49 protein-coding genes (1 of these 49 only partly in view) are annotated in these 57,671 nt (G+C 46.2%); 26 read left to right on the top strand and 23 right to left on the bottom strand.

What is annotated here, in order from left to right:
• The 8 genes from thiL to greA form a co-directional block, all read left to right on the top strand.
• Nucleotides 1–103 carry the end of a thiamine-phosphate kinase gene (gene thiL, locus AC0VYG_RS21090; RefSeq protein WP_475429844.1) on the top strand. 848 nt of this gene lie to the left of the window's left edge, so the window shows 103 of its 951 coding nt (coding positions 849–951); its start codon lies off the left edge, out of view; its stop codon occupies nucleotides 101–103.
• 62 nt (nucleotides 104–165) lie between these two features.
• Nucleotides 166–648 (top strand): phosphatidylglycerophosphatase A family protein, encoded by a 483-nt coding sequence (locus tag AC0VYG_RS21085; RefSeq protein WP_067020270.1) that lies wholly within the window; start codon nucleotides 166–168, stop codon nucleotides 646–648.
• A 126-nt stretch (nucleotides 649–774) separates the two neighbouring features.
• Entirely contained in the window at nucleotides 775–1,590 is an 816-nt protein-coding gene (locus AC0VYG_RS21080) for a hypothetical protein (RefSeq protein WP_475429843.1), read from the top strand.
• Nucleotides 1,591–1,626: 36 nt separating this feature from the next.
• The gene (locus tag AC0VYG_RS21075; protein WP_475429842.1) at nucleotides 1,627–2,142 is read left to right on the top strand and encodes a GNAT family N-acetyltransferase; all 516 of its coding nucleotides are present in this window, start codon (nucleotides 1,627–1,629) and stop codon (nucleotides 2,140–2,142) included.
• A complete protein-coding gene (locus AC0VYG_RS21070) occupies nucleotides 2,139–2,690 on the top strand; it encodes a DJ-1 family glyoxalase III (protein ID WP_067020279.1) in 552 nt (183 codons plus the stop codon). Before AC0VYG_RS21075 ends, AC0VYG_RS21070 begins: the two co-directional genes overlap by 4 nt.
• 261 nt (nucleotides 2,691–2,951) lie before the next feature.
• Nucleotides 2,952–4,082, top strand: coding sequence for a glutamine-hydrolyzing carbamoyl-phosphate synthase small subunit (gene carA, locus AC0VYG_RS21065; protein ID WP_475429841.1), 1,131 nt, complete (start codon nucleotides 2,952–2,954; stop codon nucleotides 4,080–4,082).
• Between the two features lie 15 nt (nucleotides 4,083–4,097).
• The gene (carB, locus tag AC0VYG_RS21060) at nucleotides 4,098–7,313 is read left to right on the top strand and encodes a carbamoyl-phosphate synthase large subunit (RefSeq protein ID WP_475429840.1); all 3,216 of its coding nucleotides are present in this window, start codon (nucleotides 4,098–4,100) and stop codon (nucleotides 7,311–7,313) included.
• Nucleotides 7,313–7,789, top strand: a complete 477-nt coding sequence (gene greA, locus AC0VYG_RS21055) for a transcription elongation factor GreA (protein WP_175365329.1) — start codon at nucleotides 7,313–7,315, stop codon at nucleotides 7,787–7,789. The genes carB and greA overlap by 1 nt, the downstream gene beginning before the upstream one ends.
• An 82-nt stretch (nucleotides 7,790–7,871) precedes the next feature.
• On the opposite strand, the gene AC0VYG_RS21050 is transcribed toward greA, so the two are convergent.
• The 6 genes from AC0VYG_RS21050 to AC0VYG_RS21025 form a co-directional block, all read right to left on the bottom strand.
• On the bottom strand, nucleotides 7,872–9,479 hold the full coding sequence (locus AC0VYG_RS21050) for a GMC family oxidoreductase (RefSeq protein ID WP_475429839.1): 1,608 nt from the start codon (nucleotides 9,477–9,479) through the stop codon (nucleotides 7,872–7,874).
• Between the two features lie 63 nt (nucleotides 9,480–9,542).
• Nucleotides 9,543–10,250 carry an ABC transporter ATP-binding protein gene (locus AC0VYG_RS21045; protein ID WP_475429838.1) on the bottom strand — a complete coding sequence of 236 codons (708 nt, stop codon included), beginning with the start codon at nucleotides 10,248–10,250 and terminating at the stop codon, nucleotides 9,543–9,545.
• A complete protein-coding gene (locus AC0VYG_RS21040) occupies nucleotides 10,250–11,950 on the bottom strand; it encodes a branched-chain amino acid ABC transporter ATP-binding protein/permease (protein WP_475429837.1) in 1,701 nt (566 codons plus the stop codon). Before AC0VYG_RS21040 ends, AC0VYG_RS21045 begins: the two co-directional genes overlap by 1 nt.
• Nucleotides 11,934–12,800: a branched-chain amino acid ABC transporter permease gene (locus AC0VYG_RS21035; RefSeq protein WP_475429836.1), complete on the bottom strand. Its 867-nt coding sequence runs from the start codon at nucleotides 12,798–12,800 to the stop codon at nucleotides 11,934–11,936. Before AC0VYG_RS21035 ends, AC0VYG_RS21040 begins: the two co-directional genes overlap by 17 nt.
• Nucleotides 12,801–12,838: 38 nt before the next feature.
• On the bottom strand, nucleotides 12,839–14,005 hold the full coding sequence (locus AC0VYG_RS21030) for an ABC transporter substrate-binding protein (RefSeq protein WP_475429835.1): 1,167 nt from the start codon (nucleotides 14,003–14,005) through the stop codon (nucleotides 12,839–12,841).
• Nucleotides 14,006–14,425: 420 nt separating this feature from the next.
• Nucleotides 14,426–15,187 carry an IclR family transcriptional regulator gene (locus AC0VYG_RS21025; RefSeq protein ID WP_475429834.1) on the bottom strand — a complete coding sequence of 254 codons (762 nt, stop codon included), beginning with the start codon at nucleotides 15,185–15,187 and terminating at the stop codon, nucleotides 14,426–14,428.
• 446 nt (nucleotides 15,188–15,633) lie between these two features.
• Between AC0VYG_RS21025 and AC0VYG_RS21020 the strand changes: the two genes are divergently transcribed.
• The 11 genes from AC0VYG_RS21020 (at nucleotide 15,634) to AC0VYG_RS20970 (ending at nucleotide 27,088) form a co-directional block, all read left to right on the top strand.
• The gene (locus tag AC0VYG_RS21020; RefSeq protein ID WP_475429833.1) at nucleotides 15,634–17,046 is read left to right on the top strand and encodes an aldehyde dehydrogenase family protein; all 1,413 of its coding nucleotides are present in this window, start codon (nucleotides 15,634–15,636) and stop codon (nucleotides 17,044–17,046) included.
• 264 nt (nucleotides 17,047–17,310) lie between these two features.
• Nucleotides 17,311–18,852, top strand: coding sequence for an acetolactate synthase large subunit (locus AC0VYG_RS21015; RefSeq protein ID WP_475429832.1), 1,542 nt, complete (start codon nucleotides 17,311–17,313; stop codon nucleotides 18,850–18,852).
• Between the two features lie 8 nt (nucleotides 18,853–18,860).
• Nucleotides 18,861–20,354, top strand: coding sequence for an aldehyde dehydrogenase family protein (locus tag AC0VYG_RS21010; RefSeq protein WP_475429831.1), 1,494 nt, complete (start codon nucleotides 18,861–18,863; stop codon nucleotides 20,352–20,354).
• 21 nt (nucleotides 20,355–20,375) lie between these two features.
• Nucleotides 20,376–21,170: an SDR family NAD(P)-dependent oxidoreductase gene (locus AC0VYG_RS21005; protein WP_475429830.1), complete on the top strand. Its 795-nt coding sequence runs from the start codon at nucleotides 20,376–20,378 to the stop codon at nucleotides 21,168–21,170.
• 8 nt (nucleotides 21,171–21,178) lie between these two features.
• Complete coding sequence (locus tag AC0VYG_RS21000; protein ID WP_475429829.1) at nucleotides 21,179–22,213, top strand: WD40/YVTN/BNR-like repeat-containing protein; 1,035 nt, start codon at nucleotides 21,179–21,181, stop codon at nucleotides 22,211–22,213.
• Nucleotides 22,214–22,244: 31 nt separating this feature from the next.
• Nucleotides 22,245–22,703, top strand: coding sequence for a VOC family protein (locus AC0VYG_RS20995; RefSeq protein WP_475429828.1), 459 nt, complete (start codon nucleotides 22,245–22,247; stop codon nucleotides 22,701–22,703).
• Nucleotides 22,704–22,766: 63 nt separating this feature from the next.
• Nucleotides 22,767–23,369 (top strand): amino acid synthesis family protein, encoded by a 603-nt coding sequence (locus AC0VYG_RS20990; RefSeq protein WP_199476352.1) that lies wholly within the window; start codon nucleotides 22,767–22,769, stop codon nucleotides 23,367–23,369.
• Between the two features lie 41 nt (nucleotides 23,370–23,410).
• On the top strand, nucleotides 23,411–24,253 hold the full coding sequence (locus AC0VYG_RS20985) for an alpha/beta fold hydrolase (RefSeq protein ID WP_475429827.1): 843 nt from the start codon (nucleotides 23,411–23,413) through the stop codon (nucleotides 24,251–24,253).
• 12 nt (nucleotides 24,254–24,265) lie between these two features.
• Nucleotides 24,266–25,879, top strand: a complete 1,614-nt coding sequence (locus tag AC0VYG_RS20980; RefSeq protein ID WP_475429826.1) for a bifunctional 3-(3-hydroxy-phenyl)propionate/3-hydroxycinnamic acid hydroxylase — start codon at nucleotides 24,266–24,268, stop codon at nucleotides 25,877–25,879.
• A gap of 33 nt (nucleotides 25,880–25,912) precedes the next feature.
• Nucleotides 25,913–26,674 (top strand): 2-keto-4-pentenoate hydratase, encoded by a 762-nt coding sequence (locus tag AC0VYG_RS20975; protein ID WP_475429825.1) that lies wholly within the window; start codon nucleotides 25,913–25,915, stop codon nucleotides 26,672–26,674.
• 15 nt (nucleotides 26,675–26,689) lie between these two features.
• Nucleotides 26,690–27,088, top strand: coding sequence for a carboxymuconolactone decarboxylase family protein (locus AC0VYG_RS20970; RefSeq protein WP_475429824.1), 399 nt, complete (start codon nucleotides 26,690–26,692; stop codon nucleotides 27,086–27,088).
• Nucleotides 27,089–27,341: 253 nt separating this feature from the next.
• On the opposite strand, the gene AC0VYG_RS20965 is transcribed toward AC0VYG_RS20970, so the two are convergent.
• The 14 genes from AC0VYG_RS20965 to dksA form a co-directional block, all read right to left on the bottom strand.
• Nucleotides 27,342–28,646: an alginate export family protein gene (locus tag AC0VYG_RS20965; protein WP_475429823.1), complete on the bottom strand. Its 1,305-nt coding sequence runs from the start codon at nucleotides 28,644–28,646 to the stop codon at nucleotides 27,342–27,344.
• A gap of 227 nt (nucleotides 28,647–28,873) precedes the next feature.
• The gene (locus AC0VYG_RS20960) at nucleotides 28,874–29,863 is read right to left on the bottom strand and encodes an RnfABCDGE type electron transport complex subunit D (RefSeq protein ID WP_475429822.1); all 990 of its coding nucleotides are present in this window, start codon (nucleotides 29,861–29,863) and stop codon (nucleotides 28,874–28,876) included.
• Nucleotides 29,864–29,906: 43 nt separating this feature from the next.
• The gene (locus tag AC0VYG_RS20955) at nucleotides 29,907–30,449 is read right to left on the bottom strand and encodes an iron transporter (protein ID WP_475429821.1); all 543 of its coding nucleotides are present in this window, start codon (nucleotides 30,447–30,449) and stop codon (nucleotides 29,907–29,909) included.
• Entirely contained in the window at nucleotides 30,433–31,272 is an 840-nt protein-coding gene (locus tag AC0VYG_RS20950) for an FTR1 family iron permease (RefSeq protein WP_475429820.1), read from the bottom strand. The genes AC0VYG_RS20955 and AC0VYG_RS20950 overlap by 17 nt, the downstream gene beginning before the upstream one ends.
• Before the next feature lie 12 nt (nucleotides 31,273–31,284).
• Nucleotides 31,285–31,617: a cupredoxin domain-containing protein gene (locus AC0VYG_RS20945; protein WP_475429819.1), complete on the bottom strand. Its 333-nt coding sequence runs from the start codon at nucleotides 31,615–31,617 to the stop codon at nucleotides 31,285–31,287.
• A gap of 287 nt (nucleotides 31,618–31,904) precedes the next feature.
• Nucleotides 31,905–33,893 (bottom strand): methyl-accepting chemotaxis protein, encoded by a 1,989-nt coding sequence (locus AC0VYG_RS20940; RefSeq protein WP_475429818.1) that lies wholly within the window; start codon nucleotides 33,891–33,893, stop codon nucleotides 31,905–31,907.
• A 376-nt stretch (nucleotides 33,894–34,269) separates the two neighbouring features.
• Complete coding sequence (gene pgi / locus AC0VYG_RS20935) at nucleotides 34,270–35,913, bottom strand: glucose-6-phosphate isomerase (RefSeq protein ID WP_475429817.1); 1,644 nt, start codon at nucleotides 35,911–35,913, stop codon at nucleotides 34,270–34,272.
• 27 nt (nucleotides 35,914–35,940) lie between these two features.
• Entirely contained in the window at nucleotides 35,941–36,792 is an 852-nt protein-coding gene (panC, locus tag AC0VYG_RS20930; protein WP_475429816.1) for a pantoate--beta-alanine ligase, read from the bottom strand.
• Nucleotides 36,789–37,616 carry a 3-methyl-2-oxobutanoate hydroxymethyltransferase gene (gene panB, locus AC0VYG_RS20925; protein WP_475429815.1) on the bottom strand — a complete coding sequence of 276 codons (828 nt, stop codon included), beginning with the start codon at nucleotides 37,614–37,616 and terminating at the stop codon, nucleotides 36,789–36,791. The genes panC and panB overlap by 4 nt, the downstream gene beginning before the upstream one ends.
• Nucleotides 37,617–37,619: 3 nt before the next feature.
• Nucleotides 37,620–38,108, bottom strand: coding sequence for a 2-amino-4-hydroxy-6-hydroxymethyldihydropteridine diphosphokinase (gene folK / locus AC0VYG_RS20920; RefSeq protein WP_475429814.1), 489 nt, complete (start codon nucleotides 38,106–38,108; stop codon nucleotides 37,620–37,622).
• Nucleotides 38,109–38,126: 18 nt separating this feature from the next.
• A complete protein-coding gene (gene pcnB / locus AC0VYG_RS20915; protein WP_475429813.1) occupies nucleotides 38,127–39,566 on the bottom strand; it encodes a polynucleotide adenylyltransferase PcnB in 1,440 nt (479 codons plus the stop codon).
• A gap of 551 nt (nucleotides 39,567–40,117) precedes the next feature.
• Nucleotides 40,118–41,566, bottom strand: coding sequence for a sigma-54-dependent transcriptional regulator (locus AC0VYG_RS20910; RefSeq protein ID WP_475429812.1), 1,449 nt, complete (start codon nucleotides 41,564–41,566; stop codon nucleotides 40,118–40,120).
• 116 nt (nucleotides 41,567–41,682) lie between these two features.
• Nucleotides 41,683–42,561: a tRNA glutamyl-Q(34) synthetase GluQRS gene (gene gluQRS / locus AC0VYG_RS20905; RefSeq protein ID WP_475429811.1), complete on the bottom strand. Its 879-nt coding sequence runs from the start codon at nucleotides 42,559–42,561 to the stop codon at nucleotides 41,683–41,685.
• A gap of 4 nt (nucleotides 42,562–42,565) precedes the next feature.
• Nucleotides 42,566–43,000 (bottom strand): RNA polymerase-binding protein DksA, encoded by a 435-nt coding sequence (gene dksA, locus AC0VYG_RS20900; protein ID WP_067020367.1) that lies wholly within the window; start codon nucleotides 42,998–43,000, stop codon nucleotides 42,566–42,568.
• Nucleotides 43,001–43,163: 163 nt separating this feature from the next.
• Between dksA and AC0VYG_RS20895 the strand changes: the two genes are divergently transcribed.
• Complete coding sequence (locus AC0VYG_RS20895; RefSeq protein WP_475429810.1) at nucleotides 43,164–44,330, top strand: aminotransferase class I/II-fold pyridoxal phosphate-dependent enzyme; 1,167 nt, start codon at nucleotides 43,164–43,166, stop codon at nucleotides 44,328–44,330.
• Nucleotides 44,331–44,393: 63 nt separating this feature from the next.
• Here the strand turns inward: AC0VYG_RS20895 and lptG are convergent, their stop codons facing one another.
• Nucleotides 44,394–45,455 (bottom strand): LPS export ABC transporter permease LptG, encoded by a 1,062-nt coding sequence (gene lptG, locus AC0VYG_RS20890; protein ID WP_475429809.1) that lies wholly within the window; start codon nucleotides 45,453–45,455, stop codon nucleotides 44,394–44,396.
• On the bottom strand, nucleotides 45,452–46,591 hold the full coding sequence (lptF, locus tag AC0VYG_RS20885) for an LPS export ABC transporter permease LptF (RefSeq protein WP_475429808.1): 1,140 nt from the start codon (nucleotides 46,589–46,591) through the stop codon (nucleotides 45,452–45,454). The genes lptG and lptF overlap by 4 nt, the downstream gene beginning before the upstream one ends.
• A gap of 118 nt (nucleotides 46,592–46,709) precedes the next feature.
• On the opposite strand from lptF, the gene AC0VYG_RS20880 reads away from it, so the two are divergent.
• The 4 genes from AC0VYG_RS20880 (at nucleotide 46,710) to AC0VYG_RS20865 (ending at nucleotide 52,330) form a co-directional block, all read left to right on the top strand.
• Nucleotides 46,710–48,173: a leucyl aminopeptidase gene (locus AC0VYG_RS20880; protein WP_475429807.1), complete on the top strand. Its 1,464-nt coding sequence runs from the start codon at nucleotides 46,710–46,712 to the stop codon at nucleotides 48,171–48,173.
• 310 nt (nucleotides 48,174–48,483) lie between these two features.
• Complete coding sequence (locus tag AC0VYG_RS20875) at nucleotides 48,484–49,002, top strand: hypothetical protein (RefSeq protein WP_475429806.1); 519 nt, start codon at nucleotides 48,484–48,486, stop codon at nucleotides 49,000–49,002.
• 151 nt (nucleotides 49,003–49,153) lie between these two features.
• Nucleotides 49,154–51,937 carry a valine--tRNA ligase gene (locus tag AC0VYG_RS20870; RefSeq protein WP_475429805.1) on the top strand — a complete coding sequence of 928 codons (2,784 nt, stop codon included), beginning with the start codon at nucleotides 49,154–49,156 and terminating at the stop codon, nucleotides 51,935–51,937.
• Nucleotides 51,938–52,069: 132 nt separating this feature from the next.
• A complete protein-coding gene (locus tag AC0VYG_RS20865) occupies nucleotides 52,070–52,330 on the top strand; it encodes a cold-shock protein (protein WP_475429804.1) in 261 nt (86 codons plus the stop codon).
• Nucleotides 52,331–52,456: 126 nt separating this feature from the next.
• Here the strand turns inward: AC0VYG_RS20865 and AC0VYG_RS20860 are convergent, their stop codons facing one another.
• On the bottom strand, nucleotides 52,457–52,879 hold the full coding sequence (locus tag AC0VYG_RS20860; RefSeq protein ID WP_475429803.1) for a CBS domain-containing protein: 423 nt from the start codon (nucleotides 52,877–52,879) through the stop codon (nucleotides 52,457–52,459).
• Between the two features lie 110 nt (nucleotides 52,880–52,989).
• Here AC0VYG_RS20860 and tadA point away from each other — a divergent pair, with 110 nt between their 5' ends.
• Nucleotides 52,990–53,478, top strand: coding sequence for a tRNA adenosine(34) deaminase TadA (gene tadA / locus AC0VYG_RS20855; protein ID WP_475429802.1), 489 nt, complete (start codon nucleotides 52,990–52,992; stop codon nucleotides 53,476–53,478).
• A 115-nt stretch (nucleotides 53,479–53,593) separates the two neighbouring features.
• Nucleotides 53,594–57,493, top strand: a complete 3,900-nt coding sequence (purL, locus tag AC0VYG_RS20850) for a phosphoribosylformylglycinamidine synthase (RefSeq protein WP_475429801.1) — start codon at nucleotides 53,594–53,596, stop codon at nucleotides 57,491–57,493.
• Nucleotides 57,494–57,671 lie beyond the last annotated feature (178 nt).

Below are 57,671 nucleotides of genomic sequence, written 5' to 3'. Positions count from 1 at the left end.
TCAAACGTTGCATCTACCCTGTGTGAAAGTTGGGACTATTGTTGAGTCTGGCTTTACCATTAACGGATACGATGGCGATCTTGGTGGTTGGCAGCATTTTTAGTAGGGCATTGGCGCGTGTAAAAGCTGTGCAAAGCTCTTGACGATAATTAACGGACATTATTCATGACACATCCTGTTCCTGCGTCGATTTGGCGTAATCCTATTCATTTTCTTGCCTTTGGCTTAGGATCGGGGGCTGCCCCTAAAGCTCCGGGTACGTTTGGTACTTTAGCGGCGATTATTCCTTTCTTTTTTATTTGGCAGTATTTGTCTGATATTCAGTATTTTTTTATGTTGGTTGCGGCTTCTTTATTGGGTATTTTTCTGTGCCATAAAACGGCCAAAGACCTAGGAGTACACGATCATTCTGGTATTGTATGGGATGAGTTTGTCGGCTTTTGGATTACCATGTGGTTAGCGCCAACGGGCTGGCTGTATATTGCCGTGGGGTTTGTGTTATTCCGTTTATTTGATATTTTGAAACCTTGGCCGATTTCTTGGTTTGATAAAAATGTTCATGGCGGTTTTGGTATTATGATTGACGATATTCTCGCCGGTGTTGCGGCGTTTGCGGTGATGCAGCTATTAGCGCACTTTGTTTGGTAAATGCTCTTTGGTCGTCGGCTGTTTGGCAAAAGCACATAGATTGTTTTTATAAGCATGTCGATTTAATGAGAGCATCCTTGTTTTTGTGGTGTGATCATTGTCTTTTTCGTTGAAATAAAGGGTGTTATGACGCAGGAATTGGATCATCAGCAGGCGTTTCAGGTGCATTGCTTGGCCCAAATTGGGGTGATGACTTGGCTGCCAGACAATCAGGTCGCATCGGGAACGGTTTTTTATCCCGCTAATCCTTGGCCGATGGATCAAGCGTTTGAGCCAGTTGCTAAAACTCAAGTGATTGCGGATCAGATGCAAGGCTTTGGTGTGGTTGAAAAGCCGCCGCAAGTGGTGGCGCCTGAAGCGAAAGAACAATCTGTTGCCAATTTGCGTGAGCAGCTTAATGCTGGCCCCGATATTATTGTCGAAGATCTGCAGCCAATCGAAGAGTACGCCGTCGACATTGATGTCCCCGTAGAAGACGCTGAGCCGACTAAACGTAAGATCATGCGTCTTGAACTGCGTGCGTTTGCCCTGGCGAATCAGTTGCTTATTTTGACAGAGGTGCCAACGGCGTTCACTCAGCAGGAAGACATTGAGCGCTTAGCATTGAAAATGGGCCAAGCACTTTTAAAACAGCCGATTGAAGAGTGGTCGAGCAGTGCCTTATCGTGGCCTGGTGGTCTTAGAAATCCATACTTTGTACCGCGTCAAGATTGGTTGTTGGGTGCGTTAGAAGGCTTCGTACAGCGTGTTAGTAAGTCCTTCCTATCACCGCCTAAAATAGTGCTAGCTGGTGCTAGCATTGGCGAGCTATTTGATGAACTACCAAGTGACAGCCCATTAAACGCCTTCCCGGTCGCTCGTATTGTCAGTCTACCTGAGTTATTTCGTATTCCTGAGTTGCGCAAAGAAGCATGGCAAATCATGCAAACAGCCCTTTTCTAATAATTTATCGGTGTGACACGATTTGGAGTTGTGTAAATGATCCATACAGTTAACTTGCCGCAGCATCGTATTCGTTCCGCCTCAATAGAGGATCTTGAGGCGATTGTGCTCCTTGATATGGATTCTAATCCACATCCTTGGGGGGAGAATCTGATCAAAGACGCCTTGGCGACTCGCCAAAACTGGGTCATTGAAAGTTGTGATGAGCAGGGTAGTATAAACATTTCTGCTTGGCTGACGGCGTCCATGTTATTTGAGCAATCTGAACTTGAGCTCATTGTGGTTGATCGTTTTTTTCGTCGACAAGGCTTAGCAAGAAAATTGATGGCACATTGGTTCGACGCTATCAAGCGGCAAAATATGAGCAGAGAACAGCCTGTCAGTGAGTGTTTACTTGAGGTGCGGGAATCGAACTTAGGCGCGATTACCCTATATAAATCGCTTGGCTTTGAATTGATGGGACGGCGTAAAAACTACTATCAAAGCGAGCAGGGTAATGAAGCGGCGCTGTTGTTTAATCTAACCATTTCATATCAAGGAGAAAGACCATGAGTAACGTATTAGTTCCCATTGCCAATGGCAGTGAAGATATTGAAGCCATTACCATTATTGATGTACTACGCCGTGGTGGTGTCGAGGTGACAGTCGCCAGTATAGAAGAGGCTAAGCAAGTGACAATGGCGTTTGGGAGTAAGCTAGAAGCGGACGTGCTATTGACCGATGTGGCGGACAAACAATACGATGCTATTGTTCTGCCTGGCGGAATGCCTGGGGCAGAGCATCTACGTGACTGTGAGCTTTTGATCGATATGTTGGAAAAACACGATATTCAGGATGCGCTACTCTGCGCCATTTGTGCCTCACCAGCACTAGTATTTGGTACCCATGGTTTTGTGGTTGATAAACAGGCTACTTGCTATCCTAGTTTTGAAAAAGGGTTAACGGGTGCGGAATATGTTTCTGATCAGCCTGTGGTGATGGATGGCAATATTATTACCAGTCAAGGCCCAGCAACAGCCATGGCGTTTGCCCTTGGCGTATTGGCGAATCTTGAAGGCTACGAAGCCACACAAAAGGTTGCCGATGGGTTGTTGTGCTAGTCGTAGGTCGTACCTGAAATTAATCCTGACCAAAAAGTCAAGAGTGAATTTGCTTTAATCGTGAGTTTTTACCTATTTTTGACGCTATTGAGTGGACGCCATGGGTGTATCAGAGTAGAATTGGGCAGATTTTTTGAACGCGAGTTCTATTGATATTTGGTCAATAGATGAACGGCAAAAACGCAATTTCTTAAAAGCGAGATGAGCCGCCGGTTTATCTCGCTTTTTTGCAACCTGATAGGCTCTAAATGGGAGGTTCCTTTGGCAACATCAGCGATTCTGGCTCTGGAAGATGGCACAATTTTTAAAGGGGTGTCGATCGGAGCAGATGGCTCCTCAACCGCCGAAGTAGTATTTAACACTTCGATGACTGGTTATCAAGAAATTCTTACTGATCCTTCCTATGCTCGACAAATGGTCACTCTGACCTATCCCCACATTGGCAACACTGGCGTTAACTCTGAAGACGAAGAATCCAAACAAGTATGGTGTGAGGGGTTAATTATCCGTGACTTACCATTACTGGCAAGCAGTTGGCGTAAAGAGGAAGACTTAGATGTTTACCTAAAACGCAAAGGGGTAGTCGGCATCGCCGACATTGATACACGTAAACTCACGCGTATTTTGCGAGAAAAAGGTGCGCAAGCGGGCTGTATCATGGCAGGTGATGATCTTGATGAAGAGGCGGCGATTGCTGCTGCGCGAGCTTTCCCTGGCCTAAAAGGTATGGACCTTGCGAAAGAGGTGACCTCAGAAGTCTCTTACCAGTGGACAGAGTCTACTTGGGATCTGGTAAACGGTCACACCATTCCAGCGTCTTTTGACTTCCATGTTGTTGCTTATGATTTTGGCGTGAAGACAAACATTTTGCGTATGTTGGTCGAACGTGGCTGCCGTTTGACGGTTGTGCCAGCGAAAACGCCAGCAAGTGATGTACTTGCGCTTAATCCAGATGGGGTTTTCCTTTCCAATGGTCCGGGTGATCCAGAACCATGTGATTACGCGATCCAAGCTATCAAAGACATCTTGGAGACTGACATTCCTGTGTTTGGTATCTGTCTTGGACACCAGTTGTTGGCCCTTGCTAGCGGTGCAACTACTAAGAAAATGAAGTTCGGTCACCATGGGGCTAACCACCCAGTTCAAGACATCAAAAAAGGCACTGTGATGATTACCAGCCAAAACCACGGTTTTGCGGTGGACGAAGACACGCTGCCTGCGAATCTTGAAGCGACTCACAAATCCTTGTTCGACGGTTCTTTGCAAGGTATTGCGCGAACAGATAAAAAGGCGTTTAGCTTCCAAGGTCACCCAGAAGCGAGCCCAGGGCCACACGACGTTGCGCCACTGTTCGATCAGTTTATCGAAAACATCAAAGCCACCAAAGCCTGAGCAGGAACGAATACTATGCCAAAGCGTACTGACATAAAAAGCGTCTTAATTTTAGGTGCAGGCCCTATTGTCATCGGTCAAGCCTGTGAATTTGACTACTCCGGTGCTCAAGCGTGTAAAGCACTTCGTGAAGAAGGCTTCCGCGTTATTCTGGTGAACTCTAACCCAGCGACCATCATGACCGACCCTGTCATGGCCGATGCCACTTACATTGAGCCGATTGAGTGGCAAACTGTTGAGAAGATTATTGAGAAAGAGCGCCCAGATGCGGTGTTACCAACTATGGGTGGGCAAACCGCTCTGAACTGTGCGCTGGATCTTGAACGCCACGGTGTATTAGAAAAATACAACTGCGAAATGATCGGTGCCACAGCGGATGCCATCGACAAAGCCGAAGATCGTCACCGTTTTGACGAGGCAATGAAAGCGATTGGTTTGGAATGTCCTCGTGCTGGCATTGCACACAACATGGAAGAAGCCCTGAAAGTGCAAGCGGAAGTGGGCTTCCCTTGTATTATCCGTCCTTCTTTCACCATGGGCGGAAGCGGTGGTGGTATCGCTTATAACATGGAAGAGTTCGACGAAATCTGTACTCGTGGTTTGGATCTATCCCCAACCAATGAACTGCTGATCGATGAATCTTTGATCGGTTGGAAAGAGTACGAAATGGAAGTGGTTCGTGATAAGAACGACAACTGTATCATCGTTTGTGCCATCGAAAACTTCGACGCCATGGGGGTACACACAGGTGACTCAATCACCGTCGCCCCAGCGCAAACCCTGACCGACAAAGAATACCAAATCATGCGTAATGCCTCGTTGGCCGTATTACGTGAAATCGGTGTTGAAACTGGTGGTTCCAACGTTCAGTTTGGCATGGATCCGAAGACAGGCCGCTTGGTGGTCATCGAAATGAACCCTCGTGTGTCGCGCTCTTCTGCTTTGGCGTCAAAAGCAACGGGTTTCCCTATTGCAAAAATCGCGGCGAAATTAGCCATCGGCTACACCTTGGATGAATTGAAAAACGACATCACAGGTGGGCAAACACCAGCCAGCTTCGAGCCTGCGATTGACTACGTTGTAACGAAAATTCCGCGTTTCACGTTCGAGAAATTCCCGCAAGCGAATGACCGCCTGACGACGCAAATGAAGTCAGTCGGTGAAGTGATGGCGATTGGCCGTAACTTCCAAGAGTCACTACAAAAAGCATTACGTGGCCTAGAAACTGGCTCGGATGGGTTTAATCCCCAGCTGGATTTCAGTGAAGAAAACAGTAAAGAAAAATTGGCGTTTGAACTGCAATCACCCGGCTCTGACCGTATTTGGTACATTGGTGATGCGTTCCGTTCAGGCATGTCTGTTGACGATGTTTATCAAGTCACAGGTATCGACCCTTGGTTCTTGGTACAAATTGAAGATTTGATCAAAGAAGAAGTGGCCTTGGCAGACAAAGGTCTGGCCGACATGACCTACGATGTGTTGCGTCGTCTAAAACGCAAGGGCTTCTCTGATGCACGTCTTGCAAGCTTATTAAGTGTGACAGAAAAGTCCATGCGTGAGCGTCGTTATTTGATGAAGGTGCACCCCGTCTACAAACGTGTGGACACTTGTGCGGCAGAATTTGCGACCAATACCGCGTACATGTACTCCACTTATGAAGACGAGTGTGAAGCGGCCCCGACTGATCGTGAAAAAGTGATTATCCTAGGGGGCGGTCCAAATCGTATCGGCCAAGGTATTGAGTTTGACTACTGCTGTGTTCACGCGGCACTAGGATTACGTGAAGACGGTTACGAAACCATCATGGTGAACTGTAACCCAGAAACAGTATCGACGGATTATGATACCTCCGATCGTTTGTATTTCGAGCCAGTCACGCTAGAAGATGTGCTAGAAATTGTCCGCACGGAAAAACCCACAGGGGTGATTGTGCAGTTTGGTGGACAAACGCCACTGAAAATTGCCCGCGCGCTGCAGAACGAAGGGGTGCCGATCATCGGTACGACACCTGAGTCGATTGACCGTGCCGAAGACCGTGAGCGTTTCCAAAGCATGATTCAGCGCCTAGGTTACAAACAGCCTCATAATGCGACAGTGCGCAGTGTTGAACAGGCGGCGGCAAAAGCAGCTGACATCGGTTACCCACTTGTGGTCCGTCCATCTTATGTACTAGGTGGTCGTGCGATGGAAATCGTCTACAACGAAAAAGAACTGATGCGCTACATGACCAGTGCGGTAAAAGTCTCCAACGACAGCCCTGTGTTACTGGATCACTTCTTGAATGCGGCCATTGAGATCGATATCGACTGTATCTGTGATGGTCATCAAGTGGTGATCGGCGGCATTATGCAGCACATTGAGCAAGCTGGCGTCCACTCTGGTGACTCTGCCTGCTCTTTGCCACCTTACTCACTGTCTAGCGATGTTCAAGATCAAATCCGTGAAATGATCAAAAACATGGCCCTTGAGTTGGGTGTGGTTGGTTTGATGAACACGCAGCTTGCGGTTCAAGATGGCGAAATTTATGTAATCGAAGTGAACCCTCGTGCCTCACGTACCGTGCCTTTCGTTTCTAAGTGTATCGGTCGTTCTTTAGCACAAGTGGCCGCTTTGGTTATGGCCGGTAAGACACTAGCAGAGCTTGGTTTTACTGAAGAAATCATTCCCGCCTACTACAGTGTGAAAGAAGCCGTTTTCCCATTCAATAAGTTCCAGGGTGTCGATCCGATTCTTGGACCTGAAATGAAGTCAACGGGTGAAGTGATGGGCGTGGGTGATACCTTCGCCGAAGCCTTCGGTAAAGCGGCATTAGGCGGTGGTACGGTGTTACCGACGTCTGGTCGTGCCTTTATCAGTGTCCGTGATATGGACAAAGATGGGGCCGTGGAGGTGGCGCGTCGTTTGCTTGAGCAAGGCTTTAATTTAGTGGCAACAGAAGGGACGGCGAAACACTTAACGGCCCATGGTGTGCCCGTTGATAAAGTCAATAAGGTCAACGAGGGTCGTCCGCATATTGTTGATATGCTGAAAAACGGTGAAATTGACTACATCATTAATACCACTGCCGGAACGCAAGCCATTGCCGACTCTTCTGTGATTCGCCGTACAGCATTACTGCGCAAGGTTTGTTACACTACGACATTGGCCGGTGCTGAAGCGACAAGTATGGCGATCAGCTTGAAAGGTGAAACCAAAGTTAGAAGATTGCAAGATTTGCACTTGGGGAAATAATGAAAAAAGTACCAATGACGGTGGAAGGAGAGGCTCGTCTCCGCCAAGAGCTTAACCACCTTAAATCCGTAGTTCGTCCTCGCGTGATTGCTGATATTGCAGAAGCACGTGAACATGGCGATTTAAAAGAAAATGCAGAATATCACGCGGCGCGTGAAGAACAAGGCTTTACAGAAGGTCGTATTAAAGAGATCGAAGGGAAATTAGCGGACTCACAAGTGATTGATGTCAAAGCGATGCCAGCCACGGGGAAAGTGGTTTTTGGCACGACGGTGACCTTGTTCAATGTAGATACCGAAGACACTGTTACCTATCAAATTGTGGGTGACGATGAGGCAGACGTGAAATTGAAGAAAATTTCTTATGCGTCTCCGATCGCAAAAGCCATTATTGGGAAAGAAGAGGGTGACGAAGTCACTGTCAAAATCCCAAGTGGTGAAGCGGTGTATGAGATCGAGAAAGTCGAATACATTTAATCTTCGCTATTCTCTAGGAAATCAAAAAAAGAAATCAAAAAACCACGATGCATCAGCCTCGTGGTTTTTTTGTTTAAAGGACTTAGGCCAGATCATTTAGAATGGATTGTGTGCCTTTCTCACCGATCATGACGGCGACTGCATTGGTATTACCGCTAGGGATTTGAGGACAAATGGAAAGATCAATCACGCGTAAATGTTGAATACCATGGACCTTTAGGTCTTGATCCGTGACACTGTTTGTCGGGTTGTTGCCCATGCAACAGGTACCTCCTGGGTGATAAACGGTTTTGATATCCCTGCGTATAAAGTCCTCTATGGCTTGGGTATCTTCCGGGTTGATGTTCTCAGGTACGATGATCTCTTTGATCAGTGATTTTAAGGCTGGTGTTGCAAACATTTTTAGGCCTAATTGTACGGCCCTGATGTGAGCGTCCACATCTTCTCGATGATCCAGAAAGTTGGTGTCGATCTCAACCATATCGTTTGGATTGCTACTCTTTAGTCTGACCTCGCCGCGAGATTTTGGTTGTAAATAGCCCACTTTTATTGTGATGCCATGCTGTTCTGCAGCGGATTTTTCACCTGGGGTATTATCAAAATTATCCAATACAGGGAGAAAGTGCATCTGAATATCGGGCCGACCTTGTCCGCAGGTATCGACAACGCCAGCCCCTTCTAATACGTTAGACGTCAGTAACCCTTTTTTTAAAATGAGCCACTCTAAAGCATGTTTCAGTGATTTTAGGCCTTTATCTTCTCCATATAGACTGTTGTTACCTTTTATGGAAGCGTTGATGGATAAGTGCAAATGGTCGTGAAAATTTTTGCCAACGGGGAGGTCGGCTTTTACCGGGATATTTAATGACTCAAGATGCTCTTTGGGACCAATGCCTGACAACATCAATATTTTAGGGTTGCCAAAGGTGCCAGAACTTAAGATAACCTCCTTTCGGCTGCGCACCTCAATGGGTTCGGCTCCGGCAATACTGACGACCACACCTTTCGCTTGGTTATCTTCGATAAGGATTTTATGCACCGTGGCTTGAGTGATAACCTCGATATTAGGACTATTTTTGACAGAGGCTAAATAAGTACGAGAGGTGCTACCACGGGTGCCATTGAAACTGGCGAGTTGGTATAGACCAATGCCTTCTTGGGTCGCGCCGTTAAAATCAGTGATATATGGCAAGCCTAATTCTTGTCCAGCACGAACAAATGCCATGGTAAGCGGGTGACGATAACGATTATCGCTGATGCGGAACAAACCGTCGTTTCCATGGTACTGATCAGCTAAGCTTTCATTATTTTCGGCTTTTTTATAAAACGGCAAGACCTTCTCATAGGACCACTGATCGCACCCCCACTGGCTTGCCCAGGCATCATAATCTTCTTTTTGTCCGCGCATATAGATCATGCCATTGACCGCACTGCCGCCGCCCAGCCCTTTTCCTTGAGCGATCAGCATTTCTCTATTATTAGCATTTTTTATAGGGAGTGTGGTGTAAGGCCATGATGCGGTTTGAAAGATTTTTAAGGCCCCCGCTGGCATTACAAACAGCATGCCATCGTTTTTTTCACCGGCTTCGAGTAGCAAGACTTTTCCCGCATTCGCATGGACGAGTTGAGCGGCGACAACACAGCCTGCTGAGCCCGCACCGACGACAATATAGTCATATTCGTTGAGCATTTTCTGTCCCCTCATGGTTGGTTTGGTCTGCGAGTTGTGTTCTGTTAGACCCTTTCTGTTAGATCAGTGCATTCCCATATAAGCGTTATGCAATCTGGTATGATCACCTCTTAACGCTTCGCAGGTCTCATTTAATACGCATTCACCATGTACTAGCACCGCGGCTCGATCTCCCACTTCTAATGCGGCATTGGCAAACTGTTCCACCAATAAAATGGCCATGCCACTTTGTTTCAGCTCTTTTAAAATGGGTAAGAAGCGACTGACCACAATGGGGGCGAGTCCTAGAGACAGCTCATCAATTAACATGACATCGGGGGATTTAATGATGGAACGAGCTAACACGATCATTTGCTGTTCACCCCCTGATAACATTCCGGCAGCGGTGTTAAGACGCTTTGCTAATTCAGGGAAAAGCTCTAATGTGCGTGCCATGCCCTGATCGGCTTGTTCTTTATTGTCACAGGCCGCGCGAATATTCTGTTCGACACTTAAGTGAGAAAATATCTGGCGGCCTTGCTCCACATAGCTCAAACCAGCCCGAACGCGTTCTAATCTTCCTAATTGGTCGATGGCGTTACCATGCAGATGAATGGAACCTTGTTGAGTAGGAATAACATGGCTAATGGCATCTAATAATGTGCTTTTACCTGCTCCATTCGGGCCCAGAAGCACCGTGATTTCGCCGCATGGAATATCGAGAGAAAGGTCGCGGATGATTAACGCGCCACTGCGTTGAATATGAAGGTTTTGTAATTGGATCCCTTTCATTAGGCTGCTCCTAAGTAGGCTTCGACAACAGACGGATCATTTAACGTTTCCTCAACAGGCCCTGCGGCTAAGACTTCACCATATTCCAAGACAATCAAATCGCTACAGACGTGACGGATTAGGCTCATATCGTGCTCTATCAACAGCACCGTGCAGCCAAATAACGCAGGGATTTGACGGATTAAGTTACCAAGGTGTTCCGATTCTACCGAGCTCATTCCCGCAGCCGGTTCGTCTAATAGCAAGACTTTAGGCTTAGACATGAGGGCTCCAGCAATTTCCACTAAGCGTCGCGTCCCGACATCAATGTGTGCAATCAGGGTGTTTTGGTGGGGACAGGCGAGTTGATTGAGCAGTGTTGGTAAACGGTGCTCTTGGAATTGTCTTCCAGAAGCAAGGTGGATGTATTGCTTGATGGTCAATTCTGGTACAGCACGACCCTGTTGGAAGGTACGGCGCAGCCCCATATTGGCGCGTTTAAACGCGGGTTGGGTGTCTAATTTGTCTTGTTCAAGAGTTATCTCACCGCTCATCGTCGGGCAAAAGCCACTAATCACATCAACAAGTGAAGATTTCCCTGCTCCATTAGGGCCAATGAGTCCGGTGACTTTGCCCGGAGCCAATGTAAAGCTGACATTATTTAAGGCTTTGACGGCACCGTAAGACAAGCTGACGTTTTTCAGTGACATTGAAGCATAGTGGAAAGATGGCATACGCGTGGTTGTATCCACTTTTGGGTGTTTTGCTTCTGCTTTGTTGTTTTTCGTCTCTGAAGGAGCATTTTTGGCCGAGGGGACCTTGTTCTTGGCATTTTGGCTGAGGGCAAAAATTGCTCCACACGCAAACATCAGATCAGCAATGTCTTTCCATTCCCCTAGTCCGACTAGGCTTAAGATCTGAGGGGTAAACCAAGTTAATACGCCTGCAAACAAGGCGCCGGAAAGAAAGCGCGATTTTGCTAAAATTGCCAGCGCAAAGATGATGAGTGATGCATAGGGCTCAAAGTTTTGTGAGGTAATGTTGCCCAGTTGCATCAAGAGTAATGAACCAGAAATGCCCGCAATAAAGGCACCTGATACAAAAGCCATCACCTTGCTAATCGAGACATTAATACCTAAGGAGGCGGCGGCTCGTTCGCTATAACGCACGGCAAACCAAGAGGCACCAGTGGGTTGTTGCTCAATCCACACAATCCCGCGACTAATGACAAAGGTGATGGCAATCACAAAGAGCAAATAGGGCTTTTCATCGTACAGCCAGTCTGGCCGATCAAAGCTATAACCTTCCATCATGCCAGGAAGCTCTACCCGAGTCAGAACGATGTAAATCGCCAAGGCAAATGAGAGGGTGATGATGGCAAGGTTAATGCCCCTTACTCTAAGTGTTGGCACAATTAATAACAGACCAAGGGTTGCTGCGCTTAGGCCACTTAACAGCAAAATCAATAAAATGGGCATGTTCGGAAAGTGAAAACCAAGCCACATTGCCACCCAAGCCCCGACACCACTTAAGCCCACCTGACACAGGGAAATGATTCCCGCACGTTCTGTGCTAATCCCGATACTTAAACAGGTAATGGCGGTCAGTAATACGGAAGTAAACAGAAATGTGTAGTAGGGCGATAACCAAATACTCGCGATCGCAAGTAAGAGCAAGGCGCAATCGCCCCCTAAAGCGTATTTTTTAAGCACGTTGACCATCCCATTTATCCTTACGTTTTGTCCAAAGAAGAATGATTAAGATCACTGGCAGGTAGATGGTTTGAGCATAAGCCGCCATCAACGAGTTAGACAGAATAAAGGCCTCTAATATGCCCAGTACTAAGCCACCAATGAGTGTCCAATAAAAATGATGAAACGCCCCAATTAGCGCAGTGCACAGAGCGGGGATGATCAGCAAGCTTAAAGACGCATAATTGGCATTACGTGCTGACGAGGTAATAATGATGAGCATGGCCAAGGCCGACATGCCACCAGCAATGCTCCAGATGAGAATCGTCAGTTTTTTTGAGGGAATACCAATTAACTCAGCCGTGGTTGGTTTAGCGGCAAAGGCTTGTAAGCGAATACCAATATGGGTTTTGTTGATAAATCGATCTAAACTGGCCGCCAATATGATCGACAGCAACAAGGAGGTAACCAACCCACCATCTAAATTAACATTCCCCAGTGTGATACCGAGTTGCTCAAACAATGCGGGTGCTTGTCTGGGGCTGTCCCCAAACAAGCGTGTCCCTAGGGATAAAAAGCCCACCATCAGAGCAATTGCCACAGAAGAGCGTGTGCCAATATCACTGTCATTGAACCAGCGGGCCATAATCAGCCCGGAAAAAGCACCCACTAGGCTGCTAATAATGATCCCGATGATGGCGGCTAACCACAGTGGCGTTTTGATATCACTGAGTACTAAGAAGCTGTAACTACCAAATAAGCCAATGGTGGTTTGGGCAAAGTTGACCACGCCTCCCATGCGAGAAAGTAGAGTGATACAGAGTCCTAGAGAAGCATAGGCGGCACCAATAACGAGACCTGATGCAATCGTATCTAACATAAGCAGAGTCCTATTCTAAAAAGACATTATGGATAGCGTTATTTTGTATCAATACGAATAAAGTTTGGGGTGACGACATCCCAGTGCCCTTTGTTGAGCTCTAAGAATTTTGTAGCGGATTTGGACAGATGATCCGCCGTCTTAGCCATATCCAAAGGTGTCCCCATTAATGGATTCGTGAGTGCTTTCGCTCCGGTGCTACTGCGTAATTGTGCAGTGATGCTTTGACGCGTAATGGGTCCTTTTATTTGTTTCATGGCTTGGACTAATAAGGTGGCAGAGATATACCCTCCCTGTGCAAAAGACGAGAGTGGCACATGGGCTTTGTTCATGAGATTTCGCCAGTCGTCTAAGGCATGGTTGTTACTCATGAAGGGTTCGTATTCTGAGTTTGCATATACCTTACCCGGGTAGTCCTTTGCGGCTTTAGCAAAGCCTGATGTGTAGGCGGGGGTTAGGAAAACCGTGGTAATCTTGGTGAGGTTCTGCATCTCCATCGCTTTTAACCAAGCAAGGTCCATCTGTTCTGCGCCAGAAAAGACAATAGCGTTGCAGTTGGCCGAACGAGCATCCAATACATGGGGGGTCATATCGTCATTAGGGAGAACGGTCGTGTCTAGCAGTTTGAGCTTTTTGCCTGTCATCTTCTCATATTGTGCGACGGCCCACTTATTTCCCGCTGCGTGTGAAGGAATGCCCATTAAGAAAGCGCAGACATTTTTCTTTTTGAGGATTTCTGATGTGAAGTACAGGGCTGCGAGTGTTCCTCTGGCTGGGCCTACGCTGACGGGGCCAAAGGCTTTTTTCTTATAACAACTGAACTCGCCTGCAACGCCTGGTAAAGATAAGATACCACGGCGATCATACAGTCTGGCATTGACGGTACAGTCTTGCAGACTGGCCGATCCCGCAAAGGCTAAAACCCCATCAGAATCAACCAGTTCACGAGCTGCTTGAGCCGTCACTCCCGCATCTCCTTTATCATCTTGCAGTAGGTATTCAATTTTTCGCCCTTGAATACCGCCTTCTTTGTTGACGCGATCAAAGACCGCTTGAGCGGCGGCTGGCGCTTCCGGTAAGGTCATGGCGCCAGAAAGCGTGGCAAGCCCGCCTATTTTGATTGGTGAGGTATCAGCATAACTGGTTGTTGTGAGTGGGAGCAGGGTTAATGCGAGTGATGTGGTGACTATGTTTTTAATTTTCATCTTGTTCCTCTTTCTCTGATATTGTGTTTTTTGACTATTTTTAAACCAATTTAACCAAAAATAATATAGTTATTTTCATAATGTGAGATTAAGCATTATTTGTGCCATTTTCTCTTTTATTGTTAAGTGGTGATTTTGATTGGCTTTTTTCTGTTGCTGTCAAAAAGGCTTGCAAAGATGTCTTTACAATCCTTGGCCTAAAAAGGACGGGGCGCACGTTTATGATGCGCAAAAAGTGTTCAGCGAAGTGTCAAAAAAGAGAGCGGTGTGAATTTTCGGGGTGAAGCTATGCGATTTTTCTCGATGAGGGAGGAGGGAACACGTTGAGATCGTAAGGAGAGTCGTTGGTGCCATAACATAAAAAGCAGAGTGACTTGTGTCGGGCTCTGCTTTTTATGTGGGCTCGCTTTTTTAGCGTTTTTAGGGGTTATCGGCCTCTTGTTCGTTGTCTAGGTGGGCGCCTTTTTCGATGCGGGCTGTGGCCTGTTGAAGGCGCTCAACCACCGCTTCAAAGCGAAATAATTCGAATGCACTGGTGGTGCCCACAAAGGCGATGCTGCCGATAATATCATCGTTTTCAAGATTATGAATGGGGGCGGCAATCCCTGTTAGACCAAGGTTAAGCTCATCATGAGTCACGCAAAAACCGTCTTTACGGATTTTTTTGGTTTCCGAATTAAACTCTTTCCAAGTGAGGTTGTAGTCGTCACTTGGCTCAATCTGTTCATCATAGATTTTTTTTAGACGATTAGGTTTTTGGAACGCCACTAGCACCTTAGATTGGGCGCCTTTAAAAATCGGCAAAGGGCGCCCTCGACCAAAAGTGAAACCATACTTTTTAATATCGGATTCGATATGAGTGTTGATGATGTGACCATCGTAAAACACGCTCATATAGACAGTGAGTCCGGTATTTTTCGATAGGTCGGCCATTACTTCGCGCCCATGGGAGATGAGTGGATCATGCTGGCGCATCATCCAATCCAGTTCGATGATTCTTGGCCCAAGGGTATAGCTTGTATCAATACGAGTTAATAAGCCGGCATCACACAGCTCTCGTACATAGCGATAGGCGGTTGCTCGGGAAAGAGAGAGTTTTTTCGCAATGTCGTCCACATTGATGATGAGAGAGCCTGGCCCAAAAATATTGAGGACGTTTAACATTTTATTGAGACTGGACACATAAACCCCTTAGTTATCGATAGATGTATAGATTATAGGTTTGAAAGCACTATTTAACCAAGTGTTTGCAGAAAACGGCTTAGATATCTTTTTTTTATTTTGTTTTTTTATATAGTGAGACTTCTGCGCTTTTTCCTGTTGTTAGTATGATACTTAATTTATGGCGAAAAAACGCCTCTATTCTCATATTAAGAACAATGAAGGTAAACGCATGTCTTAGAGTCTTATCAATTAAAGGTGATTCCCTTTATTTGAGAAAAAATTTAAAAATATCGTTTACATTGGCTTTTTTGTGTGCAATAAATCTTACATTGTGTTTTTGGGGTGGTGTTTTGGCGAAATCACTTAGGGTGATTTCAATACGCTAATGACACTGTTTGGTTAATCTATTGTCCATGCCATTCCTTAGTACAGAGCTAGGCATGACAACTAGATGGAGGTAAGCAATGAGTCGTCATTTTAAATTTCTGATCAATGGGGAATGGGTAGAAGGGAATAACGCCCCGTTCAATGTTATCAACCCCGCCACACTGGATGTTGTGGCAACCTGTGCAAATGGGGATAAATCCCAATTAGAGGAAGCCGTCCAAGCAGCACAAGCCGCCTTTAAAAGCTGGTCTGTGTCCAGTCATGAAGAGCGTAAAAGCGCTTTAAACAAAGCGGGTGACGAATTAGAAGAGCGTGCCCGCGAAGTCGCTGAGTTAATTGTTGCTGAGCAAGGTAAGCCGTTACCGCTTGCTATGGGTGAGGTCGAGGCGGGGGTCGCTTGGTTACGCTATGCCGCTGCTCAAGATATTCCTGTGGAAGTGGCGGAAGAGACCGACACTAAACGTATTGAGATACACCGTAAACCCCTTGGTGTGGTGGCTTCTATTACGCCTTGGAACTGGCCTTTAATGATTGCCATTTGGCACATCATTCCTGCTATAAGGGCCGGTAATACAGTGGTCAACAAGCCGTCTGGCTTAACACCTCTTAGCACCATTAAATTGGTGGAAATTATCAATAATCATTTGCCAAAAGGGGTGATCAATATCATCACGGGTGAGCGAGGTATTGGTAGTGGTATTACCTCCCACCCACAGATTAATAAAGTTGTTTTCACAGGGTCCACAGAAACGGGCCAGTCGGTGATGCGCAATGCGGCCGATAATTTGAAGCGTCTGACCCTTGAGTTAGGCGGTAATGACGCGGCAATTGTATTAAAGGGCACGGACGTAGCGAAAGTGGCTCCCGATATTTTTGCGGCGGCGTTCTTGAACATGGGGCAAACCTGTGGGGCGATCAAGCGTCTTTATGTGCACGAGTCTATCTATGATGATATGTGTGCCGCTCTGGTTGCCATTGCCAATGAACAAGTGGTTGGTAATGGTATGGACGAAGGTGTGAATTTTGGTCCGGTGCAAAATAAAGATCAACTGCAAATTATTGTGGATTATGTGGAAGATGCCCGTAAAGGTGGGGCGACCATATTAACGGGCGGCCAGCCACTTGAGGGTGCTGGTTATTTCTATCCGCCGACGCTGGTTGCTGATATTGCTAATGATGCTTTGCTGGTGAAAGAGGAGCAGTTTGGTCCAGCACTGCCTATCGTCAAGTTCTCCGATGTGAATGCTGTGGTCGAGATGGCCAATGGCGTGGATGTGGGCTTAGATGGCTCGGTTTGGGGACCTGATACGGCAGAGGCAACGGCTATCGCATCTCGTCTGGAGTGTGGTACGACCTTCGTCAATACACACGCTAAAATCCAACCGAATATTCCCATGGGCGGTTGTAAAATGTCGGGCTTTGGGGTGGAGTTTGGTGAAGAAGGACTACTTGAATTTACCTCCCTACAGGTTGTTCATATTAATAAATAGTCGTTTTTTGCTTTAGACATTTCTGTTCTGGAAAACTCTCCCATTTTTGCAGCGTAAGCGGTTTATCTGCTTACGCTGTTTTTTTTGCTGTATGTATGCTTTTTCGTATTTTGAGAATGATGATAGAAAAATAAAAATGCCGGACAAAAATATTATAAAAATCTTACATTTGACTATTTTTATCAAATAAAGCGTATTTTATTTGTTGACACGATGTTGTTGTTTCGCATAATGTGAGAATAAGTTAAATAAAGAGGTTCTCCTATGAATGGTGCAGAAGCAATTGTTAAGGCGGCAGTCGACTCAGGTGTTGAGTACTGTTTCGCAAATCCAGGAACCACGGAAATGCCGTTTGTGGCGGCAATGGACAGTGAGCCAAAATTTCGCCCTGTTCTCAGTATGTTCGAAGGCGTGTGTACCGGCGCGGCGGATGGTTATGGTCGAGTATCGGGCCGTCCTGCCTTGACGCTCACCCATTTGGGCCCTGGTTTTGCCAATGGTATTGCCAACTTGCATAACGCGCGTCGTGCCAACAGCCCGATTGTTAACTTGGTGGGTGATCACGCATCTTGGCATGTGAATTATGATCCACCGTTAGCGAGCGACATTGAATCCCTAGCACGCCCGGTTTCTGCGTTTTTCCGTACCTCTAAATCCGTTGATCGTATGGTTGAAGATTTTGCTGCGGCCATGCGAGCGGCTTGGCAACCTTCTGGGGCAATTTCAACTCTTGTCTTGCCGATGGATTTGCAAGCCAAAGCATTAACGGGCGGCATGCCTAAGGTTTCCATTCTGCCTCCGAAGCGCCATTTTAAAGCGGATTATGTGGATGCCGTCGCGGCGCGTATTAAAGCCGGTAAGCGTCTGGTCTTTATCGTGGGTGATAACGGTTTGGACGAAAAAGGCCTAACCGCTGCCGGCCGAATTGGTCAGCTGCCAGGCATCAAAATGTTTGCTGAAACCTTTCCACGTATTTCTCACCGTGGGGGTGGTTTGCCAGACCTTGACCGTTTGCCTTACTTCCCTGAAAAAGCCATTGCTGAATTAGAGCAGTACGATGAAGTGGTTTGTGCCGGAGTGGTTGAGCCGATTGCCTATTTTGGTTATGAAGGGATGCCTTCGCGTTTGGCAGAGACGGATCGTTTGGTGACGCTGGCGGATGTGGGTGATGATGTCTCCGGTGCTATGGAAGCCCTCGCGGAATTGCTTAATGCCCCAGCTCATAAAGATTTAGAAGGCACCATTGAATTGCCTGCGGCAAATGAGGCTTTAACCCCACAATCTATCGGAAAAATAGTTTCCAGTGCCTTACCGGACAATTGCATTGTGTCGGTTGAAGGCGGCACCTGTGGTTACCCATTTTTCACCGAATCTGCCTTGGCGGCGCGTCATCGCGTGTTAACCAATACTGGTGGAGCCATTGGACAAGGTATTCCCGCGGGCTTCGGTGCGGCCTTGGCTGAACCGGGTAATACCGTTGTCTGTTTGCAATCGGATGGCAGTGCCCAGTACACCATTCAAGCCTTGTGGAGCATCGCGCGGGAGAATCTGCCTGTGGTGATTCTGATTGCCGCTAATCATAAATACAACATTCTCCAAAATGAATTACGTCGCTATGGCGTGACCGAATTTGGTGAAAACTCCTTGGCGTTGACGGAATTGGATAGACCAAGAGTGGATTGGCAAGCCTTGTCAAAAGCTTATGGGGTGGATTCCGTTTGTGTCACCAATAACGCAGAGCTAATGCGTGAATTTAAAGCGGCGTGTGATGCAAAAGCGCCACGCTTAATTGAAATGTCTTTGTGAGGTTGATCATGACTACCATGGAACTGTTTCCAGAAGTACAAGGCTTTCTTGCCGAACAAAAACGTTTGTTTATTGGCGGCGAGTGGGTTGCGCCTGCTGCAGGTGAATATTTTAATGTTGAGAATCCAGCGACGACACACAATATTGCCAGTGTTTCCAAAGCCACTGCTGCGGATGTGGATCACGCGGTTCAAGCGGCGCGCCAAGCGTTAGAGGGAGAGTGGCAGCGTGTGTCTCCGGCTCAGCGCACCAAATTGATGTTGCGGTTAGCAGATTTAATCGAAGAAGACGCGGAAAACCTCGGGCAAATTATCTCGCTAGAAAATGGCAAGCCCTATAGCAATGCGAAAAATGGCGAAGTGGTGGTCACGGCAAACGTTATTCGTTACTTTGCTGGCTGGCCTTCGAAAATTGAAGGCAGCACTATTCCTGTGTCGCCGCGTACAGGCGAACGTATGCTCAACTACACAGTGAAAGAACCTGTGGGCGTGTGCGCACTGATTGTGCCATGGAATTTTCCGCTTTCTATGTGTGCCTGGAAATTAGGCCCAGCGTTAGCAACGGGCTGTACCTCTATTTTGAAACCAGCGGAACAAACGCCTTTGTCTGCTTTACGTTTGGCGTATCTGATCGAAAAAGCCGGCATTCCCCGTGGTGTGGTGAACGTATTAACGGGCTTTGGTGAGGGGGCTGGTGCGCCATTAGCGGCTCACCCTGGTGTGGATAAAATTGCCTTTACTGGTTCGACTGGTGTAGGGCGTCTGATTGCGCAAGGTGCGGTCAGTAATATGAAAAAAGTCTCCCTCGAATTGGGTGGCAAATCTCCCAATATCATCTTACCTGATGCTGACATTATCAAAGCAGCAAAGGGTGCCGCCGACGGTATTTTTTATAACCAAGGCCAAGTGTGTACCGCTGCCTCTCGTCTGTATGTCCATGAAAGTGTGCTTGATCAAACGCTTGAAGAATTACGCAAACACGCGGCGGCTCATGTGGTTGGGCCGGGTTTAGACGAACGAACCACTATGGGACCTTTGGTTTCCTCTGCACAGTTCGATGTTGTCAAAGGTTACGTGGACAGTGCCGTGTCAGAAGGGGCTGAGCTGATTTGTGGTGGTCGTAAACCAAGTGAATTAGGTGATGGTTACTTTATGTCACCAACGGTCTTTTTGGATAAACAAGAGCAAGCTCGTGTGGCGCGAGAAGAAATTTTTGGTCCTGTGGTCACGGTTATGAGTTGGTCGGATGTGGATGAATTGGTGCATCGCGCCAATGATACGCCTTTTGGTTTGGCGGCTGGTCTTTGGACTAATGATCTGACTCAGGCGCACACCATTGCCAGTCGCATTAAAGCCGGCTCTGTATGGATTAACTGTTGGAATGTGGTGGATCCTGCGTCGCCATTTGGTGGTTATAAACAATCAGGCTGGGGACGTGAAATGGGCAAAAATGTCATTGATGCCTATACCGAAACGAAGAGCGTTTTTGTCAATTTAGGTTAATAGAAAGTAGAGGATTCGATTATGGATTTAGAAATTAAAAATAAAGTTGCCATTGTAACCGGTGGTGGTATGGGCATCGGCAAAGATGTTGCCAGATTTTTAGCGCAAGAAGGCTGTGATGTGGTGATTTGTTCGCGCACCATGTCTGTACTGGAAAAAACCGCAGCGGAAATTTCCGAAGCAACTGGCCGCCGCGTTCTGCCTGTTACGTGTGACACTACGGATATGGATTCCGTCGACAATATGGTGGCGGTAGCCGCCAAAGAATTTGGCCGTGTAGATATTTTGGTTAACGGTGCAGCAGCGCCTTCCGGTGTGGTTCGTAACTCCATTGAGTTTGCCAATGATCACGAATTGCTGGGCGATTTAGACACCAAAGTCATTGGTTATTTCCGTTGTGCCAAAGCTGTCACCCCTTATATGAAGAAACAAGGCTTCGGTCGCATTATCAACATCGGTGGCTTAACCGGTCGTAGCAGTAAAGTGATGTCTGGTATGCGTAACCTTGCCATCGTTCATATGACGAAAAACCTGTCGGACCAACTTGGCCCCCACGGTATCACTTGTAACATCATTCATCCTGGTGTGGTGGATACCCCTCATATTCAAGAGTTGTATGAGCGCGAAGGTAAGATCCAAAACAAAACCCCACAAGAAGTGGAGCAGGGTTACATTGATGTAACACCGATCCGTCGTACCTTAGCACCCGTTGAAATCGCCTATTTGATTGCTTTTTTAGCGTCACCCAAAGCGGGTGCCGTGACAGGCGAATCGATTGGTATTGATGGTGGACTAACTCGCGGCATTTTCCTTTAGGAGGTAGTATGAGTGGCACAATTTTAGTATCAACCGTTGGCCAAGGCGTGGTGAAAAGTGCCGATAATGGTCAAACATGGCACCGTCTTGCATTAGGTCAGGACATTGAATTTGACGCGATTACCCGCTCTCTGGATGTGGATCCGACGAATCCAAGTACCTTATACATCGGTACGGACACTGGTCTGTGTGTTAGTAAAGACGCGGGTTCTAAATGGACGCGTATCGATTCCCCTTTTAATGGTGAAACCGTATGGAAAGTGGCGGTCGATCCAAAAAATCCAAAACGTATTTTTGTCGGCACTGGTGCGCCGTCTCGTGCGGTGCTATGGCGCACTAAGGACGCTGGGGAAACATGGGATCGTGCTCCGGTGGAGATTCCAGAGTTTTGTGCTGGTGTGAGTAAGCCTCGCTTATTGGCGTTTGCCTTTGACCCTACAGACTCGAATAAAGTCTGGTTCGGTCTAGAAGAGGGTGGCTTGTTTAAGAGTGAAAATGGAGGCGATTCCTGGGAACGTATTGATGAGCGTTTGCTATGGGATTTCAATTCCGATATTCATACTATTCAAGTGCTTCCCAATCAGGGTAAAAAGGTAGTGGTCGCCGTATGTGTGAATGCCGTGTATCGCAGCTTTGACGATGGTGAAACATGGGAAGGTATTATCGCCAAAGAAGCCTTTGGTTTGTACTACGCTCGTGCGACCGCAGTACCAATGGGCACAGAAAGCACGATTTATTTAAGTGTGTCAGATGGTACGCCTGGGACGACCAGCCAAATGTATGTATCCCATGATGCCGCTGCAACATGGCAGCTGCTGCCCTTTCCCTTACAGCCTAACTCATGTGTTTGGGGGATTCATGTAAACCCTGCCAATCCGGATCAAGTGGTGGCTGGCACCAAGTACGGACATTTATTTACCAGTGAGAAAGCAGGGCTATCTTGGAAAAAAGAATGGCGTGAGTTCAGTGAAATTTCCGATGTGCTTTGGACGCCAGCAGAAGCCGTTATTAAGGCCGCTCATACCTCTGTAATCAAAAAATAGTGGTGTGAACACATAAAAATAGGTGATGAACATGAAGGTGAAAATCAATCGTACTCATATCTCTTTATTTGTATCCGATCCCAATGCTTCCGCTGATTGGTATGCGGATGTGTTATCGATGGAAAAAAACGCTCGTAATGGCGACGAGTGGGTAATGATGAGCTTTGGTGATAAACACCATGATATTGCTTTGATTAAAGCGCCAGAAGGGGCGACCAAAGGCATCATTGGTCTTCAGCATTACGGTATGGAGATTGATGGCGACTTGACCACCTTACGCCGCCTATATGGCATGTTATTAACGAAAAAGGTTCCGATTGTCAAAACCACAGATCATGAAGTGGGTATAGGGCTGTATTTTGAAGACCCAGATGGCAATCGCTTAGAGTTTTTCCTAGAAACAGAACACGATGATGAGCTGGGTAAGTCCCGCTTTAAGCATGCTCATGCACCGAGTCGTCCGATCACACTCGAACCTATTTTTGACTGATGACTTTTGATCAATGTGCTGTTTAGCAATGTACTGTTTTGCAATGTACTAAGGATTCAAACCATGAAAGAAGCAAATTTTAGCTCATACCATATTCGTAAATGGTTTTACCATTACGAAGAAACACTGGCCAATGAAACCGGTAAATTGGCCGATGGCGAGCCTGTAAAAAAATACGTTATTGCGGCCGCTATTCATAACCCTCTGGCGAATACCTATTCTGAAGATTTATCGGTGCTGGTGGAAAACTCTCCTGAATTAGGGAAAGAGTTTGGCCGCCGCATTAATGAGATTGCCGGCGATAATGAGATCGTTAGTTACGGTAAAGCGGTATTTGTCGGTGCCTTTGGCGAATACGAACACGGTAATGCCTTTTTAACCAACCCCGCGGCCGATCCTGTTCGTGTTGCCGTTGGTGGCGGGAAATCTTGGGTGCCTTCAACCGGTAAAGTGGGTGCGCCAGGTGCGACCATTGATGTGCCGTTAGCTCATAAAGACGCTCTCTATGTGCGTTCTCATTATGACTCTATTGCCGTGTCTTTTAATGATGCGCCTCGTAACGATGAGATTTTGATTATTTGGTCTTTTGCGACTCGTGGTCGCTTGCATGCACGTTTAGGTGGCTTACAAGCAAAAGATGTTAAAGGAGAAAATGGCCTCGTTTAGAGGTCATTTTTTATAGAGGCCATTTTATAGAGGTCATAGCCATGACAATGTCGAGTAGCAGCCATTTTTTCACCAACGATGGGCTTAACCTACATTACCTGCAATGGGGCAGTGGCAAGGTGCCTGTGGTGATGCTGCACGGGTTACGAGGTTTTGCACAAACATGGCAAGACCTGGTGGATGCAATGGGGGATGGGTTTACGTTTTTCGCCTTGGACCAACGGGGTCGCGGTGATAGTGATTGGGGGCCTACCGAGGATTATAACGCCGATACTTACGTACAGGATTTAGCACGTTTTGTGGACCATTTAGGGTTAGAGCGTTTTGTTTTGATCGGTCATTCATTAGGTGGCCAAAACGCGGCTGAGTTTGCGCGTTTGTATCCAGAGCGTGTCATGGCGATGGTAATAGAAGACATTGGTCCAGGCTCCTCCAAGCAAGGTGAAGGGGCAGAACGTATTCGTCGAGAAATGCGCAATACGCCATTAAGTTTCGACTCTTGGCAAGCGGCCAAAGATTTTTGGACTCACTCTCGACCGAATTTAACCGAGCAGGCCTTACAGGCACGCTTGACCTACTCGTTCCGTGAAGTGGACGGAAAAGTGACGTGGAAACACGATCAGCAGGGTATTGCAGAGGCGCGTTTGACCATTGAGCCAATGGATCTCTGGCCCGCATTTCGAGCTATTTCTTGCCCTACATTATTGATCAAAGGCGGCGATTCGGACTTTTTACCGAGTCAAACCGTGGTGGAGATTACGGCGTCCAGTGACTTTGTGCAGGCTATTCAAATCGATCATGCCAGTCACTATGTTCACGATGATCAACCCGAAAAATTTAATGAGGCGGTTGTCCGTTTCATGCAAGCGGTTCTTACAGATTAGAGGTCTTTACTGATGAAAACACAAAAAGCAGATGTTGTAATTGTTGGCGGTGGGCCAAACGGTGTCATCTTAGCCAATTATATGGGCTTATATAATATCAATACGGTGTTGATTGAGGCCTCAGAAGAGATTCTTCCCTACCCGAGAGCGGTGGGGATGGACGATGAAGCTCTGCGTGTTTTACAAGGTGTTGGGCTGGCTGATACGGCGGTTAAAGACATGATCAGTAATGTGCCTCTGCGCTACTACAACTCCCGTGGAGTGTGCTTTGCTGAAGTGAAACCCAAATCCGCCCAGTATGGCTGGCCGATGCGTAACATGTTTATGCAGCAGCTACTGGAAGTAACCTTGCGCAATGGTCTGAAGCGCTTTGACTCAGTGGATTTGCGCTTAGGTCATGTCATGACACGTATCCAAGACGAAGACGATAAAGTGGTGTTGCACGTCACGGACTCATCCGGTGAAGAATACTGTCTGGAAGCGGGTTATGTTATCGCTGCGGATGGTGGTCGTTCAGAGGTTCGTAAACAACTGAATGTGGGCTTTACCGGTCTAACTCATCCCGCTAAATGGGTGGTGGTGGATGCGGCGAATGACACACTGGATGCGCCTTTTACTGCTTTACACGGGGATCCTGTTAGGCCCTTTGTGTGTATCTATTTACCTTACCAGTATCGCCGTTGGGAATTCATGTTGTTCCCCCATGAGAAAGAAGAAGACATTTGCCAAGAAGAGGTGATTCGCGGCCTGATTCGTCGCCATATCGGCGATAAAGTGGATAACTTGGATATTGTCCGTATCCGCGCTTATACCCATAACTCCCGTGTCGCCGATAACTTTGTCAAAGGCCGCGTCCTATTGTGTGGTGATGCTGCCCATATCACGCCTCCTTGGGCTGGTCAGGGCCTTAACTCGGGGATTCGTGATGTGGTGAACATTGGTTGGAAAGTCGCGGCAGTGGTGAAAGGTTTGGCTTCTCCCAATATTTTGCATACCTACGATGATGAACGTCGTGGACATGCGACCGATTTGGTTGGTTTGGCCGACAACATGGGCGCGGTCTTGGGCATGACGAATCCGATTATGGCAGGCATTCGTGACTGGATATTCAAAGCAACGGATTCAGTGGACAGTCTGCGTGAGCATTTGGTCGAGTTCAAATTCAAACCCAAAGCACACATTGTTAAAGGCATCGTGTATCACGAAAGTGACGAAGTCTACGAAGACAGCTTAGTGGGAAAACTCTTTATCCAGCCGAATATCGAAACGGCGGAAGGCAACAAAGAGAAGTTGGATACGGTATTAGGGGATTGGTTTTCCATCGTCGGTTATCGCACGAATCCGACGGACTTTATGTCGGAGGAAAATAAAGCCTTCTGGAACAAGATGCAGACCCAATATGTGCAAGCCAATCCCTCGCGCAGTGGATTAAGTCATGATGAACGTTTGACGGCATCTGGCTGCACGAGCATTGAAGATTTAGAAAACAGCTTGGCTGATTGGTTTAGTCAAGCACGAGATAAAATTGTGATCATTCGTCCAGACCGTTTTGTAGCGGCCTTAACCTCTCCAAGACGTCTCAACGAAGTGTTAGATGCCTTACGTTCCCAGCTTATAGGCAAATAATCGCGACCTGTTAACTCGAAGTAGGAGAGTCTTGTGTTAGAAGAGCAAGTTGCTAGGGCATTGATGGAAGCGCGCCGTGAATGCACTGCTATCCCTTTGATAGACGCGCTTTCCATGGAGAATGTTGCTTTTGGTTATCAGGTGCAAAAAGCCGTGATTGACCTAAACCAACAAGCGGGAAATAAGTTAATAGGCTGGAAAGTGGCGCTGTCTAGCCAGCCAGCCCTAGACCGTTTTGCCTTACAGGAGCCGATTTATGCGCCCCTATTTGTCGACAATATTCTGTCTGGTGAATTAGTTCAGGAGCAAGTTATTGCTCCTAAAATTGAATCTGAAATTTTATTTGTTTTGGGCAAAAACCTCACTGGGCGTCATGTGTCTGACGACGAGATATTGGCGGCCATTACGTGGATGGCGCCCGCGATTGAGGTCGCTGATTGTCGTCTCCAAGGTTGGAAGTTTGATATTAGTCATTTTGTGTCTGATAACGCTGCGGCAGGTTTTTATCAAGTCGGTCAACTGGTTCCGTTTGATACTAATACGCTTGAAAAGTCCGGTTATTCCTGTCTGCTGGAAACCGACATTACCAGTGACGTCGGCTCTGCGGAGAATGTCTTGGGTGGCCCGCTTGTTTCTGTGGTGCGCATGATACGCGGCATATTGGCTATTTTTGGCGAAGTAAAAACTGGACAGCAGTTTTTGAGTGGTTCTTTGACCAAGCCTGTTGATATGATTCCGGGACAGACCTATCGTCTCCAGTTACTTGATCAGACGGTAGCACTTCAATATAAGTAACTTATAGGTAACGATATGACGGATAAATTTGATAAAGGCCTTGCTACCCGTAAAGCGGTGTTAGGGGAAGACTACGTTAATAACTCGATCAATAATGCGACTCATTTTACACGTCCACTTCAGCAGTTGGTCACGGAATATTGCTGGGGCGATGTTTGGCAACGGGAAGGTTTAGCTAAGCGCGAGCGGAGCTTAATTAATTTGGCGATGATCTCCGCTCTGAATCGTCCCCATGAATTGGCCTTGCATGTGCGCGGTGCCGTGAACAATGGCGTCACCGTCGCAGAGATTCGTGAAATTTTATTGCAGGTAGCGATTTACTGCGGTGTGCCGGCATCGATTGATGCTTTTCGAACAGCAGGAACCGTATTAAAAGAAATGGGCTTGGATTTGGATGCACCAGACCTAGCCTAATCCTCATCTAATGATATGACTTTCTTCTTTGTCGTTTAAACGATAACCGTCATTAAAACTAGAAAAAGACCATACTGAAATCCAGGCTGGTAAAAAGCCTGTCGTGCTGGAACTTGGGGTAACACGATACTTAAAGAATGGGTTAAGTCTATTTGGGGTTCTGATAGGAGAGCGGGAAGGGAAAACAATGGCCCGAAGGGAAAAAAATAGGCCATTGTTTTCGTTGCTTTTGTAGATATGAAATTATGTCGCTTTAAAACGGCATGATGGCAATGACTTGAGAATACACATTGGTGTTATCATTGCCTTGTGCGCTGGCGCTGGATCTTGGTTTGTAGAAACCAACTACAGGCGAAATGATTAGGTGATCGTTGACCGCCCATTGCATCCACAGATCGACCTCTTTTGCATTGTTCTTTCCCGTACCATTTTTGGTTTTCAAAAAGTTAAAATACAAGGCACCGACACTAATTTTGTCTGTTGGGGTTGCTGAGAGTTGAATGGATTGAATATCGGAATCGATAGAGGCTCCTGATGGGCCAGCATAGTTAGCGGCCACCTCTCCCTGGAACCAAGTACCATAACCACGGCTGAATCCATAGAAGAGAGGGTCGTAACCTTCCCCGTATTGAGTAAAGCGGTAGTGAAGGCTTGGAGACCAGGCAATGTGATCAAAGGTCCAGCCAACTTCGGCATACCATGCCTTCGCGTTTTTGGAGTCATCCCCTTGTATTTGTTTGACGTATTGTGCCGATAAGAATAATGGCTTTATGCCAGCGTCTCCTTGATAGCGTACGCTCATGGTTTTTTGCCCATCGCGTTTGTTTAAGCCAAAGAACTTTGCTTCTTTTTGATTAACACTTAGCCCTTTATTGAATAAAAAGCCGACCACGCCATATTTATTGTGGTTTTCGATATTGATCCCCGCCATCTCCGTGCTGGCCTGTGCTGCATTGTTTGATTGGAGCCAGTAAATATCAGAGCGCCAGCCTTTATCGCCACCTAAGCGCAGGATCGCGGTATTATGAAAGGATTTTCGCGCCGCAAGCCAGTAGGCGCCCCCACGGTTAGGGTTTACTCCATCCGCAGCAGCTTGAGCATCTAGGCCTTTGCCCATGTTTAGAGCATCATTGTTGATGATGAAGCCATTACCGACGACAAATCCTTGTCTACCTGTTGAGAATTCAATATTTTTTGTGCGATACCCGATGAATAAATCTTCGATATTGGTTTTACGTTCACTGCCATTTGTCAGGCCCGCAGCATCGCCATCTCCCCAGGTACCACTGGAGATGGCATTAATGGTACTGAAGAACGTACCGTTGGCGGCTTTTTGATCACCAGAAAGCCCAAATTTGATAAAACCCTCTTGCCAAGAGGGAGACTTATGAGGGTTACCATATGTCTCTTGACTATGAAATGCCCCCACATCGGCTTCACCATTGAAAGATAAATGCTGGTTGTCTTTATCTATCAGGGGATAGGCATGGCTTAGTAATGGCGCTCCTAGCAGAGCGGTACAGATGCCTAGCTTACTTATCTTAAAAAGTGGTCTCATGTTTTTGCTCTCATTTTTTGGTTTTTTTCAGAAACATGTAATGCACGGATAAGAACATAGTAAAAAACGACTAACAATTCAATTTATTATCACATTATGATAATTAAAATTTAAAAATGTGCCAATTTTTGTTATTTTATGCTTTCAGTTTCATTTTTTCGTGGGTAAAACTTATGAACTCGGTATACATTGTTTATAAGTTGATCGATTAGCTAATGGAGGCGGCTCTATGGCAGAGGATGGTGAATATGGTTTACATTGCGTTTCCACATGTCGGTACACAGGTATTTACCTACTAGCACGAGGGCAAAGAGCATCTGGCTTGAAATGATAGCGAGTAACATACCCTCAGGAAACGGAAGAAAAGCTCGATAGGTGATACATAAAAAGCCAATGCTCATGACGTATAGACAGCGTTGAAGTTGGTTCAATCTTGAGGTGAAGAGATCCGTTGTCATGAAGATTAGTCCAAAGATAAAGCCGCCCATTAGAATAAATGATAAGTAACCATGTAGAGGTAGGCCGATCTCTTGGTGGAAGAGCGTATAGCTTATAGCACTGGCGGCCAAACCAATGAAGATGGGGAGCATTTTTATTAATCCGAAAGAACGTAGTAGCAGACAAGAAAGGCATAGTCCTAGCTTAGAGGTTTCACCAATGCTGCCTTGCCATTGTCCTAAAAAGAGTTGAGTGAGTGATAAGGGAGAGTAGGGTATAAGATTAAAGTGGTGAGTCAGAGCGAGTTTCAATAATGGGGTCGCAGAGGAGATAGCGTCAATATCTGGATGGTATTGGCTGTAATGGATCATTGGCAAGTGGATGATGAATAGAACAAGCCTTGAAGCAATGGCACCATTTAAATAAAACACATAATGTTGATGTTTAATCTTCGCGGTAGAAATAAGATTGCCAATCAAAAAACAGGTAAAAACATCCAAGTAGGCGACGTGATAAGGCACTATGCAGAGAAAAATAATGCCACTAAAAAGGATGTCTTGAGAGGATTTTATGGACAGTTTATCCGTGATTTTTTCAATGCCAAAGTGATAGATCAGATAAAACAGTTCGCCAGCTAGGGCGATAGCGGCGCATTTACCAACAAGAGAAATGAGCAACGGATCATCTTGGCCCGTTGGCTGGTAAGTGAGCATTTGATTGATGGTGCCTAAAACCATCACAGGTGTAACCGCAATGATAAATTTTGTTATGATTTTCATAAGGGAAAGAAAGCGCAACAGGGGTTGCGCTACATGTGGCCTGCTAAGCGTGTGGGTATTTGAATTTAAAGGTTAGCTCAAACGGTTTGAACCAAGCGGGTACTCCGGTTGCTTTATCAATATGACGCAAAAATCCTTTCTCGTCCGGTGCTGTGTATTTCAAATGAACCACATAGGTTCCTTTGCCTGGTAATTTCACTGAATGAGCATAATGAGGGCCATCAGCTGCAGTCATTGGGAGCATTTGTCCAAATTTCATAAAGTGTTTGTCACCGACTTTCGTCACCACATAATCCACACTCACATAAGGAATCCATGCGCCGTTCGGAAAGCCCCATTTATTGTCCTGAGTGGCATGCACATCCGATTCCAAGTGGATAACATTTTTGCCCATTACCATGGATGTTGGAGAGGGCTGTGTCTTGATGTTTAATAAATAGGATGAAGCAATCTCCATCCCATCTTTATGGACTGGGCCTCCGACAGGGTATTCACGTGCACTGGCGTATTGGCTGATGAGAGCCGCACCACAGCAAATAGCCGTTAAAGACAAGGCTTTTTTGATATTACTACTCGTGACTTGCATGTTGTTTTTCCTTAGTTGTGTAATAGGTGTGTTTAAGCCGATATGTTGTGAAAGAAATCACCAACAAAACGACACACCAAGTTACTAGTTGAATCCCCATAGGGGTTGCCGTATAGCCAATAACGGAATGGGCGAGTACACCAGCCCAGCTGTTACTGGATAATAAAAATGAGCTGTTCCAAACTTGTGAGCCCAATTGTGGTAGGAAGCCAATATTGGCAAGAATGCCAACCGCTTGGCTGGATAAACCTGCAGCGATGATGGATAAAATAACGTTGCTGGATGAGAAGATATGGCGCAGAGGGATCATAACGATGCCTCGGTATAAAGAATAAGTCACCAGTATGCCTAATAAGACACCGGACAGTCCGCCAATAAGCATACTATTCTCCGTTAAACTGGAAGATAAAAAGAGGCTGTAGAGGAACAGCACCACTTCTGACCCTTCTCGTAACACAGCGATGGCGATGACAATGGTGATGGCAAAGCCGCCTTTACCATCGAGTAATAGGCTTTTGACATGCTGTCGGTTTTTTTCCGCCATTTCCCTGCCTTTGACCGACATCCAAACCGTTTGCCAAGCTAACATCAACGTCGCAGTCAACAAAATGACGGCGGTAAAGATTTCTTGCCCATAACCAGACAGGGATGATTCGACTAAACTGGTGAATTTAGCCAGCATAATGGCACCGATCAGTCCAAGGGCGATGCCGCTAATCACTTGAGTGCGAATGGCTAACCCTTTGCAAGCCGCGCTGACGATCGAAATAATCAACCCCGCTTCTAGCACTTCTCTAAAGACGATCAACAAAACAGCAATCATAGTGAAGAATCCTTATGGCTTTTGGGCGATTAGCGTGCCTGTCACATGGTCGCTATAGTCATTGAAGAAGGTATATTTCCCCGCTTCTAATGGGCCAGTAAAAACTGAAATTTGGCCATTTGGCACAGCGATCTTTTCGAACTTCATGTCATAGCTTTCTAACTCTGCGACCTGTTGTGTTTTATTAACGAGCTTTATTTGAATGCGTTTATTGGCAGGGACAGTAAGTTGTTTAGGGGAGAAGCCTGCAGGGGTCAGTGTTAGCTGAAGTACCAAACGGTCCGCATAAGCGGGGAGGCAAGCACTTGAAAACAGTATGGCTAAAAGCAAATTACGTAATGGCATGGGCAGTTTCTCTTTAAACAGCAATTAGAAGAACGAAAGCATAAAAATAAATGATAATCATTATCTTTTTATTCTTGTCTTGTTGAAGCTCTACGTCAATTTGTTAAAGATAGCTTCCTGTTTTTATCGGTAATATTTACAGTGGCTATCTATAGTTCAAAAAATATGCAGATGGTTGCCAAAAGAGTCTGCCGTCAAGGCATTTGTGCGAATATGAGGAAAAAGCAATGAGAGGATGGACAGAAGTGGGATCTCCCCTCGAGAAGAGGGGAGAGGAAAAGCATACTCTAAGCCTTAGCTAATATAAAACGTTCCATCGTTTGTTTCATGGCTGCGCTTTGACTACTGAGCTCTTCTGCAGCGGCAGCGCCTTCCACAGAGCCAGATGCATTTAACTCCACCACATCACCAACAGATACCATCGATTGGGTCACTTCATTCACCGCAAGAGCTTGCTCCCCACTTGCGGAGGCGATTTTTGCCACGATGGATGACGTTTCAGTGATACCATCAAACACGGCTTGTAAGGACTTGTCTGTGTTTTCAGCGATGGTCACGCCATTTTCTGTTTTGCTTGATGACAGTTGTATTAATTTGGCGGTTTCTGCGGCGGCACTGGTGCTTCTAGAGGCTAAACCTCGAACCTCATCAGCCACAACGGCAAAGCCTCGTCCTTGCTCGCCAGCTCTAGCCGCTTCAATGGCAGCGTTTAGGGCCAGTAAGTTGGTTTGTTCCGCGATTTCATCAATCGTTTTAATAAAGCCCGCAATGCTTTCTCCAGCCTCGCTAATCTCTTTCATTGCCATGACCATCTCTTTCATATGAGCTTGTCCTTGTGTCACCGCTTGCTGAGCTTGTTCTGCCAGTATATTCGCTTTTTTCGCATATTCTGCATTCTCACTGGTTTGTACGGAGAGTTGTTCCAAAGCGGCTGAAATGGTTTGTAGATTATCTTTTTGTTTGTTGGCGCCTTCTGCAAGAGAATGGCTAAAGGTAGAAACTTGTGAACTGCCAACCGCGATTTGATCGCCAGCGTTTTGGATTTCCATTAGAATAGCGTTGAGGTTCTTCACCATATCTTGCAGTGCTTTTCCAAGGCTGTCTTTGTCGGAGGCCAGTTGGACATTAGAGGATAAGTCACCGTCGGCAATTTTTCGCGCTAAGACGGCTTTTTCTTTTAGACTTTTGACCATGTTACGGATGGCCGCGTATAAACTTGCTTCTTTCTCATTGTTATTTTGTAACTCTACTTCTAAGTCGCCCTCAGCGACACTTCTAACGACTCGTGTGACTAAGGCTGGGTCGCCTCCTAGCTGGGCAGTGGTTGCCCGAGTAATGAAAAAGGCTACCGTGATGCCTAATATAATCGCCACCGCGACGATGACTTCGATAAAATAGACAGCCAGAGTATTGCTTTCTACTAAGTGGGGACCAAGTTTATCCTGAGCATTTTTAATGGATAATTTAAGGTCCTCTGTGGCTTTCGTCACAATAGCACCAACGGGATTTAACTTGTCGCTAATAATGGTGTTACGATCCTGAATGACGTTAACGACGCGATTAAAGGCATCTTTGTAAATTGTTATATCTTGAGTTATTTTATTGAGTTGTGTTTTGTCGCTGGAATTATTTAGTTTTCCATTGAGGGTTTTTAGTTTTTCATTAAGATCCGAAAACTCTTTGTTAACTCTGTCTACCGAGCTTTGCTGATTCGATTCTAAAAACTTTATTACATATAAACGTGCAAGCAGTAAACTTCTTATTGATAATGCGGTATCGTATGCGGCTTCGGTATCGCCTGCATTTTTGACAGACAGCAGTAGGGCTGATAGTCTTTTTTCAATATCAGGACCTTTACTATTTAATATGTTATCAACAAGCTCGTTTCTTTGTTTTTTTAGCGTGACAACTTTGTCAAACCCACTGATGTAAACGCCGAGAGAGTCTTTTAGGTGCTGAATCGTTTTTAGATCTTGTGCAGTATTTATGCCGTTAATGGCTTCATCTATGGAGTGTTGAGTGTTCTTAAAATACGTATCAAACGCTTCTTTCGCTTGCGAGTTACCCGTTAAAATAAAATCTTTTTCTTTGTTCCGGGTCGTGAGCATATTTTCCTGAATCTCGCCTACTGCGTTAGAGGCTCTCGCTAGTGAACGATATTCATTAAAACCACTTGAAGCATTATTTAGAGAAAAATAGGCGGTTCCACCGACCAATGCTAATAAAACAATGACAAGTAAAAAGCCTAGATAAAGCCTTTGAGAGAAGTTGAACATGATCATACCTTCTTATTAATTGTTGTCATATATTATCTTCGGCTAAAAATAGAAAGTTGATAGAATCAATAAGAAATGAATTGTTTTTATTTGTCATATCTTGTAAGTGTTTGATGTTTTTTTTGTTTGTTAGTAATGATGCGTTGATTAAATAATTTTTTGTGTTCTTATGTGTGAAAAAATAAAAAAACACCTGAGAAAATAGTGTTTTTCGTTGAACTATTAGAAACGGCTAGAGCTCTAATTTATGGAGTTAATCCTAATAACTAGCTAAATATCCCCTATCTTATCCCCCTTTAAAAAGGGGAGAGAATAAACAAAAAAACACCAGCTGAAGCTGGTGTTTTCAAACGCATCTATCATAATCCAAACGCTATTATTGAGCCTTTTTAAAGGCATCAATCAGTGCTTGAGTGGACCCATCCAGTGCACTGTTGTCGCTATCGCTAACAAGGCGTTTGTAGATGTCAGTTCCTAGTACTTTACCCAGTTCAACGCCCCATTGATCGAATGAGTTAATGCCCCAGATAGTGCCTTGTACAAATGTACGGTGCTCGTATAGGGCGATTAAGGCACCCACTGTGGCAGGTGTCATTTTGTCTGTCAGTAGAGTGTTGCTAGGGCGGTTGCCTGGTATGACTTTGTGGGGCGCAACAGCATCTACTTGCTCAGGGGTCGCCCCTGCGTCACGCAGCTCTTGCTTGGCTTGCTCAAGGCTCTTACCGACCATCAACGCTTGTGATTGACTTAAGCAGTTGGCAAACAGGTGAGTGTGATGCTCGCCAATGGGGTTGTGGCTGGTCAAGGGGGCGATAAAGTCCACAGGCACAAGGCGTGTCCCTTGATGTAATAGCTGGTGGTAAGCGTGTTGGCCGTTGGTACCTGCGCCACCCCAAATGATAGGGCCTGTGTCGGTTGTTACGCCATCGCCATTTAATAGGGTCGATTTACCATTGCTTTCCATATCGAGCTGCTGGATATGCGCAGGCATGGCGCGTAGGTAATGATCGTAAGGAATCAAAGCGTGAGTTTGGGCGTTGTGGAAATTGATATACCACACGCCAAGTGCGCCCATGATAACTGGTAGGTTTTCCTCAAACGGTGCGGTGCGGAAATGCTCGTCCATTTGATGAGCACCATCAAGCAGTTCGTAGAAGTTGTCCATACCGACGGCAATGGCAACGGGCAAACCGATAGCAGACCAGAGTGAGTAACGACCACCTACCCAGTCCCACATTGGGAAGATATTTTCTTCGGCCATACCGAAATCAACGGCTTTTTTTACATTGGAACTGACCGCGGCAAAGTGCTTGCTGACGTTATCTTGTGAGCCGCCATTGCCAAGAAACCAATCGCGCGCTGCGTTGGCGTTAGACAAGGTTTCTAAGGTGCCGAAGGTTTTTGATGAAATGACAAAAACCGTCGTCTCAGGATTGAGCTGCTTCAGTTTGCCACTGATGTCTGAGCCATCGATGTTGGCAACGAAGTGAACCGTAATGTCGTCTTTTTTGTAGGGGGTTAATGCTTCCGCTACGACTTTTGGACCAAGGTATGAACCGCCGATACCGATAGACACAACATCCGTGATGCGCTTGCCTGTATAGCCTTTCCATTCGCCACTGTGCAGTTGCTTAACAAAGGTTTCCATTTGCTTAAGGGTCGAGCGAACCTCGGCGAGAACATCGACACCGTCTACCATGAGGCTCTTTTGTGCCTGACTGGCACGAAGAGCGACATGTAAAACTGAACGATCCTCAGTGCTGTTGAGGTGTTCGCCACTGAACATTTTTTTGATGGCGTTTTCTAGGCCAGCTTCTTTTGCTAAGTCTATGAGCAGCGCTAATGTCTTATCGCTGGCGCGGTTTTTGGCATAATCCAATGTCCAACCAGCCGCGTGAGCTGTGTACTTTGTGGCTCGTTGTGGATCGTTGGCAAATAGGGATGCTATATCAACAGAAGCCATTTCTTTCTGGTGTTCTGTTAATGCTTTCCAAGCGGTAAATTCTGTGGGTGAACGCATTACAATCTCCCTTGGTCTCAAAGTGAATTAGGCCAGTTCTACACGCAAGTTATCAATCAGGCGTGCTTTGCCTAGGTATGCCGCAGTCAAAATGACTAGGCGCTTCTCTTCTTCTGACGGTGTTTGTAAAGTATCTTGTGCGCGTATTTCAAAATAATCACGACGGAAACCAGCTGCTTCAAGCTTCTGTTGAGCTTGTTCACAGATGTCCTCGTGACTCGCACGGTTTGTTATTAGCGCATCTTTTGCCCACAACAGAGTTTGGTATATTGTGGGGGCAATGCGTCTTTCTTCTTCTGTTAGATAGCCGTTACGCGAACTCATGGCAAGGCCATCTTCATTGCGCGCGGTATCGACGCCTATAATGCGCACGTTAGAGCTTAGGTCGCGCACCATGTCCTCAATGACTTTTAATTGTTGAAAGTCTTTGTTACCAAATATGGCACAGTCTGGCTGAACAATATTAAACAATTTTGTTACGACTGTGGAAACACCAACAAAGTGTCCTGGACGGGACGCGCCACAAAGAATATCGGAAATGCCGACGACTTCAATTTGAGTTTGGCTGCGTTTGCCATCTGGGTACATTTCTAATGCGTCTGGCGCAAACAAGTAATGGCAGCCATTGGCTTCAAGAACGCGCTTGTCTTCTTCCAAGGTTTTTGGATAGCGTTCTAAATCGCTTTGATCCGAAAACTGCATTGGATTGACGAAGATGGACGAGACAATGATGTCCCCTTCTTCTTTCGCTTTGCGAATCAGTGACATGTGACCGTCATGCAGGTTGCCCATGGTTGGGACAAACGCGATACTTTTGTCTTTCAGACGTTCTATTTTGAGTGCAGCGCGAAGCTCGACAACCGTATGGAATGTTTTCATGATTTAAATCCGTGCTCAGGTCCTGGAAAAGTAACGTCTTTGACTTCTTGTACGAAGGCTTCAAAGGCTTGTGTCACATTGCGACCGTCAATTAAAAAGTTTTTTACGAATTTTGGTGTATGGCCTAGATTGACGCCAAGCATATCGTGCATGACTAAGACTTGGCCATCAGTATGGTGTCCAGCGCCAATGCCAATAGTAGGCACTGGGACGGCTTCAGTTAATGTCTTGCCCAGCTCAGTAGGAATACATTCATAAACAAATAAGTCAGCCCCCGCTTCCACTAAAGCCAAAGAATCGGCTAACAAAAGGTCTGCGGCTTCCTGGCCTTTGCCTTGCACTCGGTAACCACCAAACTTATGTACGGACTGAGGGGTAAGGCCTAAATGTGCGCAGACAGGAATGCCCCGTTGGCTCAACAGTTGTATGGTTTCTGCTAACCAGCTGCCGCCTTCTAGTTTGACCATATGCGCGCCCGCTTGCATTAGCTTGGCGGCGTTATCCAAGGCTTGTTTAGGGTCGCTGTAACTCATAAAAGGCATGTCGGTAATAATGAGCGCATTAGTGTTACCGCGCTTAACTGCTGCTGTGTGATAGCACATGTCTTCGATGGTAACGGGTAAGGTGCTGTCTTGACCTTGTACAACCATGCCTAGGGAATCCCCGATCAAGATGGTTTCCACGCCCGCAGCGTTCATCACATTAGTAAATGAGGCGTCATAGCATGTTAGGCAGGTGATTTTCTCTTTATCCGCTTTCATTTTTTTAAGCGTCGATAAGGTGACAGGCTTAGTAAGCTTTCTTTGAGAGTTATCTGAGTACATAGTCTATTCTTCTTCATCAATAGACACCAGGTCGCTGGTATCAAGTTGGTGTACATGCTCCTTAACGGTGTGTCCGTTGGTAAGGCGCAACTCTGGGGCCAGATCCATCAGAGGACGGATGACAAACCCTCTTTCTAGCATATAAGGGTGGGGAACCGTAAGGCGAGGGAGTTGAATATGTTCATCGCCAAATAACAGTAAGTCAAGATCCAGTGTTCTCGGACCCCAGTGGCGTTCTCGAATTCTATGGTGTGCCTGTTCTATGCTTTGTAATGCATCTAATAAGGCGATCGGCGAGAGATTGGTATGAAAGGAGGCAACAGCGTTCACATAATCGGGTTGATCTTGAGGTCCAACGGGTTTGCTGGAATACAGTGATGAAACCCGCAGCTGTTGCAGTTCAGGGTGTGCTTTTAAAGCCGATATAGCACTTTTTATTTGTGTCACGGGGGTTTCAAGGTTGCTACCCAATCCAATATAAGCAAGTGTCACAAAGGCTACCTCTTGTTCTTATTCGTTTGATGCTTCTCGACGTGGTGCGTTGCTTTTTCTACGATGGCGAGGACGGCGTTTTTTGGCCGCTTCTTTATCGTTAGCGCGAGCATCGATGCTTCTCACTAAGTCTCTTTGCTCTTGTTCATTGGCGAACTGGAAAGCTTCCCACCAAGCGCCCAGGCCGCCCAATTTTGTGCCACTTAATTCGCGGATTAACAAGAAATCAAAGGCGGCACGAAAGCGTGGATGTTCAAGTAGGATAAAAGCGCGTTTACCATAGCGTTTAGGTAAGCGGAATTGCAGGTCCCAGATTTCACGCATGGGTGTAGAGAAGCGTCTTGGGATGGCAGTAGAAGCGACTTGATTGTCTAGGACCATGCTGGCTGCTTGATGAAGCGCTGGTGTGGCTGGCATACCTTGCGTTTGAAATTCTTCATGACGCAGTGACACACTCGGCCATAGCATAATAGCGTATAAGAAATAAGGGGCAGTGGTTTTACCGCTTTGGATGCGCTTATCGGTATTTTCTAAGCCTTGCAGAATGAAGGCCATTGGGTCAATATCTTCTCGTTTCCAACCACTTTGTAACAGTGCTTCCGTATCAGGGAATAGGTATTTAAACAGGCCATACTGTCTGAGCAAATGGAAGGTTTTGACCCCATTACCGCTCCCAAGGAGCTTTAAAACTTCTTCAAACAGGCGAGCAGGGGGGATATGGTCTAGCAAATGCGCCATTTCTTTTATGGGGGCGGCAGTCTCTTCTTCTATTTCAAAGTTTAGCTTTCCAGCAAAGCGGATCGCTCGTAACATACGCACGGGATCTTCTTGATAGCGTTGACGAGGATCACCAATGATACGGATTTGTTGGCTCTCAATGTCTGCCAAGCCGCCACAATAATCGTGAATACTGAAATCTTTGACATTGTAATACAAGGCGTTAAAGGTAAAGTCGCGGCGTTCTGCATCTTCTTCGATGCTGCCATAGACATTGTCACGTAGCACAATACCATGGGCTGAGCGGGCAGAATCTTTGCCTTTGAGAGAGTCTTGAGGTTTGTTTTTTTGGAAAGTGTCATCGTCTTGAGCGCTGTTTGCTCTAAAAGTCGATACTTCAATGATCTCGCGGCCAAATGTCACATGAACCAATCGAAAGCGTCGTCCAATCAAACGAGAGTTCGAGAATAGATCATTGACTTCTTCCGGTGTGGCATTGGTGACCACATCAAAATCTTTTGGGATAACGCCGATTAAATGGTCGCGGATACAGCCGCCAACAAGGTAGGCCTCAAACCCCGCTTTGTTCAAGCGATACAAAACTTTCACGGCATTGGGACTTAAGTTCTGACGAGACAGACTATGGTCGCTGCGTGGAATGATGATGGGGTAAGTCTGCTCCGTTTTAGGGGTAAGCAGTGAAGTGGCTTTACGTACCAGAGATTTTAATCCTGTAAGCATTGGACAACAAATTTTAAGTTAACAAAAACTGTATTCTACACGTGTGAGGCGAAAGTTACACGGATAATAGAGTATCTGGATTGAGCGAATATGATATAGATAGAACAGAAAGGCGAGCAATTTATCGGGTGAACCCCGAAAATAAAATAATCGCTTTGGATACATGAAGATACTAGTTCCGAAAACAAAGTGGGTGCTGCTTCAGCAGTTCTACTCAGGTTTTATTTTTATTATTGCAATGTTTTCATTGCCCGAAGGCTTATATATCTAAAAAAATCAATTATCCAAAGCGATTTTCCACCCATAGCCTCAAATTTTTATTTTTATTTTAAGAGGCTACGGCATTCTTGTTTTTTATTTTTATTGTCAAGAACATACGACGACTGATTAACTTATTTTTATTCTTCGTCAATCTTATTATCGTTGTGATCTATATAGAGCACGAGTTGTGCCAAAAATTATAATCCATTGAATTTATTAAGTTTTATGTTTTTTCTATACGTATTTCTTGCAAAAATTATATTTTTTTATGTGTATTTTGGTATCAAGTGTTACTTATTTTCTGTTACCTGTCTGGGTATGCCAAGCTTTTGTCTTCTTTCCCACAGGCTTTTTCTAGATATGCCCAAAGAATGTGCAAGTTGAGTTTCTGTCATTTTATGTTGGTGCGAGAGAACAAAGTGTTTAAAGTAATCATCTAGGGTGGTGCCCGTCGATGGTGTCATTGATGAGTGTGCTTCCTCCTGAGCCTTTTCAATCTGCTGTGCGTGACTGGCCGCTAGGCTGGTGTGCCGCGAGGAAATCTTCAAGTTCGCCGCTTCGACTTTGTTGGCCGGGCTTAATATGACGGCTCGTTCAATGGCATTTTCGAGTTCACGAACGTTACCAGGCCAATGATGGGCACGAATCGCTTTATCAAAGCTTTTGTTGTAGGCCAATAGGGGGCGGTTGTGCTTTTTACAGGCTTTTTCCAATAGGTTTTTGGCAATCATAGAGATGTCATCGCCCCGTTCTCTAAGAGGCGGAATAATCAGTTCCATGACGTACAGACGGTAGTATAAATCCTCACGAAATTGTCTGCGTCGAACCATGTCCATTAAATCTCGGTGTGTTGCTGTGATCAACCGGATATCCACTTTAGTCGCTTGAACGGCACCAACCCGGCGGATTTCCCCTTCCTGTAGTACGCGTAATAATCTGGCTTGGGCCTCAAGAGGCAGCTCGCCGATCTCGTCTAAAAATAGGGTGCCATGATCAGCGGCATAAATCAGGCCGTCTCGGGCGCTGGAAGCCCCCGTAAAGGCGCCTTTTTCATGACCAAAGAGTTCTGATTCGATAAGGTTTTCTGGTATGGCAGCGCAGTTTACGCTGATCAGTGGCTTGTTGTTACGTTTGCTTAAATCATGGAGGGCCTTGGCAACCAGTTCTTTACCAGTACCCGATTCACCACGAATTAATACGGTGACATCCGTGCTGGCCACTTTTCGTATGTCGCTAAAAAGCTCTTCCATCGGTGGGCAGCGGCCAATGATGGTGCTGTCTTCATAGCCCAATCGCATGGATTGCTCTTCTTGCTCTGAACGTGCAAAAAGCAGTGGTGCTTCTTTGGTTGGTTTAGTTTCTTGGTTTCTTTCGCTTGCGACGTCAGCTTGGCCCTGGGTGTTTTCCAGTGCGTCGATGACATGCTTTAGCAAGGTTTCAGAATCCGTTGGCAGGGGTAAGTAATACTTGGCCCCTAATGACATGGTTTGTACCGCGATATTAAGACCCGGCTTGGTGTCCAATACAATCCTTGGAGGGGTGTTATCCAATTGCTGTGGCGTTGCCTTGACAAGGCAATCGTTATCCACAAGTAGAAGATCAAAGTCTTTCAGTTCATAAAATTTGTGAGCCTGTTCAAACGAGTGGCTTAGGTTGACTTGAAAACCATAGCGAGACAGCCATTTGTCTGCTTCTTTTAGCGGCGAATGATCAGGACTTATTATCATTATGTGATGCATTATGTCACCTCTTGTAACCAGTGCAACGATTATACACACTCGACATTCCTTGAATAGCAAAAAATAAACCTATGAGAGTGATAGATTGACTGGGCCTATAAGACAGTGAAGGAAGGTTAGAGGAAGTGAGTGTCTTTGGCTTGTAAGGTCATGAGACGTTGTTTGCTGAGAGAGTTGGGCGACCATTGGGGAATGGCCTGTATTAGCGTTTCTTGAATGCTGGTGGCGTGATCGGTTTGAATGTCTAGGTAATGCATAACGCGCTTTAACGTCGCTAAGTCGCCATTTGGAATCGCTTTGGCGTGGTTTTGCTTGCTGATTTTTTCTTGCTGCTCATTCACAATTAAGGGAATGTGACAAAGTTTAGGAGGCGGCCAGCCGAATAAGTCGAACAGGTACAATTGCTGAGCCGTGGTGTCGATTAAGTCCGCGCCACGTACCAAATGAGTGATGCCTTGCAAGTGATCGTCGATCACCACGGCAAGTTGATACGAAAAGTAGCCGTCTTTGCGTTTGAGAATGGGGTGGTTGCCCGTCAGGTCTTGTTCAAATACTAAGGTGCCTTGGATAGCATCGTGACAACGGTACACATCATTCTGTGTTTTTAGGCGCCAAGAATGTGGCTTATTGGTCGTGCTTTGGCAAATGTCAGGGTGTTGGCCTTGGTGCTCAGCTAGGGATTGACGGGTACAATTGCAGGGGAAGACGCGATTTTGTTGCTTAAGTTGGTCTAAGTAGTACTCGTAGAGAGCGGAGTGAGGGAGTTGAAAGCGAACGGGTTCATCAGAGATCAGCTGATAACTTTTTAAGGTGGCAAGAATCTGCTCTGCATACTCGGGTTTGCAACGCACGCCATCCACATCTTCCATGCGGATGAGCCAAGTGCCATTGTGCTGTCGGGCGTCCAGGTAACTGGCGACAGCGCATAACAACGAGCCAAAGTGAAGCGGGCCGGTTGGCGATGGTGCAAAACGGCCTCGGTAACACGATAGCATTGGCTTAGCCGCCGATTTGTTTCTCTTTGATTTCGGCCAATGTTTTACAGTCGATGCATAAGGTGGCGGTTGGACGAGCCTCTAATCGGCGAATACCGATTTCGATACCACATTCATCGCAGAATCCGTAATCATCTTCGTTAATGCGTTCAATGGTCTGAGAGATCTTTTTGACCAACTTGCGTTCACGATCACGAGCGCGCAACTCTAAGCTAAACTCTTCTTCTTGGCTTGCTCTGTCATTAGGATCCGCATAGTTAACCGCTTCCTCTTTGAGGTGATGCACGGTGCGGTCAACCTCTTCCATTAGGCCTTGTTTCCAATTGAGCAGTATGCTTTTAAAATGCGCCAACTGGTTCTCGTTCATGTATTCTTCACCTTCCTTAGCAACGTAAGGGGTGAATTCTTTCATTAAAGATTCCGGGTTCGTATTTGGCATACGCATAGCCTCATTTCGCAGGTGACCTTGTGTGGTAACCTGTAAACTAAAAAAGATTAGGTGGTTTATTTTTCGGGCGGAAACTTACCAGATAATTTTACTATTAACCACATTTTTTGCTCAAATTTTCATGAAAATATGTAACGGAGTTAGGAAAACATCAATGAAGCAGGGTCAATTAGCGCGTCGAGTCAGTGAAATCGCACCTTTTCAGGTTATGGCTGTTCTGGATAAAGCCAAACAACTTCAAGCGAATGGTCACGATGTGATTCACCTTGAGGTGGGTGAGCCAGACTTTGTCGCCCCGAGTGCGGTGAGCGAAGCGGGAGTGCGAGCCATTCAACAGGCACGAACTGGCTATACCTCAGCAACAGGATTGCCAGAACTAAAACAGTCGATTAGCCGTTATTATTCTTCTCGTTACAAGGTATCTGTGTCCCCCGAGCGTATTATCGTCACGCCTGGTGCGTCGGGTGCTTTGTTGCTTATGGCGTCTTTAATGGTAAACGAGGGGGATGAGGTGATCATGCCGGACCCTTGTTATCCCTGCAATCGTCATTTTTTACTGCAAGCTGGGGGGAGAGCGAAACTGATAGAAACCTCACCAGACAACGAATTTAAGATTGATCTGGATAAGCTAGCGCAATATTGGTCATCGACGACCGCTGGTTTGTGGTTGGCTTCGCCTGCTAATCCAACAGGTGCGGTATTGAGTCGTGCCTATGTAGAGAAAGCTTGGCAGGCAGTGAAGAACCTGGGTGGACACCTGTTGGTCGATGAGATTTATCAGGGACTTGTTTATGATGGGGACGATTTTACCGCTTTATCGGTGGACGATAACCTCTTTGTTATCAATAGCTTTTCTAAGTATTTTGCCATGACAGGGTGGCGATTAGGTTGGATGGTGGTGCCAGAGTGGGCGATTGAAGGGGCGACAAAGCTAGCGCAAAATCTTTTTATCTGTGCCCCCTCCATGTCGCAATACGCTGCTCTGCAAGCCTTTGATGAGAAAGTATTGGCCGAATGTGAAGCTCGTCGAGTGCAATTAAATCAGCGTCGACTGACATTGCTGAAAGGTCTGGAACGCATTGGACTACCTGTTGTGACACCGGCTCAAGGTGCATTCTATGTGTTCGTTGATGTGTCATCAGTCACCTCAGATGCGATGACGTGGTGTCTACAGCTTTTAGAGCAAGAATATGTGGCATTAACACCGGGAGCGGATTTTGGTATAGCGAATGCGCACCAATATGTGCGTTTTGCTTATACTTGCGAGGAAGAAAGGTTGGTAGAAGCCATCGCTAGGATTGAACGTTTCATGCAATCCTAGCCATTTGATTGGACCTAGTCGTGGGGGATTTAACCCTTTTTCATTGGCCTTTGTCTCGCTTTATTAGCCTTTGCGTCGCATTAAATAGAGTGCAGCCAGGGTGCAAAGCACAATCGGAATGCTGACGCCGATGACAGGAGGGAAGTGGGCGGCCACGCTCATTTGCCCAAAGAGGTTTAAGCCATTCTGGAACGCTAATCCGATCATCACCCCTGAAAAAATGCGCCCTCCCATAGTGGATGAGCGTAGTGGACCGAATACGCTGGATAAGGCGACCAGTACTAAAGCAAGCGAGCCTAATGGTCGTAGTGCTTTTTGCCAGAACTCCAAAGCGTACTGGGAGGCGTCTTGATGTTGCGCTTCCAGATAGTTTTTATAGTTTGATAGCTGTGAGAGCGACAACGAGTCAGGGTCCTGTGAGGCTAAGAACAAGTGTTCAGGTTTAATGCTGACGCTCCAGTCCATGGTTTTAAAGGACTTGGCTTTGGTATGATCCGGGAAAAACAGCGTTTCGCGGACATTATGTAGAATCCATTTATTACCCGCTTTGTGAGTTGCGGTATCGGCTCGGATGACCCGTTTCAAGGTTTCATTTTCGGGGGTGTAGATAATAAGGCCATACAGTTTTCCGGTGTTATCAGCCGCGTTAATGTAGACGAATTTTTTATCGGCTTTAAGCCATACCCCACCTGTTAGCGCGAAGTTGGTGTCTTGTTGGTCACGGATTTGTTCGATTAAATTGGCTTTTTGTTCGGCAACGGGCGCGACGTATTCAGAAATGGCCAAACCGATCAATGATACCAGCAAGATGGGCTGGCAAGCCGCCAACCCTATACGCCAGATGGGCAAGCCAGCCGCGCGCATGACGGTTAGTTCTGATGTTGAGGCAAGTGCACCGAGTCCCATTAGTGTGCCGATCAAGGAGGCGATAGGAATGTATTGTGCAAGCTTCCCCGGTAGGCGAAAAAACAGTACTTGCAGCAGGGCAGAAATAGGGTAATGGTCATCAACCTGTTTAATCTTATCGATAAATGTCAGGGCGTAATCCAGTCCAAGCAGTACAAATATGACGATTAAAAAAGCCCATAAAACGCTAGTAGCAATGTATCTGTCTATCTTATTCATGAAGTTGGCTCATTTGTGCCTGAGTTGCTTTGATTGGATGCCGGTAGTCTGGCTTTACGGCGAAAAAATACCTGGTTGTATTGAAGAAAGAGGCCGATGGCAATGAGTGCAAATATGCCATGTATCCACCATAATCCATAATCAATGGGGATAGCGCCTTTTTCAAGAGCCGTACGACCCCAAATGAGAAGGGCAATGTAGAAAATCATTAGAATGATGGCTGGCATCATTTTGAAAAAACGTCCTTGCCGTGGATTCACTTGACTAAGCGAGAGCCCGATGATGGCGAGAATAGGGATCATAATGACGAGTGAGATGCGCCATTGCAGCTCAGCTATGTCTTCGGGAACGTTACTTTTTAATAAGTATAAAGTGCTGCGCGTTGTTGGGTCGGTAATGGCTTGAGGGGCATTTTGCTTTAGGCGCATGGCATAGGTGTCAAATTTGGTAACACGGTAGTTGGCGGTGCCGGGGATGCCTTCATATCGAGTGCCATTCTTAAAGACAAGGTAGTCCAGTCCTTTATTGCTTTTCATTTTTATTTCTTCTGCGTAGTTGGCCATCAATATGGTGGGGACATTGATGTTATTTTTACGCGTTAGGCTGGATAAAAATATTTGATTCATCCAGCCTTCTTTTTTGGTAAAACTATCAATATAAGTGGTACGTTGCCCATAGCCTTGAAAGCGTCCAGGTTGTAGAAAGTCATAGGCGGATAGTTGGTCTTGCTCTTGAGAGGCTTTTTCCGAATTGTATTCACTGGTTGGCGCTAGCCAAAAGTTCAGTGCTGCGCTCATTAGGCCAACAATCAGGGCGATGCCAAGAGTATATGACGCCAGTTTGAGTTTGCTTATTCCGCAGGAAAACAACACTGACATTTCATTTTCTATGTATAACCGACCAAATGCCAATAGCAGAGAAAGGAAAAAGGCCAAAGGCAAAATCATTTGTATAAAGCTAGGTGTGTGGTAGCCAAGAATGATAAATAAGAATTTGAAGGTCATCTTGCCATCCGTCGTACGACTTAAGTAGTTGACGAACTGGCCGCTCAGGATGACGATAAGCAAAATGAAAGTCACGCCAGCAGTTGACATCAACACTTCTTTCGCCAAGTATCTAAATAATCTCAAAGTCACCTCAGTTGGGTAGTGCTTTCTTTGTGCAGAGTTGAATACAAATTAAAGGCCCCCATTATCTCGTGCTAAGAAGAAGATTATCCAGTTTTTTTTGCAAAGTTATTTTAAGGAATCTTTCATGAATACGGTTTTATTTGATCGCTTGTCTAATGTTCAAGCGGATTTGTTAGTAGCTTTCGTTCCCAGTGAGGGAGAATTAGCGGAATCAAGCGCTTGGGTTGATGCGAATTCTGACGGCCAAATTACATCACTACGTGAAAGTGGTGTTTTTAAAGGCAGTTTGGCTCAGACGTTATTATTGCCAAGCCTGTCCGCCGACTTTTCTCAAGCCGTTTTATTAGTGGGCGTGGGCAAAAACGCGCCATTAAGTGATATGCAAGCACGCAAAGTTGTGGCAGCTATTGCGTCACAAATCAAGTCTTTGCCTTATGCGACAGTCGCAGTGGCAAACGCTGCATTAGAATTTAAAGGTCGTTCTGCAGGGGAAACCGTTGCATTGGTCGCGCAATGGTTAAACGAAGGCTTTTATAACTTCCTTGGCTTTAAACAAGATGATGCTGAGAAAACGTCAAAGGTGGAAACCTTGATGGTCGAAGGCAGTGATGAAGCGGCTCTTGCCATTGGTGTGGCCACAGCGGCAGGGTCGGCTTTTACTCGTCAATTGGGTAACCTACCAGGCAATGTTTGTACACCAAACTATCTTGCGTCAAAAGCGCAAATGTTGGGTGAAGAATACGGTGTTGAGGTTGAGTTACTAGACGAAACCAAGATGGATGAGCTAGGCATGCATTGTATGCTGTCTGTCGGTCGTGGTAGTGATCAGCCTAGCTATTTGATTGTTATGCATTATCGTGGTGGTGCAGAAGACGAAGCACCTCACGTATTGTTAGGTAAAGGAATTACCTTCGATACAGGTGGTATTTCTTTGAAACCTGGTCCTAAAATGGACGAGATGAAGTACGACATGTGTGGTGCGGCCAGTGTTTTCGGTACCATGAAGGCAATTTGTGAGTTGAAGCCTAAGCTGAATTTTACGGCGGTTATTGCGGCGGCTGAAAATATGCCAAGTGCACGCGCGACTAAACCTGGCGATATTGTCAAAACCATGTCGGGTAAAACGGTTGAAATCTTGAATACCGATGCCGAAGGGCGTTTGGTATTGTGTGATGCGTTGACTTACATTGAACGCTTTAAACCACAATCGGTAGTGGATATTGCCACTTTGACGGGTGCGTGTGTCGTAGCGTTGGGTGGTGTGAACTCTGGAATGTATGCAAACGATGAGGCGGTTGCTTCTGAATTGAAAGCTGCCAGCCAAATTGCCGCGGATAAAATCTGGCAAATGCCACTGGACGAAGAATATCAGCAACAGCTTGATAGCAACTTCGCCGACATCGCCAATATTGGTGGCCCTGAAGCGGGCTCAGTAACGGCCGCATGCTTCTTGTCTCGCTTTACCGAATCTTACCCTTGGGCGCACTTGGATATCGCTGGTACGGCATGGACTGGTGGCGCGGCAAAAGGGGCAAGCGGTCGTCCAGTTGCCTTGCTGACACGCTATTTATTGTCGAAAACACAGTAATTGAAAATACTCTAATAAGGTCACCTTTCGATTTGGTCTGTTGTTTAGTCCGTCGAGCAGGTTGAGAAAAAAGCAGTTGCGATTGGTCGTCACTGCTTTTTTTATAAAAGAATGAAGGAGATAGGAAAGCTTTAGACTACTCAGAGGAAGAGAAAAGGTGGGAACTCGGTTTGCGGCGCCAATATAGGGTAGACATTTATTTTCGAGGATGCGAAAGTTAACCGATGTGTCGGGTCGTTTTGTTGGCCTGTTGGTTTATCAATATCCTCCTTTTAACTTAACGAACTCATGTAGTTTTGGTTGATGTTTTATGTCTGAATTAGCCGCTCATTATGAAGAAAGCACATTGGAACCGGATGAAAATACCTTGATCGATGCGTTACGCAATCAAGATGATATTCCGATTCTGATGGATGTCGTGACGGACAAAGAGGATGTTGACGTCAGCGATGACGAGGTGGCCCAGCTAGCTGACACGCCACCACAGCCGATGGGGTTAGCAGAACTGGTGGCTGAGGATCTTAGAGAGGATCAAGACGCTGACCATGAGGAAGAGAGCCGTCAAGCGGCTGACACTGACCAAGAGGATGACCATTCGGACATTCCCGTGTTAACCACACCCGAGGTAGCTGCTGGTTCTTCGCCAGCACAACAACCTGCATCACAAAACGAGTCAGAACACCAGAGGTCGCAACAAACGGCGGGTGAGCAATCTGAATTGCAAGAAGCAATCTCTATTGCGTTGGCTGAAGTGTTGCAAAGACGCTTGCCTGAGTTAGTAGAAGAGGTGTTGCACATAGTGAATGAGCGAGTGTCCAACAGCAAATAAAGGCTTAGCCTGATACTCTTACTTCTGATACGAGGTTGCTAGCCTCAAACAGCTTGTTATTCAAATGAGTCAGGTTATTCTTTATCTGACCATGACACGTTATAATCCGCCAATTACATTTACCGCTACATAAGAGCTTTAAGACATCATAATGGAAAAAACCTACCAACCTCAAAGTATCGAACAGCCTATTTATCAACGTTGGGAAGAAGAGGGATATTTCTCGCCTCAAGGTTCCGGCGCGCCTTTTTCTATCATGATTCCACCACCTAATGTCACGGGTAGTCTGCACATGGGTCATGCGTTTCAGCATTCTTTGATGGATGCCATGATTCGCCGTGAGCGTATGAAAGGTAAACGTACCTTGTGGCAACCAGGTAGTGACCATGCAGGCATTGCCACTCAGATGGTGGTCGAACGACAACTCGCGGCACAAAACATCACTCGCCACGATCTGGGTCGTGAAAAGTTCCTGGAAAAAGTGTGGGAGTGGAAGGGGCAGTCAGGCGGTACCATTTCTGACCAGATGCGTGTCCTAGGGGATTCGGTAGCGTGGGACAAAGAGCGTTTCACCATGGATTCTGGTATGTCGGCGGCAGTTCAAGAAGTGTTTGTACGTTTGTTTGATGAAGGCATTATTTACCGTGGTCAGCGCTTGGTTAACTGGGACCCGGTTTTACACACGGCCATTTCCGATTTGGAAGTCATCTCAGAAGAAGAAAACGGCTTTATGTGGTACTTCCGCTATCCGCTTGCCGATGGAGAGAAAACCGCTGATGGTAAAGATCATATTGTGGTGGCAACAACTCGACCAGAAACCATTTTTGGCGATGCGGCCGTCGCGGTGGCGCCCGATGATGAGCGTTTTACTGATTTGGTGGGCAAATTTGTTGACTTACCCTTGGTTGGGCGTCGTATTCCAATTGTGGCGGATGAATACGTTGATAAAGAATTTGGTACTGGCTGTGTAAAAATCACACCTGCCCATGACTTTAATGACTATGAAGTGGGCAAACGTCATGATATGCCATTGATCAATATTTTTACTGATGATGCGAAAATGAATGATATCGTCCCAGAAAAATACCGGGGGATGGATCGTTTTGATGCGCGTAAAGCGGTGGTAGAAGATTTTGATGGGTTAGGCTTGCTTGAAAAAGTAGTCGATCACAAGTTGAAAGTGCCACGCGGTGAGCGTGGTAACACAGTGATCGAACCTTACTTGACGCAACAATGGTATGTGGCGGTTGAGACCCTTGCTAAACCTGCTATTGAAGCGGTTGAAAACGGCGACATTCAATTTGTACCCAAACAGTGGGAAAACACCTATTTTTCTTGGATGCGTGATTTACAAGATTGGTGTATCTCTCGTCAGCTTTGGTGGGGGCATCAAATTCCGGCTTGGTACGATGCTGAAGGCAAACATTATGTCGGTATGAGTGAAGACGATGTACGTGCTAAATATGGTTTAGCGGCGGATCTTGAGCTGACTCGAGACGAAGACGTGCTAGATACTTGGTTCTCATCTGCACTTTGGACCTTCGCGACACAAGGTTGGCCGGAAGAAACACAAGATTTTAAAGACTTTAGTGAATCCGATGTCTTGGTAACCGGTTTTGATATCATCTTCTTCTGGGTGGCCAGAATGATCATGATGACCTTGAAGTTTACCAACAAGGTACCCTTCAAAACCGTGTATATTACTGGGCTGATCCGTGATGAACGCGGTGACAAGATGTCTAAATCGAAAGGTAACGTCATTGATCCATTGGATTTGATTGGCGGTATTGATATCGAGTCTTTGGTGAAAAAGCGCACCTACGGCATGATGCAACCGCGTCTTGCTGAAAAAGTCGAAAAGAACACCCGCGAAACCTACCCAGAAGGCATTCAGGCGTATGGTACCGACGCTTTGCGCTTTACCCTTTGCTCACTGGCATCCGGTGGTCGTGATATTAAATTCGATCTAAATCGTTTAGAAGGTTACCGAAACTTCTGTAACAAAATTTGGAACGCAACCCGTTACGTTCTGATGAACACAGAAGATCAAGACTGTGGTCAAAATGGCGCGGACGTTGAATTGTCTCTTGCTGATAAGTGGATTATCTCTCGTCTACAGCACGCTGAAGAGGCGGTAAATCGTGCTTTTGATACCCATCGTTATGACTTGGCAGCACAAGCTCTATACGAATTCATGTGGCATGAGTACTGTGACTGGTACTTGGAACTGTCTAAGCCGGTACTTTGGGATGAAAATGCAACACCAGCTCAGCTAACAGGGACTCGTCGTACCTTGGTTCGCGTATTAGAAGCCTTCTTGCGTTTAGCACACCCTATGATGCCATTTTTAACGGAAGAAATCTGGCAACGTGTTGCGCCGCTATCGAGTGTGGAAGGTGAGACCATTATGTTAGCGTCCTACCCAGAAGCTGACGAAGCTAAGAAAGACGCTCAATCCGAAGCCGATGTGGAATGGCTGAAAGGGGTGATTGAAGGCGTGCGTAATATTCGTGGTGAAATGAATATTGCCCCATCTAAACCGTTAGATGTTTTATTCCGCAATGGTTCTGAGCAAGACAAGGCCCGCCTTGAAGCGAACTTGGCCTTCTTGCAAAAATTGGCAAAACTGGAAAACATCACTTGGCTAAACGCTGGCGATGAAGCGCCTATGTCCGCAACGGCTTTAGTCGGGGACATGGAAGTGTTAGTGCCAATGGCGGGGTTGATCGATAAGGATGCCGAAATTGCGCGTTTGCAAAAAGAGATTGATAAAGCGGCTAAGGATCTTGAACGCATAGAAGGCAAGCTATCTAACGAGAGCTTTGTGGCTAAAGCCCCAGAAGCGGTGGTGGCGAAAGAACGCGCTAAGTGTGATGATTTGAAGCTGATGGTCAGTAAATTGGAAGAGCAAAAAGCCAGTATTGAGTCTTTATAATTGGCAAAATAAAGAATAGCAAGGCACCTTTGGGTGCCTTTTTCTATGCTTATTGAATTGCAATAGTGTAGGGCTTAAATAGAATAAGAGTCGTCTCAAAAAAATAAAAATAAGTAGTAGAGGTAATTCAGTGTGGAAAGAGTGATTGGGAAAGTTAAGTGGTTTAATGACTCCAAAGGCATTGGTTTTATCAAACGAGTAGGCGAGAGTGATGTGTTTGTTCACTATAAGTCTATTCAGACAGAGGGCCATAAGACTTTACGTAAAGGTCAAGAGGTTAGCTTCACTTTGGAGACAACAGAGTTTGGGATTCAAGCGATGAATGTACAGATAGAGAGTACGCCATCCAAAGCCAAGAAATCTCAGGGTGAAGAGGCTCAAGTCAACAGCTAGGATTCTTTGCACGACCCAGTACGGCAATAAAGTAGACTCAATACGCTTAAATGATGTTTGTTGTCTATTTCTTATTCCACTTGGTTTTGTCTGTCATTCTGTCATGTCGTGCAAAGCTTGCTGTTATTAGTCTTTCTTGGTGAGTAAACTATGGGCCAATCTAACAAAGTCAACTGGTGTTAAAATACCAACCAGTTTATCGTTTTCAATGACGGGGAGGCAGCCATATTTGTTTTCGATAAAAAACTCGGCCGCCACATCAAGGTCCGTGGTTGGGGTGATGGTTAAAATATCGGTATTCATGGCTTTTGCAACGGGCGTTTGCTCTTCTTTGTGATTGAGCTGTTGCGTCCCGAATTGGCTGACCAAATAAAAGGCATGGCGCAGGTACTCTCGTTGCGTTAATAGGCCGATGCATTCTCCGAGATCATTCGTAATGGGTAGATTGCGAATGTTTTTATTGTGCATTAATGATTTGGCGGTGGCCAAAGAGTCGTCCTCTTTTAGTGTGACAAGTTGAGTTGTCATCAAATCCGCGACTTTCATCATGTTGTCGATCTCCCTATTTTTCTGTTTAAAGTATCAATTAGTTTGGTGTAAGCCTCGTCGAAAGGCAATTTGTTTGCCATGAATAAGATCAATCTTAAGGCGATTATATAATGAATGATGAGATATGGATGCAACAGGCACTGTTATTGGCCGAAAAAGCCGCGCTGGAAAGTGAAATCCCAGTTGGAGCCATTGTTGTGTTGGATGGGGAAATCATCGGCGAAGGCTATAACTCACCTATTTCTCAATGCGATCCTACCGCACACGCGGAAATTCAAGCGATTCGAGATGCTTGTCGACGGATGAATAATTATCGCCTTCCCGGCGCGACTTTGTATGTCACTTTAGAACCTTGTTCTATGTGCGCTGGTGCCATTATTCATTCAAGGGTAGCGCGAGTGGTGTACGCCGCCACTGAGCCCAAAAGTGGGATAGTGGAAAGCCAAGGGCAGTTTTTTGACGCCCCTTTTTTAAATCATCGAGTAGAGGTTTGTTCGGGGGTATTGGCGGAGGCGGCGTCGATGCAATTAACCCAGTTTTTTCAGTACCGCCGAGAGCAAAAAAAGAAATTAAAGCAGCAGGTCAAACGCGATTTATAGGGATTTCTGCCTCATTTCCGGTAGAAATGTCATACTATGCTAGCCTCTATTTGCCTCCTTGCTTTAAAATACCCACACCATTTCCCCAAAACTACCAAGTGAGGCAACATACAACATGCTAACCCTGCATGGTTCCGCGGCGCTATCGGCGTTTCGCAAAGCAAAGTTATTAGCCAATATGCAAGCGTCTGTGCCATCTGTTATTGATGTCGATGCGCAATTTCTCCATTTCGTGGAGCTGGCTGATGATCAAACGCTTTCCGTTGAGCAGCAAACTGTCCTGCAACGTGCTCTAGCCTACGGTCCTAAATCCTCCCAAGTCAGTTCATCTGAGCAAAGTGTTTTAGTGGTTCCACGTTTAGGCACCATTTCACCTTGGTCATCCAAAGCAACCGATATCCTTCATAACTGTGGCCTTGCCGTGGTCTCTCGTGTTGAGCGTGGCGTGGAATACTTTATTCACAGCTCTGTGCCATTAGCGACAGAAGAATTGGATCTATTGTCTGCTATGTTGCATGACCGCATGACAGAGAGTGTGTTGCCTGCATTGAGTGATGCGGCCAACTTGTTCTCTCATGCCGAACCCGCACCGATGACAAGTGTGGATGTGTTAGGTGGTGGCCGTGCTGCGTTGGTTGAGGCAAACCAAACGCTCGGGCTGGCATTGGCTGAAGACGAAATTGATTACCTAGTTGAGTCCTTTGTGGAGCTAGGTCGTAACCCAATTGACGTTGAGCTAATGATGTTTGCCCAAGCAAACTCAGAGCACTGTCGTCATAAAATCTTTAATGCGTCTTGGACCATTGATGGCGAAGAGCAAGAACGCTCTTTGTTCAAAATGATTAAGAACACCCACGAACATAATCCAGATGGCACCTTGTCAGCATACAAAGACAATGCGGCTGTGATGAAAGGTCACTTTGGTGGTCGTTTCTTCCCATCTTCAGAGACTCGTGAATACGATTTCAGTCATGAAAACATCGATATATTGATGAAGGTGGAAACCCACAACCACCCAACAGCGATAGCCCCATTCTCTGGTGCGGCAACGGGGTCTGGTGGTGAGATTCGTGACGAAGGGGCAACTGGTGTTGGCGCAAAACCAAAGGCAGGTTTGAGCGGCTACACGGTATCTGACCTGAAAATTCCAGGTCACGAACAACCTTGGGAAAGCCAATATGGCAAGCCTTCCCGTATTGTGACGCCATTAGACATTATGATCGAAGGGCCGATTGGTGGTGCAGCGTTTAACAACGAGTTTGGTCGTCCTAATCTATTGGGTTATTTCCGTACTTACGAACAAGAAATCCAAGGTGCTTCGCAAAAAGAAGTGCGTGGTTACCATAAGCCAATCATGTTGGCGGGTGGTATCGGTAATATTCGTCGTGAGCACGTTGAAAAACAAGAGATCAAAGTCGGCGCTAAGTTAATCGTGCTGGGTGGTCCTGCAATGTTGATCGGCCTTGGCGGAGGCGCGGCGTCTTCTATGGCATCAGCTGATGGAAACGAAGACCTGGACTTTGCCTCTGTACAACGTGGTAATCCAGAAATGGAACGCCGTTGTCAGGAAGTTATCGATCGTTGCTGGCAGTTGGGTGACAAGAACCCAATCAGCTTTATCCACGATGTGGGAGCGGGTGGTTTGTCAAACGCCTTACCAGAATTAGTCAAAGACGGTGAGCGGGGCGGTAATTTCGATCTACGAAAAGTGCTAAATGACGAGCCAGGCATGTCACCACTGGAAATCTGGTGTAACGAATCGCAAGAGCGTTATGTTATGGCGGTTTCTCCAGATCGTATCGAAGAATTTACGGCGATTTGTGAGCGTGAGCGCTGTCCTTTTGCCATTGTTGGTGACGCGAAAGAAGAAATGCACCTGCAAGTTGCGGATGAGCATTTCGATAACAAGCCTGTTGATTTGCCAATGTCGGTGCTATTTGGCAAACCGCCTAAAATGCATCGCGAAGCGACGAAAGCCGTGATTGCGGGTGATGAGTTCACTGCTATTGATGTGGATCTAGCGGATGCAGCAAACCGCGTCTTGAGCTTGCCAACCGTTGCGAGTAAGAACTTCTTGATCACCATTGGTGACCGTTCGATCACAGGTATGGTGGCGCGTGATCAAATGGTGGGTCCATGGCAAGTGCCTGTAGCGGATGTGGCGGTCACCACGTCTTCACTTGAAAGCTACACTGGCGAAGCCATGACCATGGGCGAACGAACCCCCGTTGCTTTGTTGGATGCACCAGCCTCTGGTCGCATGGCGGTTGGTGAAGCGCTGACCAACTTGGCGGCAGCACACATAACCAAGCGTAGCCATATTAAGTTGTCTGCAAACTGGATGGCAGCGGCAGGTCATGAAGGCGAAGATGAAAAACTTTATCAAACTGTAAAAGCCGTCGGTATGGAGTTATGTCCTGCATTGGATATTGCCATTCCAGTGGGTAAAGACTCCATGTCCATGAAAACGGTATGGAAAGAAGATGGCAAAGACAAAGCGGTAACCTCTCCACTTTCCTTGGTTATCTCTGCCTTTGCTCCAGTGACCGATGTTCGCAAAACATTAACCCCTGAATTGCAAAACAAAGCGGATACCCGTTTGTTGCTGGTGGACTTAGGGGCTGGCAAAAATCGCCTTGGTGGTTCAGTTATCGCTCAGGTATATAACAAGCTTGGTCAGCAGGCGCCAGACGTTGATGATGCAGCGGCCTTAGCAGGCTTCTTCGATACCACACAAGCTTTGAACGCCGAAGGCAAATTGTTGGCTTATCACGACCGTTCTGATGGTGGTGTGTTTGCAACCTTGGTCGAAATGTCATTTGCCAGTCATCTGGGCTTGGACATTGATCTGGATGAAACTATTATCAATCGTATGCAAGTCGCTCCTGCTTTGTTTAATGAGGAGTTAGGTGCGGTTATTCAGGTGAATGAGTCTGATGTGACCGAGGTGATCTCTGCTTATGCCAATGCGGGTGTCACAGTGACTCCCATCGCAACCTTATCGGGAGACGATTCCATCCGAGTGCGTTTCGGCGGCGAAACAGTATTAGAAGAAACACGCGTCAATTGGCAGCGTGTTTGGTCAGAAACCAGCTACCGTATTCAAGCGCTACGTGATAATCCAGACTGCGCGCAACAAGAGTTCGATAGCTTGTTGGATGAGAGCGATCCGGGCTTATCGGCGCATCTCTCTTTTGATATCAATGCTGATGTGGCGGCGCCCTTTATTGCATCCGGTAAGAAACCAAAGATCGCCGTATTGCGTGAGCAAGGCGTCAACGGTCAAGTAGAAATGGCGGCGGCTTTCCATAAAGCGGGCTTCACTCCTGTAGATGTTCACATGAGTGATATCTTGTCTGGCCGTACTACGCTGGATCAATTCAGTGGTTTGGTGGCCTGTGGTGGTTTCTCTTACGGTGATGTATTGGGAGCCGGTGAAGGTTGGGCGAAGTCTATTCTTTTCAATCAGGTTGCTCGGGAGCAATTTGAAACTTTCTTCAACCGTCCAGATACCTTCTCTCTGGGGGTGTGTAATGGTTGTCAGATGTTGTCGAATCTGCATGAACTGATTCCTGGAACAGACCATTGGCCGAAATTTGTCCGTAACCAATCAGCACAGTTCGAGGCGCGCCTTGTACAAGTAGAAGTTCAGAAATCCAACTCTATTTTGTTCGATGGTATGGAAGGTTCTCGTATGCCGATCGTTGTGGCCCATGGTGAAGGCCAAACGGAATATCGTGATGAACAAGATATTGCAGCCTTAGCGTCTTCTGCGCAAATTGCCCTTCGTTATGTGGACAACTACGGTCAAGCGACTGAGCGTTACCCATTCAACCCGAATGGTTCGGCACAAGGTGTGACAGGGTTAACCTCTGAAGATGGCCGTGTCACTATTATGATGCCTCACCCAGAACGTGTTTACCGTACGGTTCAACACAGCTGGCACCCAAGTGATTGGCAAGAGCAAGCGCCTTGGTTGCGTCTGTTCCAAAACGCCAGAAAGTGGTTGGGTTAAGTTTTACGCCTAAAAACTGAGTGTTAAGTAAGGCCTCTAATGACATGATTAGAGGCCTTTTTTATTAATCGCTGATGAGCACAAGAACGGTAGAGTGCTGTTAACCGGAGAGGTTGAGCATTTTTTGCTCGAAAATCTGAGTTAATGAATGATTAATGTGCAGAAAGTGTGTTTCTTA

It is taken from the genome of Marinomonas sp. 63XJN7_7_ISO-PGPR-S23-202 (assembly GCF_056173505.1).
Note: the sequence above shows the minus strand (reverse complement) of the source record. Positions and strands in the feature narration are given on the sequence as shown.

Excerpts from the sequence above, each read along its gene's own strand:
- AC0VYG_RS20995 (WP_475429828.1), top strand. The coding sequence starts at position 22,245 with ATGAAGGTGAAAATCAATCGTACTCATATCTCTTTATTTGTATCCGAT.
- pcnB (WP_475429813.1), bottom strand. The coding sequence starts at position 39,566 with ATGCTTACAGGATTAAAATCTCTGGTACGTAAAGCCACTTCACTGCTT.
- tadA (WP_475429802.1), top strand. The coding sequence starts at position 52,990 with ATGAATGATGAGATATGGATGCAACAGGCACTGTTATTGGCCGAAAAA.
- AC0VYG_RS21040 (WP_475429837.1), bottom strand. The coding sequence starts at position 11,950 with ATGGTCAACGTGCTTAAAAAATACGCTTTAGGGGGCGATTGCGCCTTG.
- carB (WP_475429840.1), top strand. The coding sequence starts at position 4,098 with ATGCCAAAGCGTACTGACATAAAAAGCGTCTTAATTTTAGGTGCAGGC.
- pgi (WP_475429817.1), bottom strand. The coding sequence starts at position 35,913 with ATGCGTTCACCCACAGAATTTACCGCTTGGAAAGCATTAACAGAACAC.
- greA (WP_175365329.1), top strand. The coding sequence starts at position 7,313 with ATGAAAAAAGTACCAATGACGGTGGAAGGAGAGGCTCGTCTCCGCCAA.
- AC0VYG_RS21030 (WP_475429835.1), bottom strand. The coding sequence starts at position 14,005 with ATGAAAATTAAAAACATAGTCACCACATCACTCGCATTAACCCTGCTC.
- AC0VYG_RS21045 (WP_475429838.1), bottom strand. The coding sequence starts at position 10,250 with ATGAAAGGGATCCAATTACAAAACCTTCATATTCAACGCAGTGGCGCG.
- AC0VYG_RS21000 (WP_475429829.1), top strand. The coding sequence starts at position 21,179 with ATGAGTGGCACAATTTTAGTATCAACCGTTGGCCAAGGCGTGGTGAAA.
- AC0VYG_RS20880 (WP_475429807.1), top strand. The coding sequence starts at position 46,710 with ATGAATACGGTTTTATTTGATCGCTTGTCTAATGTTCAAGCGGATTTG.
- AC0VYG_RS20910 (WP_475429812.1), bottom strand. The coding sequence starts at position 41,566 with ATGCATCACATAATGATAATAAGTCCTGATCATTCGCCGCTAAAAGAA.
- AC0VYG_RS21010 (WP_475429831.1), top strand. The coding sequence starts at position 18,861 with ATGACTACCATGGAACTGTTTCCAGAAGTACAAGGCTTTCTTGCCGAA.
- AC0VYG_RS21035 (WP_475429836.1), bottom strand. The coding sequence starts at position 12,800 with ATGTTAGATACGATTGCATCAGGTCTCGTTATTGGTGCCGCCTATGCT.
- AC0VYG_RS20955 (WP_475429821.1), bottom strand. The coding sequence starts at position 30,449 with ATGCAAGTCACGAGTAGTAATATCAAAAAAGCCTTGTCTTTAACGGCT.
- AC0VYG_RS20970 (WP_475429824.1), top strand. The coding sequence starts at position 26,690 with ATGACGGATAAATTTGATAAAGGCCTTGCTACCCGTAAAGCGGTGTTA.
- AC0VYG_RS21020 (WP_475429833.1), top strand. The coding sequence starts at position 15,634 with ATGAGTCGTCATTTTAAATTTCTGATCAATGGGGAATGGGTAGAAGGG.
- AC0VYG_RS20870 (WP_475429805.1), top strand. The coding sequence starts at position 49,154 with ATGGAAAAAACCTACCAACCTCAAAGTATCGAACAGCCTATTTATCAA.
- AC0VYG_RS21050 (WP_475429839.1), bottom strand. The coding sequence starts at position 9,479 with ATGCTCAACGAATATGACTATATTGTCGTCGGTGCGGGCTCAGCAGGC.
- AC0VYG_RS21005 (WP_475429830.1), top strand. The coding sequence starts at position 20,376 with ATGGATTTAGAAATTAAAAATAAAGTTGCCATTGTAACCGGTGGTGGT.
- AC0VYG_RS20960 (WP_475429822.1), bottom strand. The coding sequence starts at position 29,863 with ATGAAAATCATAACAAAATTTATCATTGCGGTTACACCTGTGATGGTT.
- AC0VYG_RS20980 (WP_475429826.1), top strand. The coding sequence starts at position 24,266 with ATGAAAACACAAAAAGCAGATGTTGTAATTGTTGGCGGTGGGCCAAAC.
- AC0VYG_RS20940 (WP_475429818.1), bottom strand. The coding sequence starts at position 33,893 with ATGTTCAACTTCTCTCAAAGGCTTTATCTAGGCTTTTTACTTGTCATT.
- AC0VYG_RS21015 (WP_475429832.1), top strand. The coding sequence starts at position 17,311 with ATGAATGGTGCAGAAGCAATTGTTAAGGCGGCAGTCGACTCAGGTGTT.
- lptG (WP_475429809.1), bottom strand. The coding sequence starts at position 45,455 with ATGAATAAGATAGACAGATACATTGCTACTAGCGTTTTATGGGCTTTT.
- dksA (WP_067020367.1), bottom strand. The coding sequence starts at position 43,000 with ATGCCAAATACGAACCCGGAATCTTTAATGAAAGAATTCACCCCTTAC.
- AC0VYG_RS20965 (WP_475429823.1), bottom strand. The coding sequence starts at position 28,646 with ATGAGACCACTTTTTAAGATAAGTAAGCTAGGCATCTGTACCGCTCTG.
- panC (WP_475429816.1), bottom strand. The coding sequence starts at position 36,792 with ATGAAAACATTCCATACGGTTGTCGAGCTTCGCGCTGCACTCAAAATA.
- AC0VYG_RS20875 (WP_475429806.1), top strand. The coding sequence starts at position 48,484 with ATGTCTGAATTAGCCGCTCATTATGAAGAAAGCACATTGGAACCGGAT.
- purL (WP_475429801.1), top strand. The coding sequence starts at position 53,594 with ATGCTAACCCTGCATGGTTCCGCGGCGCTATCGGCGTTTCGCAAAGCA.
- AC0VYG_RS20895 (WP_475429810.1), top strand. The coding sequence starts at position 43,164 with ATGAAGCAGGGTCAATTAGCGCGTCGAGTCAGTGAAATCGCACCTTTT.
- panB (WP_475429815.1), bottom strand. The coding sequence starts at position 37,616 with ATGTACTCAGATAACTCTCAAAGAAAGCTTACTAAGCCTGTCACCTTA.
- AC0VYG_RS21085 (WP_067020270.1), top strand. The coding sequence starts at position 166 with ATGACACATCCTGTTCCTGCGTCGATTTGGCGTAATCCTATTCATTTT.
- AC0VYG_RS20950 (WP_475429820.1), bottom strand. The coding sequence starts at position 31,272 with ATGATTGCTGTTTTGTTGATCGTCTTTAGAGAAGTGCTAGAAGCGGGG.
- gluQRS (WP_475429811.1), bottom strand. The coding sequence starts at position 42,561 with ATGCTATCGTGTTACCGAGGCCGTTTTGCACCATCGCCAACCGGCCCG.
- AC0VYG_RS21070 (WP_067020279.1), top strand. The coding sequence starts at position 2,139 with ATGAGTAACGTATTAGTTCCCATTGCCAATGGCAGTGAAGATATTGAA.
- AC0VYG_RS20945 (WP_475429819.1), bottom strand. The coding sequence starts at position 31,617 with ATGCCATTACGTAATTTGCTTTTAGCCATACTGTTTTCAAGTGCTTGC.
- AC0VYG_RS20860 (WP_475429803.1), bottom strand. The coding sequence starts at position 52,879 with ATGATGAAAGTCGCGGATTTGATGACAACTCAACTTGTCACACTAAAA.
- AC0VYG_RS20990 (WP_199476352.1), top strand. The coding sequence starts at position 22,767 with ATGAAAGAAGCAAATTTTAGCTCATACCATATTCGTAAATGGTTTTAC.
- AC0VYG_RS20985 (WP_475429827.1), top strand. The coding sequence starts at position 23,411 with ATGACAATGTCGAGTAGCAGCCATTTTTTCACCAACGATGGGCTTAAC.
- AC0VYG_RS21075 (WP_475429842.1), top strand. The coding sequence starts at position 1,627 with ATGATCCATACAGTTAACTTGCCGCAGCATCGTATTCGTTCCGCCTCA.
- AC0VYG_RS21080 (WP_475429843.1), top strand. The coding sequence starts at position 775 with ATGACGCAGGAATTGGATCATCAGCAGGCGTTTCAGGTGCATTGCTTG.